The organism is Stieleria bergensis (assembly GCA_007745635.1).
In the GTDB taxonomy this organism is placed as follows: domain Bacteria; phylum Planctomycetota; class Planctomycetia; order Pirellulales; family Pirellulaceae; genus Stieleria; species Stieleria bergensis.
This window is the reverse complement of record CP036272.1, coordinates 4,039,077-4,095,927: the sequence shown is the minus strand read 5'-3', so window position 1 is coordinate 4,095,927 and position 56,851 is coordinate 4,039,077. Positions and strand designations below refer to the sequence as shown.

57 protein-coding genes and 2 pseudogenes (1 of these 59 running past the window's edge) are annotated in these 56,851 nt (G+C 54.6%); 32 read left to right on the top strand and 27 right to left on the bottom strand.

Annotation, left to right across the window (positions count from 1 at the left end):
- A protein-coding gene (locus SV7mr_RS14340) for an arylsulfatase (protein ID WP_145273388.1) crosses the window boundary here: on the top strand, positions 1–1,046 show its 3' portion. The gene continues 742 nt to the left of window position 1, outside the view; 1,046 of the gene's 1,788 nt are visible here — the last part of the coding sequence; the start codon falls outside the window, past its left edge; the stop codon is at positions 1,044–1,046.
- 16 nt (positions 1,047–1,062) lie between these two features.
- A complete protein-coding gene (locus tag SV7mr_RS14335) occupies positions 1,063–2,625 on the top strand; it encodes a sulfatase (RefSeq protein WP_145273385.1) in 1,563 nt (520 codons plus the stop codon).
- Between the two features lie 417 nt (positions 2,626–3,042).
- Here the strand turns inward: SV7mr_RS14335 and SV7mr_RS14330 are convergent, their stop codons facing one another.
- The gene (locus SV7mr_RS14330; protein ID WP_145273382.1) at positions 3,043–3,735 is read right to left on the bottom strand and encodes a hypothetical protein; all 693 of its coding nucleotides are present in this window, start codon (positions 3,733–3,735) and stop codon (positions 3,043–3,045) included.
- Between the two features lie 87 nt (positions 3,736–3,822).
- A complete protein-coding gene (locus tag SV7mr_RS14325) occupies positions 3,823–4,428 on the bottom strand; it encodes a TetR/AcrR family transcriptional regulator (protein WP_145273379.1) in 606 nt (201 codons plus the stop codon).
- A 143-nt stretch (positions 4,429–4,571) separates the two neighbouring features.
- Here SV7mr_RS14325 and SV7mr_RS14320 point away from each other — a divergent pair, with 143 nt between their 5' ends.
- Positions 4,572–4,976, top strand: a complete 405-nt coding sequence (locus SV7mr_RS14320) for a DoxX family protein (protein WP_145273376.1) — start codon at positions 4,572–4,574, stop codon at positions 4,974–4,976.
- The gene (locus SV7mr_RS14315) at positions 4,973–5,431 is read left to right on the top strand and encodes a hypothetical protein (protein WP_145273372.1); all 459 of its coding nucleotides are present in this window, start codon (positions 4,973–4,975) and stop codon (positions 5,429–5,431) included. The genes SV7mr_RS14320 and SV7mr_RS14315 overlap by 4 nt, the downstream gene beginning before the upstream one ends.
- Positions 5,432–5,641: 210 nt before the next feature.
- On the opposite strand, the gene SV7mr_RS14310 is transcribed toward SV7mr_RS14315, so the two are convergent.
- The 7 genes from SV7mr_RS14310 to SV7mr_RS25905 all read right to left on the bottom strand — a co-directional run bounded on the left by SV7mr_RS14310 (position 5,642) and on the right by SV7mr_RS25905 (position 12,601).
- A complete protein-coding gene (locus SV7mr_RS14310; RefSeq protein WP_419187394.1) occupies positions 5,642–7,471 on the bottom strand; it encodes a sucrose phosphorylase domain-containing protein in 1,830 nt (609 codons plus the stop codon).
- A gap of 80 nt (positions 7,472–7,551) precedes the next feature.
- Entirely contained in the window at positions 7,552–8,397 is an 846-nt protein-coding gene (locus tag SV7mr_RS14305) for a hypothetical protein (RefSeq protein WP_145273366.1), read from the bottom strand.
- The gene (locus tag SV7mr_RS14300; RefSeq protein ID WP_145273363.1) at positions 8,366–9,766 is read right to left on the bottom strand and encodes a DUF1501 domain-containing protein; all 1,401 of its coding nucleotides are present in this window, start codon (positions 9,764–9,766) and stop codon (positions 8,366–8,368) included. Before SV7mr_RS14300 ends, SV7mr_RS14305 begins: the two co-directional genes overlap by 32 nt.
- A 96-nt stretch (positions 9,767–9,862) precedes the next feature.
- On the bottom strand, positions 9,863–10,615 hold the full coding sequence (locus SV7mr_RS14295; protein ID WP_145273360.1) for a recombinase family protein: 753 nt from the start codon (positions 10,613–10,615) through the stop codon (positions 9,863–9,865).
- Positions 10,612–11,106 (bottom strand): DUF2924 domain-containing protein, encoded by a 495-nt coding sequence (locus tag SV7mr_RS14290; RefSeq protein WP_145273357.1) that lies wholly within the window; start codon positions 11,104–11,106, stop codon positions 10,612–10,614. Before SV7mr_RS14290 ends, SV7mr_RS14295 begins: the two co-directional genes overlap by 4 nt.
- The gene (locus SV7mr_RS25430) at positions 11,103–11,279 is read right to left on the bottom strand and encodes a hypothetical protein (protein WP_419187393.1); all 177 of its coding nucleotides are present in this window, start codon (positions 11,277–11,279) and stop codon (positions 11,103–11,105) included. The genes SV7mr_RS14290 and SV7mr_RS25430 overlap by 4 nt, the downstream gene beginning before the upstream one ends.
- Before the next feature lie 977 nt (positions 11,280–12,256).
- The gene (locus SV7mr_RS25905) at positions 12,257–12,601 is read right to left on the bottom strand and encodes an integrase core domain-containing protein (protein WP_473163693.1); all 345 of its coding nucleotides are present in this window, start codon (positions 12,599–12,601) and stop codon (positions 12,257–12,259) included.
- Positions 12,602–13,582: 981 nt separating this feature from the next.
- Between SV7mr_RS25905 and SV7mr_RS14280 the strand changes: the two genes are divergently transcribed.
- The 4 genes and pseudogenes from SV7mr_RS14280 to SV7mr_RS14265 all read left to right on the top strand — a co-directional run bounded on the left by SV7mr_RS14280 (position 13,583) and on the right by SV7mr_RS14265 (position 16,704).
- Positions 13,583–14,107 (top strand): hypothetical protein, encoded by a 525-nt coding sequence (locus SV7mr_RS14280; protein ID WP_419187392.1) that lies wholly within the window; start codon positions 13,583–13,585, stop codon positions 14,105–14,107.
- Positions 14,104–15,054 (top strand): hypothetical protein, encoded by a 951-nt coding sequence (locus SV7mr_RS14275; RefSeq protein ID WP_145273346.1) that lies wholly within the window; start codon positions 14,104–14,106, stop codon positions 15,052–15,054. The genes SV7mr_RS14280 and SV7mr_RS14275 overlap by 4 nt, the downstream gene beginning before the upstream one ends.
- Before the next feature lie 50 nt (positions 15,055–15,104).
- Positions 15,105–16,192 (top strand): annotated as a pseudogene (locus SV7mr_RS14270) (IS3 family transposase); the annotation flags it as partial.
- A 293-nt stretch (positions 16,193–16,485) separates the two neighbouring features.
- Positions 16,486–16,704: a hypothetical protein gene (locus tag SV7mr_RS14265; RefSeq protein ID WP_145273342.1), complete on the top strand. Its 219-nt coding sequence runs from the start codon at positions 16,486–16,488 to the stop codon at positions 16,702–16,704.
- 55 nt (positions 16,705–16,759) lie between these two features.
- Here SV7mr_RS14265 and SV7mr_RS14260 read toward each other — a convergent pair whose 3' ends face one another.
- Complete coding sequence (locus SV7mr_RS14260) at positions 16,760–19,465, bottom strand: serine/threonine protein kinase (RefSeq protein ID WP_145273338.1); 2,706 nt, start codon at positions 19,463–19,465, stop codon at positions 16,760–16,762.
- A 2-nt stretch (positions 19,466–19,467) separates the two neighbouring features.
- On the bottom strand, positions 19,468–20,151 hold the full coding sequence (locus tag SV7mr_RS14255) for a sigma-70 family RNA polymerase sigma factor (RefSeq protein ID WP_419187391.1): 684 nt from the start codon (positions 20,149–20,151) through the stop codon (positions 19,468–19,470).
- Between the two features lie 225 nt (positions 20,152–20,376).
- On the opposite strand from SV7mr_RS14255, the gene SV7mr_RS14250 reads away from it, so the two are divergent.
- The 6 genes from SV7mr_RS14250 (at position 20,377) to SV7mr_RS25425 (ending at position 27,312) form a co-directional block, all read left to right on the top strand.
- Positions 20,377–22,086: an amidohydrolase gene (locus SV7mr_RS14250; protein ID WP_145273332.1), complete on the top strand. Its 1,710-nt coding sequence runs from the start codon at positions 20,377–20,379 to the stop codon at positions 22,084–22,086.
- A gap of 50 nt (positions 22,087–22,136) precedes the next feature.
- Positions 22,137–23,195, top strand: coding sequence for a YncE family protein (locus SV7mr_RS14245; protein ID WP_145273329.1), 1,059 nt, complete (start codon positions 22,137–22,139; stop codon positions 23,193–23,195).
- Between the two features lie 197 nt (positions 23,196–23,392).
- Positions 23,393–24,241 carry an alpha/beta hydrolase family protein gene (locus tag SV7mr_RS14240; RefSeq protein ID WP_145273326.1) on the top strand — a complete coding sequence of 283 codons (849 nt, stop codon included), beginning with the start codon at positions 23,393–23,395 and terminating at the stop codon, positions 24,239–24,241.
- 7 nt (positions 24,242–24,248) lie between these two features.
- Complete coding sequence (locus SV7mr_RS14235; RefSeq protein WP_145273323.1) at positions 24,249–24,641, top strand: glucuronyl esterase domain-containing protein; 393 nt, start codon at positions 24,249–24,251, stop codon at positions 24,639–24,641.
- Positions 24,642–24,899: 258 nt separating this feature from the next.
- On the top strand, positions 24,900–26,315 hold the full coding sequence (locus SV7mr_RS14230) for a BNR-4 repeat-containing protein (RefSeq protein ID WP_145273320.1): 1,416 nt from the start codon (positions 24,900–24,902) through the stop codon (positions 26,313–26,315).
- A gap of 631 nt (positions 26,316–26,946) precedes the next feature.
- A complete protein-coding gene (locus tag SV7mr_RS25425) occupies positions 26,947–27,312 on the top strand; it encodes a hypothetical protein (protein ID WP_419187390.1) in 366 nt (121 codons plus the stop codon).
- A gap of 132 nt (positions 27,313–27,444) precedes the next feature.
- On the opposite strand, the gene SV7mr_RS25420 is transcribed toward SV7mr_RS25425, so the two are convergent.
- The 5 genes from SV7mr_RS25420 to SV7mr_RS14200 all read right to left on the bottom strand — a co-directional run bounded on the left by SV7mr_RS25420 (position 27,445) and on the right by SV7mr_RS14200 (position 30,248).
- Positions 27,445–27,669, bottom strand: a complete 225-nt coding sequence (locus SV7mr_RS25420; protein ID WP_419187389.1) for a hypothetical protein — start codon at positions 27,667–27,669, stop codon at positions 27,445–27,447.
- Positions 27,626–28,045 carry a phage holin family protein gene (locus SV7mr_RS14220; protein ID WP_419188476.1) on the bottom strand — a complete coding sequence of 140 codons (420 nt, stop codon included), beginning with the start codon at positions 28,043–28,045 and terminating at the stop codon, positions 27,626–27,628. The genes SV7mr_RS25420 and SV7mr_RS14220 overlap by 44 nt, the downstream gene beginning before the upstream one ends.
- A gap of 259 nt (positions 28,046–28,304) precedes the next feature.
- The gene (locus SV7mr_RS14215) at positions 28,305–28,724 is read right to left on the bottom strand and encodes a hypothetical protein (RefSeq protein WP_419187388.1); all 420 of its coding nucleotides are present in this window, start codon (positions 28,722–28,724) and stop codon (positions 28,305–28,307) included.
- A 501-nt stretch (positions 28,725–29,225) separates the two neighbouring features.
- Positions 29,226–29,483 carry a hypothetical protein gene (locus tag SV7mr_RS14205; protein WP_145273309.1) on the bottom strand — a complete coding sequence of 86 codons (258 nt, stop codon included), beginning with the start codon at positions 29,481–29,483 and terminating at the stop codon, positions 29,226–29,228.
- A 276-nt stretch (positions 29,484–29,759) separates the two neighbouring features.
- Positions 29,760–30,248, bottom strand: a complete 489-nt coding sequence (locus SV7mr_RS14200) for a fasciclin domain-containing protein (RefSeq protein WP_145278450.1) — start codon at positions 30,246–30,248, stop codon at positions 29,760–29,762.
- A 325-nt stretch (positions 30,249–30,573) separates the two neighbouring features.
- Between SV7mr_RS14200 and SV7mr_RS25900 the strand changes: the two genes are divergently transcribed.
- The 3 genes from SV7mr_RS25900 to groL are packed head-to-tail and all read left to right on the top strand — an operon-like array spanning position 30,574 to position 33,697.
- Positions 30,574–31,065: a four-helix bundle copper-binding protein gene (locus tag SV7mr_RS25900; protein WP_473163642.1), complete on the top strand. Its 492-nt coding sequence runs from the start codon at positions 30,574–30,576 to the stop codon at positions 31,063–31,065.
- Positions 31,066–31,113: 48 nt separating this feature from the next.
- The gene (locus SV7mr_RS14195; RefSeq protein WP_145273306.1) at positions 31,114–32,073 is read left to right on the top strand and encodes a universal stress protein; all 960 of its coding nucleotides are present in this window, start codon (positions 31,114–31,116) and stop codon (positions 32,071–32,073) included.
- Between the two features lie 52 nt (positions 32,074–32,125).
- On the top strand, positions 32,126–33,697 hold the full coding sequence (groL, locus tag SV7mr_RS14190) for a chaperonin GroEL (protein WP_145273303.1): 1,572 nt from the start codon (positions 32,126–32,128) through the stop codon (positions 33,695–33,697).
- Here groL and SV7mr_RS14185 read toward each other — a convergent pair.
- The gene (locus SV7mr_RS14185) at positions 33,694–33,966 is read right to left on the bottom strand and encodes a hypothetical protein (protein WP_145273300.1); all 273 of its coding nucleotides are present in this window, start codon (positions 33,964–33,966) and stop codon (positions 33,694–33,696) included. The genes groL and SV7mr_RS14185 overlap by 4 nt on opposite strands.
- Positions 33,967–34,062: 96 nt before the next feature.
- Positions 34,063–34,260 carry a hypothetical protein gene (locus SV7mr_RS14180; RefSeq protein ID WP_145273297.1) on the bottom strand — a complete coding sequence of 66 codons (198 nt, stop codon included), beginning with the start codon at positions 34,258–34,260 and terminating at the stop codon, positions 34,063–34,065.
- 13 nt (positions 34,261–34,273) lie between these two features.
- Between SV7mr_RS14180 and SV7mr_RS14175 the strand changes: the two genes are divergently transcribed.
- From SV7mr_RS14175 to SV7mr_RS14155, 5 genes are all read left to right on the top strand, one after another.
- Complete coding sequence (locus tag SV7mr_RS14175; RefSeq protein WP_473163641.1) at positions 34,274–34,501, top strand: hypothetical protein; 228 nt, start codon at positions 34,274–34,276, stop codon at positions 34,499–34,501.
- 48 nt (positions 34,502–34,549) lie between these two features.
- A complete protein-coding gene (locus SV7mr_RS14170) occupies positions 34,550–35,332 on the top strand; it encodes a Dps family protein (RefSeq protein ID WP_419187387.1) in 783 nt (260 codons plus the stop codon).
- 234 nt (positions 35,333–35,566) lie between these two features.
- Positions 35,567–35,815, top strand: a complete 249-nt coding sequence (locus SV7mr_RS14165; RefSeq protein WP_145273294.1) for a CsbD family protein — start codon at positions 35,567–35,569, stop codon at positions 35,813–35,815.
- Positions 35,812–37,056: a glycosyltransferase family 4 protein gene (locus SV7mr_RS14160; protein ID WP_145273291.1), complete on the top strand. Its 1,245-nt coding sequence runs from the start codon at positions 35,812–35,814 to the stop codon at positions 37,054–37,056. Before SV7mr_RS14165 ends, SV7mr_RS14160 begins: the two co-directional genes overlap by 4 nt.
- 80 nt (positions 37,057–37,136) lie before the next feature.
- Positions 37,137–37,568 (top strand): hypothetical protein, encoded by a 432-nt coding sequence (locus SV7mr_RS14155; RefSeq protein ID WP_145273288.1) that lies wholly within the window; start codon positions 37,137–37,139, stop codon positions 37,566–37,568.
- A gap of 2 nt (positions 37,569–37,570) precedes the next feature.
- Here the strand turns inward: SV7mr_RS14155 and SV7mr_RS14150 are convergent, their stop codons facing one another.
- Positions 37,571–37,768: a BON domain-containing protein gene (locus SV7mr_RS14150; RefSeq protein WP_419187386.1), complete on the bottom strand. Its 198-nt coding sequence runs from the start codon at positions 37,766–37,768 to the stop codon at positions 37,571–37,573.
- Between the two features lie 689 nt (positions 37,769–38,457).
- Here SV7mr_RS14150 and SV7mr_RS14145 point away from each other — a divergent pair.
- Both SV7mr_RS14145 and SV7mr_RS14140 read left to right on the top strand, forming a co-directional pair.
- Positions 38,458–41,856, top strand: coding sequence for a chemotaxis protein CheB (locus SV7mr_RS14145; RefSeq protein ID WP_419187385.1), 3,399 nt, complete (start codon positions 38,458–38,460; stop codon positions 41,854–41,856).
- A gap of 11 nt (positions 41,857–41,867) precedes the next feature.
- The gene (locus tag SV7mr_RS14140; RefSeq protein WP_419187384.1) at positions 41,868–42,527 is read left to right on the top strand and encodes a response regulator; all 660 of its coding nucleotides are present in this window, start codon (positions 41,868–41,870) and stop codon (positions 42,525–42,527) included.
- Between the two features lie 79 nt (positions 42,528–42,606).
- Here SV7mr_RS14140 and SV7mr_RS14135 read toward each other — a convergent pair whose 3' ends face one another.
- Positions 42,607–43,059, bottom strand: coding sequence for an MgtC/SapB family protein (locus SV7mr_RS14135; RefSeq protein WP_145273275.1), 453 nt, complete (start codon positions 43,057–43,059; stop codon positions 42,607–42,609).
- Positions 43,060–43,213: 154 nt separating this feature from the next.
- Between SV7mr_RS14135 and SV7mr_RS14130 the strand changes: the two genes are divergently transcribed.
- The 5 genes from SV7mr_RS14130 to SV7mr_RS14110 all read left to right on the top strand — a co-directional run bounded on the left by SV7mr_RS14130 (position 43,214) and on the right by SV7mr_RS14110 (position 48,977).
- Positions 43,214–44,281: an NAD(P)-dependent alcohol dehydrogenase gene (locus tag SV7mr_RS14130; RefSeq protein ID WP_473163640.1), complete on the top strand. Its 1,068-nt coding sequence runs from the start codon at positions 43,214–43,216 to the stop codon at positions 44,279–44,281.
- Between the two features lie 88 nt (positions 44,282–44,369).
- Positions 44,370–44,729, top strand: a complete 360-nt coding sequence (locus SV7mr_RS14125; protein ID WP_145273272.1) for a SpoIIAA family protein — start codon at positions 44,370–44,372, stop codon at positions 44,727–44,729.
- Positions 44,726–46,012 carry an acetate/propionate family kinase gene (locus tag SV7mr_RS14120; RefSeq protein WP_419187383.1) on the top strand — a complete coding sequence of 429 codons (1,287 nt, stop codon included), beginning with the start codon at positions 44,726–44,728 and terminating at the stop codon, positions 46,010–46,012. Before SV7mr_RS14125 ends, SV7mr_RS14120 begins: the two co-directional genes overlap by 4 nt.
- A 2-nt stretch (positions 46,013–46,014) precedes the next feature.
- Positions 46,015–48,396: a phosphoketolase family protein gene (locus SV7mr_RS14115; protein WP_145273269.1), complete on the top strand. Its 2,382-nt coding sequence runs from the start codon at positions 46,015–46,017 to the stop codon at positions 48,394–48,396.
- Positions 48,393–48,977 (top strand): histidine phosphatase family protein, encoded by a 585-nt coding sequence (locus SV7mr_RS14110; protein ID WP_145273266.1) that lies wholly within the window; start codon positions 48,393–48,395, stop codon positions 48,975–48,977. Before SV7mr_RS14115 ends, SV7mr_RS14110 begins: the two co-directional genes overlap by 4 nt.
- 154 nt (positions 48,978–49,131) lie before the next feature.
- Here SV7mr_RS14110 and SV7mr_RS14105 read toward each other — a convergent pair.
- The 6 genes and pseudogenes from SV7mr_RS14105 to SV7mr_RS14080 form a co-directional block, all read right to left on the bottom strand.
- Positions 49,132–50,219, bottom strand: a pseudogene (locus SV7mr_RS14105) (IS3 family transposase); the annotation flags it as partial.
- A gap of 218 nt (positions 50,220–50,437) precedes the next feature.
- The gene (locus SV7mr_RS14100; RefSeq protein ID WP_419187382.1) at positions 50,438–50,869 is read right to left on the bottom strand and encodes a hypothetical protein; all 432 of its coding nucleotides are present in this window, start codon (positions 50,867–50,869) and stop codon (positions 50,438–50,440) included.
- Entirely contained in the window at positions 50,866–52,440 is a 1,575-nt protein-coding gene (locus SV7mr_RS14095; RefSeq protein ID WP_145273263.1) for a recombinase family protein, read from the bottom strand. Before SV7mr_RS14095 ends, SV7mr_RS14100 begins: the two co-directional genes overlap by 4 nt.
- Complete coding sequence (locus tag SV7mr_RS14090; protein ID WP_145273260.1) at positions 52,437–52,928, bottom strand: DUF2924 domain-containing protein; 492 nt, start codon at positions 52,926–52,928, stop codon at positions 52,437–52,439. Before SV7mr_RS14090 ends, SV7mr_RS14095 begins: the two co-directional genes overlap by 4 nt.
- Positions 52,925–53,137 (bottom strand): hypothetical protein, encoded by a 213-nt coding sequence (locus tag SV7mr_RS14085; RefSeq protein WP_145273256.1) that lies wholly within the window; start codon positions 53,135–53,137, stop codon positions 52,925–52,927. The genes SV7mr_RS14090 and SV7mr_RS14085 overlap by 4 nt, the downstream gene beginning before the upstream one ends.
- 1,056 nt (positions 53,138–54,193) lie before the next feature.
- Complete coding sequence (locus SV7mr_RS14080) at positions 54,194–54,478, bottom strand: hypothetical protein (protein ID WP_145273252.1); 285 nt, start codon at positions 54,476–54,478, stop codon at positions 54,194–54,196.
- A 43-nt stretch (positions 54,479–54,521) separates the two neighbouring features.
- Between SV7mr_RS14080 and SV7mr_RS14075 the strand changes: the two genes are divergently transcribed.
- A complete protein-coding gene (locus SV7mr_RS14075) occupies positions 54,522–54,737 on the top strand; it encodes an SEL1-like repeat protein (RefSeq protein ID WP_145273250.1) in 216 nt (71 codons plus the stop codon).
- Positions 54,738–54,875: 138 nt separating this feature from the next.
- Positions 54,876–55,487 carry a PEP-CTERM sorting domain-containing protein gene (locus SV7mr_RS14070; RefSeq protein WP_419187381.1) on the top strand — a complete coding sequence of 204 codons (612 nt, stop codon included), beginning with the start codon at positions 54,876–54,878 and terminating at the stop codon, positions 55,485–55,487.
- A 236-nt stretch (positions 55,488–55,723) separates the two neighbouring features.
- Here the strand turns inward: SV7mr_RS14070 and SV7mr_RS14065 are convergent, their stop codons facing one another.
- A complete protein-coding gene (locus SV7mr_RS14065) occupies positions 55,724–55,957 on the bottom strand; it encodes a hypothetical protein (RefSeq protein ID WP_145273244.1) in 234 nt (77 codons plus the stop codon).
- Between the two features lie 253 nt (positions 55,958–56,210).
- Here SV7mr_RS14065 and SV7mr_RS14060 point away from each other — a divergent pair.
- A partial coding sequence (locus tag SV7mr_RS14060) for a transposase family protein (protein ID WP_473163639.1) occupies positions 56,211–56,851 on the top strand: 641 nt, incomplete at its 3' end.

Sequence of the window (56,851 nt, the reverse complement as noted above, 5' to 3'; positions counted from 1 at the left end):
TGTGCGAAAACATCGACTGGAACGTCGGGCGTTTGCTAAGCACACTTGACGAACTGAGTTTGGCGAACAACACGATCGTGCTCTATTTTTGTGACAACGGCCCCAATGGTTCCCGTTGGAATGGCAGCATGCGTGGCCGCAAGGGATCAACAGACGAAGGCGGCGTGCGTTCGCCGCTGTTGATCCGCTGGCCAGCCAAGATCAAGGCGGGAACGATGATCCCGCAAATATGCTCGGCGATGGATTTGCTGCCGACCCTCACCGAGATGGCGGGTGTTGAAGTAACCGGCACAAAGCCGCTCGACGGAATCAGCTTCGCACCGCTACTGAGCGGCAGTTCCGACGGCCGGCAAGATCGCACACTGGTGCATCACTGGAACGGCAAAGTGTCGGTCAGGACCCAGCAACACCGGCTCGATCATCAAGGCCAGCTCTACGATATCCCCAGCGACCCCGGGCAGCGAGAGGCGATCAACGAGCAGCAGCCGGGAGTCGTGGCAAAGCTAAAGCAGGTCGCGGATAAATTCCGCGCCGAGATGCTCGTTGACTTTGGAAAGCAATTCGACGAGCGTCCGTTTGTGATCGGGCACGCCGATGCGAAGCGGACGCAGATTCCGGCGCGAGACGGAATCGGTCACGGAAATATTGAGCGGTCCAACCGCTGGCCCAACGATTCCTTCTTTCGCAATTGGTTAAGCGTCGAGGATTCGATCACCTGGGACTGCAAAGTCGGCAAGACCGGAATCTATCAAGTGGAGTTGTTCTACACCTGTCCGAAGGCAGATGTCGGCTCGACCGTGGAATTGAGCTTCCGTGAAAGTGTTCTTACCGGACAAATCACCGAGCCGCACGATCCACCACTGACGGGGATGGAGCACGATCGCTACGAGCGGATGGAATCGTATGTCAAGGATTTCAAACGCATGACACTCGGGAACATCCGTTTGACCAAAGGCCAGGGCACACTGAAGCTGCGAGCTGTAGAGATTCCTGGTTCGCAGGTGATGGATTTTCGCCTGATGCTGTTGACCCGAATTGATCAGTAAATACGAGAGTTGATTAATGCGATTTTGCCTGTTCTTCTTGCTTACTTCCCTTGCGTTTCCTGCACAAGCGCAGAAGAAGAATGTATTGTTCATTGCGGTTGATGATTTGAAGCCGTTGCTGAACTGTTACGGAAACGAACACGTTCATTCGCCAAATATCGACGCCCTCACAGCAGCCGGAATGCTGTTCCGCAACGCCCATTGTCAACAGGCACTGTGTGGACCATCGCGTCTTAGCCTACTGACGGGCTACTATCCGGATACGTTGGGGATCTACGGTATGGGGGAAGAACGCGACAAATTTCGTCCTAAGTACCCCGACATCCCGACGTTGCCGCAGCATTTTAAGAACAACGGCTATGTGACAATCGGAACCGGTAAAATCTTCGACCCACGCAATGTGGAAGGTGATTGGGACGGACCGCAGGACGCAGTTTCTTGGACGCAATTCTTCGGGAAAAACCCATTCAACCATCGCTCAAGTGGGCCGACCATCGGCGGTCACTATCACGACCCTGCACTGAAAAGTTTGGTTTCAAAGCTAACGAAACAAGGCAAGAGCAAGGGACTTCTCGGCAAGCCGCTTCGCACTTATGTACGTGATCACGGCGGTGCCCCAGCGGTGGAATGCTATGACGTCCCCGATGACGCGTACAAGGATGGAGCCATCGCAAACCGAGGAATTGAGCAACTGGAGAAACTGAAGGACTCCGGCAAACCGTTTTTTCTAGCGATCGGGTTTGTGAAGCCACACCTCCCGTTTGTCGCACCCAAGAAGTATTGGGATCTCTATGATCGCGAGCAACTGCAAATCGCTCCATTCCAACAGTACCCCGATGCCGCGCCTGCTTGTGCAGAGACCCCCTATGTCGAAGCCCGTACGTACAGCGGCGTTCCCATGGACGGTCCCATCTCGATGGCAATCCAAAAGGAACTTATCCACGGGTATCTCGCATGTGTTTCGTATGTCGACGCGCAGGTCGGAAAACTGGTTGCGAAACTCAAAGAGACCGGACTCGATGAGAATACAATGATTGTCCTTTGGGGCGATCACGGATTTCACTTGGGCGACAAGCAACTGTGGGGAAAGCACACAAACTATGAACAATCCACGCGCGCACCGCTGATCATCGTCCGTGGGGGATTTCCGGGCGGCAAATCCAATAGCTCGCCGGTCAACTTCATCGACATTTTCCCGACACTCTGCGAGCTGACCGAATTGCCGATTCCGAAAGGTATCGATGGGAAGAGTCTCGTTCCGATCCTGAAAGGCAGAAGCGATGCCGTCCAGGATTTCGCTGCCAGTGTCTACCGGCGCAATGGGTATTCTGGCATCGCGATTCGAACGAAGCGATATCGCTATGTCACCTGGTATCAAGGTGCGAAACACAAGGCGCGGCAGGGCATCCGTTTGGCGGCCAAGCCCGAATTCAGCGAACTCTATGACTACGAGACGGACCCACAGGAACAGAGGAATCTGTCAGGGGATCCTGCCTATGCGGACACAGAGAAAAGGCTCGCTCAGCTGAACCGCCAGCACGTAGCGTTTACTCAGGGCAAGCAGTTCCTAACCAACTAACTCCGCCGAAAAGAAATTTGTTGCAGCAACTCACGCAATAGTAAAACTTCCATACGAACAATAGTAGGCAAGCTATCCATCAAAGTGCTTGCGGCGGCTATTCCCAAAATCCAGTTCCAGCCTAATCATGACCTCCAAGACTCTCGTCTTTTTGATTCTCGCGACTGCGGCCAGCATCAGCTCGGCCGAATGTTGTGCTCATCCTTGTCGATGACCTTCGGTGAATGGATCTGACTTGTCAGGGATCGGAACTTTATCGGACGCCGAAGCCCTCATGGCCAAGAATTACAAGTCTCGCTACATCGGAAAATGGCACCTCGGCGATGAATCGTGGCCATCAAAAAAGAGACAATTCGGAAATTCACGGCGAATGTCGAACGATCAGGTCGAGCCGTAATGTGCAACGCTTAGAGAACCTCATTCGATTCCCTTATAAAGTTTGACCCAGTCGATCTGCACCGTTCCGAAATCCTGACCCTTGAAGTCGATCTGCTGGACCGCGCTATCTGTCTTGAGTGTGACCAGCGGGTCTTTGATGACTTCCTTGCGGTCGTTGACCTGAATCAGGAGGAAGCCTTCTTTGATCTCGATGGTCACGTCATTCCACTTGTTAAGCGGAAAAAAATCTCCCTTGATGAAGATCTTCATTTCTTTCTGAAGCGTCAGCTTTGTTTGTTCTTCACCGAAAATGAACGAGTTGACATGGTGGCCAAGATCAAGCAGAGAACCTCTGTCACGGCCCTTCTTGTCTGTCTCGTTGTAGCGCACTCGCATTTGCACAACGAACGCTTTCGGAACGGGCTTCAGAAAGATGACGGGCCGTGTTCCATCGTGTCCGTCTCCAATCGCCCTCATCTTCTCTTGATACTCTACGGTGGCGATTGCTCCGGTCATCACTCCGTCCTTCACCGTCCACTGCGTCTCCTGACGAATCACCCAATGCTCGGGATTCGGTGTGGGGGCATCCTTGTCGAATTGCTCCTCGTAAATCAGCTCGATGGATTGAAACAGCTCAGGCTCGTACTCGTTGGCCTGTGCCCTTCCCGACGGAAAGGTGCTGACAGTGAATCCTAGGCAAACGAGCAAGGACGGGAAGATTGCGGTTCTCATAGGATTCGTTTCAGGTGTTGTAAGTGAGAAGGGTTGAAAGGCGGATTGGAAGAATCGGTTCCCCACGGGACCGATTAGAACGAATCCTCAACGGTGCGACGTTCTTTCTGATTCTATCGTAGTCGCCACAAGGAACTGCAAATTCGGGCCAGCCTGTCGTAGCGGCTGTCCTGATCGACGAACTCTGGAAACCAGAAAGGCCCCTTCAATCGATGAAATGATGAAGGTAGCGAGCTTTTTGGCATCACTGGCTTTCAGGCCGTCTTGCTTCAGTTGCTTCAAGAAGACCGACTCGAGCCGATGCAATGCTTGTTGGCAGGCAAGCGTGACCTCTTCGTTGTCATCGCCAGTGATGGCTGCGATCGCGGAGAACGGAATGGCCATCGGTTGGCCTGGCTTTTCCACAAGCCTTGATAAATCAGAGGCATGTTTAGCCACGGCATCGCCAACCGAAGCCTCGGCCTCGAAGCATGACTCGAGATGGGCAACGGCGCAACCGGCCATCTGGTTGACAGCCGCCACAACCAGCTCGTTTTTCCCCCGCGGAAAAAAGTGATAGAGCGATCCCTTCTTCGCTCCGCACGAATCGAGTACGTCCGACAAAGTGAAATCAGTCCGCCCGCGCTCATTGAGCAATCGGCAGGTCTGCTGGACAAAGTCGTCTCTGGTCAGTCGCTTCAACTTTATTCCCATCTTTAGCGAAGCATTCGTTGTTTCGAATCACGGCAGTCTACTTCAGTCTTGACCGCTGGGTCAACTCACCATAGTCTTCAAATGGTTGACCCAACGGTCAACTCGCAATCTCGGTGCAAACAATCCGCAAACGAATCAGAGATATGAATAAGCAATTGGTGGGCTATTGGGCCGTAACGGCCCTATTCTGCGTGGCGATGGCGGCAAGCGGTGCTATGAACCTGCTGCGTGTCGAACAGATGAGAGAGTCAATCACAGCCCTGGGTTATCCCGAATATTTGATGACGATTCTTGGTGTTGCCAAGGTTCTCGGCGTGGTTGCCTTGCTGATCCCCGGTGCTCCGCTTCTGAAAGAGTGGGCCTACGCTGGGTTCACATTCGATCTCCTCGGCGCTTCCGCGTCTCATGCGTTCATGAGTGATCCGATTGCAGAGACGATCGTCCCGCTGGTCATACTTGGCATCGCCGCCGCGTCATACTTTCTGCGTCCAGCAACACGACGTTTGCAGCTCGTCACAGTTCACACTCCTGCGGGAGAATCGGCATGAATACACAGGACAAATCAAGCTCAAAAGGACTAGCCACCGCTCTGTTGAGAATCGCTGCGGTGCTGTGGGTGATCTGGGGGGTGGTGCATGTCCTTGCTGGTGTCTTAACCATCGGCAACGAGACGCCACAAGCCGTCATGGGAATCGCCGATGCGGTTAACCCAGCAACGCTTGAGATTGTTTACCCTGATGCTGCCGGTGCCATTATCAACCAGCACGGATTCAACTTATCGTGGATTGGCGTGTTTACAACCGTTTGCGCCGTCTGTATCTGGCGACGTTCAACCGCAGCGATCTTCCTCGCCGCTATCGTCGGTGGTTTGACGGATATCGGGTACTTCCTGTTCATGGATCTCGGCGGTCATGTCAATTTTGTGCCGGGCACTTTGATGACTTTGATTTGCGCGTCCGCCATTGCCTTCAGTTTCTTTGCCCACTTCCGCTTCAAATTCTAAGTGGTACCAGTGAAGGCTCTTCTCACCAGGGCCATGACCACCGCGTGGAGGGCAATCACGAGTGCCGCTGAGATGATAAACGTCGTTGCGTTCCCGTGGCGTTTCTCTTGCATTCATTTCGAAGCTTTGCGGTGACCAATCTCGACGTCCGCGTTGCGCTCCAACGATACACCACTCGCGCATGAACTCACCGAGCCCAGCGACCCGCTATCAAGACCGGTCGAATTTCAACGCTTTGATCTGTAGGCTGGACGGTTCACCTGATTCAATTGCAGCGATCTCCACCCTCAGAGTGTGCTCGCCAGCGTCAAGGTGCATCGCTCCAAGCAGCTGACTGCTTGTATGTTTCAACTTAGAGCGAACTTCTTTTCCGTTACACGAGACGACCACCACTGCGGTAGTTTCGTTTTTCTTGGCGAGACGCTTCAGTGAGACGTTGTAGGTTCCCGCGCGATGCACGTGGATGCGGTACTCGGCATGGTCGCCAACGGCATCCCAACCGGTGGCGACGTGACTGGTATTTTTGACGCCAACCGTTTTGGAGGGTCCAAATGCCAACACCTCTGACGACGCCTTTCCATTCCAACCGATTTGAAAAACCGTTGGCGTGAACGAATGGAAGGATCCAACGACGTCGCTGAACCAAAGCTTGAGTTCACTCTGCATCGTGCGAACGATCTGTGGATGGGTTTCCGCGACATTCGTCCGTTCCATCGGATCCGCCTTGAGGTCAATCAGGATGACGCCCTTTCTGTGCTTGGGTGAGCCCGGTACCGCATACTCGTTCTGGATCAGTTTGTAATGCTCGTTGATGAGCGTCATTTTCTGCTTCGCAGCATCGAGCGCCGTCTTGTCTTGCAAGGGATCGTAGTGATCGCCTTCCCAAGTTGGATGCCAATGAGTGAAGACCGCGCGTTTCTCGTCGAGTGATTTTGTATCGCCTTCCAAGTAGGGCTTGATGCTGCGACCGTCGAGTGCTGGGTTGTCCCTGGGTAGCTCAATGCTGGCGATGTCCAGCAACGTCGGAAAGACGTCGGTCACCGTCACCAGTCGTTCGACATCGGCGGGCCGGTACCTGCCTTTCCATCGAACAAAGAGCGGCGACTTGATTCCGTTTTGCCAGAGCTTTGATTTCGAGCCCAGGAAACCATGGTTGTTTCTCAGTGCCCATTCGGCTTCGCTCAACACGTCGGCACCTTTGTGATTCTTGGAGCCGCCTTTGTTGGGGCCATTGTCGCTGATGAACACGACGACTGTATTTTCATCCAACCCCAAATCGGAAAGGTGCTCAAGCACACGCCCGACCTGGTCGTCCATGAACTCCAGCATCCCCAGCAAGGTTGCGAACGTGTCACTCTGACCGTCCTTGAGATACTTGTTCCTGTATCGATCGGGAGTGTTCCAAGTCGAGTGGCAGGTCAGGAAAGACAAATACGCCAGAAAAGGCTTCTCGTTGTCCTTGTTCCTGGAAATGAAATCAATGGTGTAATCCGTGAGCACCTTGGGAGACCATTCACCTTCATGAACCACTTGCTTTGGATACCCGTTGTAATACCCGCTGCTCGGAAAGTACTGATAGAGCTTGGCGTAGTAGCCATCGTCAAACCCGCGATCCCATGGCCAGTAGCCGTCCGCCTTGCCGTTGTGCCACTTGCCCCACATGCCGGTCGCATAGCCCGCATCCTGAAAAGCGTTGGCAAAGGTGCGTTCGTCCAGATGCAGAAACTCTTTGCATCCATGCAAGCCTTCACCGCCGGTCCGCCAGTAGTCGCGTCCCGTTAATAGCGAACCGCGGGTCGGAGAGCAGACGGAGTTGACCATGAAATTGCTGAAACGGACCGAAGTTTCAGCCAGCTGATCGATGTTTGGCGTGCGAGAGCAGGTGTTTCCGTTGATAGACAGATCGTCAAAGCCAAGGTCATCGGCTTGAATAAGAAGGATGTTCGGCTGATTCCCGGCGGCGCTGACCAGACTCGCGCACGCGACCGAAACAGCGGCCAAAAAAGTGAAGATGCTTGCGAGTCGTGTTCGTCCATTCATAACTGGGGGCTCTGCTGAGTAATGATTGTCTGAGTTTCCTAAATGGTCACTTTCATCGAGACTCTGACCAGGATCGACGGTCATTGTTCTCCAAGGAACGCGTTTCGCCTTTTTGATATCGCTTGATAAGCCGTGATCGTTTCGTGGTAATCCTCGTCGAGCTTCTTGATCGCTGTCTCGCCGAGTGGTTGGCGAACGTGTTTGTAAATGAACTCGTTTGCCTCCTGGGCGGTAGCGATCGTCTTGCTTCTCGGTTCGTTGTCGATGGTGAAGAAACCTGGTTGCCCACGGTCGTAGGCGGCAACGGTATGAGCGTTGTCGTGCAGGCACGCGCAGAACGAGACACCAACAAAGTCGGGATCGGCGGCCAGTCGACGGGAAAGTAAGTGATAGAGCACGCGGCGATCCAAGTGATCAGGAACAGGCCCAGGCGTTCTGCCGGCCTTGAGGAGTGCTTCCGGATAGACGTTGCCAAACACCTGATCGCTGAGCAGCGCAGGCAGGCCGGTGGCTTTCACCACCGGATTGATCTTGTGGGTTTCGCTGAAGTGTTGTGGTGCCAACACATCGATGTAGGGAGTGATCCGCTTCCAAAGTTCGGCGGAATACGTGACGCCTATCACGTAGCAACCGAGCACCATGTGGCCCGAATCCACTTTGCGAATTTCGCTGTGCCCAAGCTGGTTGACCTTGACGACGATTTCAGCGATCAGGGCTTCCTGGTCGGTGGCGCTGTTCTTGTTGTTCGAGTAGGTGAAGTATCCGGTGGGATAGGCGATGCCACCCTTCGTCCCCAGATCATCGAATGACTGGTAGTTCTTTTTATAGACAGCGTTCAGTTTTTGGATGTCACCGTCGTAACGTTTAGTAGTAGAGAACGGCGTGCCGTTCGCGTTAAGCAATGATGTCGTGGACGACGTGTCCATGCACATCGGTCAATCGAAAATCACGGCCCTGGTGGCGATGGGTGAGACGTTCGTGATCAATGCCCAGCAAGTGGAGGCACGTGGCGTGGAAGTCGTGAACGTGGACGGGTTTTTCGGCGACGCCAAATCCAAATTCGTCAGTTGATCCGTAGGTGAGACCGGGTTTCATTCCGCCACCGGCCATCCAGATACTGAAGCACTCTTTGTGGTGATCGCGGCCTGGAGGAGTCTTGGCGCCGGTGCCCGCATTGTTCTCCTGGACCATCGGAGTGCGGCCGAATTCGCCTCCCCAAATGACGAGCGTGTCCTTTAGGAGGTCGCGTTGTTTCAGGTCCTTGATGAGTGCTGCGCAGGCTTGATCGACCTTCTTCGCCGACTTCGGAAGTGCGTTGTAGATGCTTTGGTGATGATCCCACCCCATGTTAAAGATCTGAACAAATCGGACGCCGCGCTGAACAAGTCGCCGGGCAAGCAGGCAGTTCTTGGCAAAGTCCTGGCCCGCCTTTTGTTGGTCGAGTCCGTACATCTTGAGGACGTGGTCGGGTTCGCTGGCGAAGTCTGCTAGTTCAGGTACCGATGTTTGCATCTGGTACGCAAGTTCGTACTGGTTGATGCGAGTTTCAATTTCTGGGTCGTGGTAGCGATCGAAAGCGAGTGAGTTCAGTTGGCCGAGTGTGTCGATGACGTCTTTGCGCCGTCCGCTGTTCACACCGGTCGGATTCTCAAGATAGAACAACGGCTTCGCGCCAGTCCTGAATTCAACGCCCTGGTGTCTCGACGGCAGAAAACCACTGCTCCAGGCGGCAGGCCCAGCGTTGGGATGCTTGTCCTTGAGCACAACGTAAGCGGGCAGATTCTCGTTCTCCGTGCCCAGTCCGTACGACGTCCAGGCCCCAAAGGTTGGTCGGCCGAGACGACCGTGGCCGGTGTGGAGAAAGAGTTCACCCGAGCCGTGGTTGATCTCGTTGGTCTGCATGCTGCGAATCATCGTTAGCTCATCGGCAACGGTTGCCAACTGAGGAAACAGCTCCGACATGACCATGCCACAGTCGCCGCGAGGAGCAAACTTGTATGGTGACTTGATCGCTTTGGCTTCGGGAGTGATGAATGCGAATTTCTGTCCCTTTGTCAACTCAGACGGCAGGCTCTTGCCATCCCATTTGTCTAGTTCAGGCTTGGGGTCAAACGTGTCCATCTGCGACGGTCCGCCGACCATGTGCAGAAAGATTACGTTCTTTGCACGCGGCGCGTGGTGCAACCCGCTTGCCTGAACTTCGGTCGTCAACAAATGAGACAATGCGAGGGATCCAATACCCAACGTTCCCTGTCGGAGGAATTCACGACGTTTGAGTAGGTCTGTTGTCTGCATCGTTGCTCTTTTTTGGCAGGAAAATGGTGGCAGGAAAATTTCAGCAGGATCATTTCCCTGCCACCATTTTCCTGGGATTTCGTTGTCACGACTTCGTCACCGTTTCGTCGAGGTTGAGGATGACTTGTCGAAGTCGCGACCACCTTTGGCTTTGCCGCTCTTGGTTCGCCAAACCTTCATCCGCCAATCGCGACGTTCCAGTTCGTGGACCACGGGCATCAACGATTCGTGTTCCAAGTACATGGCAAAGATACGGCGAACCTGCGCGGCCTCGTCGGCGTTGACGACCAACTTCGGACTCGGCCCGCTGCGGTCGACGTCGTACCCCAGCACCGGGATACCGCCCGCCCATTTGCCGCGGCGGCGCTGGGCGGCGATCTTGTCGCGGATGCGTTCGCCGATGATCTCGCGTTCAAACTGGGCGAATGACAGCAAGATGTTCAGCGTCAGCCGGCCCATCGAGTGCGTCGTGTTGAACTGCTGCGTCACCGAAACGAATGAGACGCCTTGTTCGTCAAACGTTCCCATGATTCGTGAAAAGTCGAGCAGCGATCGACTCAGCCGGTCAACTTTGTAAACGACAACGCAGTCCACCAGTCCCGCTTCGATGTCGGCCATTAGTCGCTTCATCGCCGGCCGTTCCAAGTTGCCGCCGGAGAACCCGCCGTCGTCGTACCGTGCCGGCAGCGCGACCCATCCCTCTTGTTTCTGGCTCGCGATGAACGACTCGGACGATTCGCGTTGGGCGTCGAGCGAGTTGAATTCCTGATCGAGTCCTTCTTCGGTCGACTTGCGCGTGTAGATCGCACACCGAATATTCTTCGGCTGTTCTGCTTTGGTTTTCGTCATTGCTTCTTCCTCCGTCCGAGTCGAAAGAACGTGAACCCGTTGTAACTGCCGCTGGTAACTTCTTTGGCGATCGCCGTGAGCGAACGGTATCGCCGGCCTTCAAACTCGAACCCGTCGGTCAGCACCAACACGCGGATGGTTTTGCCACGGTGTTGCCGTTCCAGATAATTGCCCGGCGGCGGCAATCGCGGATCCCAATCGGTGTAGCCGTCTTCTTCGACCGGAGCGTACCGCGTCTGAGTCAACAGTTCTTCCTTGGGCGGCGTCACACGAACGTCCGCGTTCTGTGCAAGCTGCCGCGCCCGCTGTCTCGCTTCGACACTCAGCCCGCCTTCTTCGTTGACCTGCATCCGCCAAGCGATGCGGCGAACCAGGTATCGCTTATGACGGCTTCGGCAAACCTCGTCGAAGACGTCTTCGTACTTCGTCAACAACTGGTCGACGGACATGTCTTGCAGCTTTGCAATCTCCAAACGCATCGCAGGCGTCATCGCGTCACCTCCGATCGTTTTTCGTTCTTCACTTCGCTTCGGCCATCACGCTTTGCCCGGTGATCAACATCGCGATCATCAACATCGCAAGTATCGTCCGTTTCAATCGCTCGCACCCGAGCGACACCGCGAGCCAAGATGGCCGCGACTTGTTCATCATTCGTTTCAGACATTCAGGTCTCCACCGTTAATCTGTTCCCATCGGAATCGTCTCTCGGCCGATCCGAGAGAGCGTTTGGAACAGAGAGCGGTGAGTTGTCCGAAAGCTCAAGCCGCTCGGGTAAAGAGTTCGCAGAAATCCCAGAAGTCGGCATCGGATGACGCAGTCGCCACCGCAACACACCCCGAGCCAACAGCACCGCGACCGCCCGTCGCCGATCATGCGGCGCGAGCGTGGGCAAAGAATCCGATTCAGAAATAGCGTCACCTTTTGGAACGAGTCATCAAGTCACCTCGCCAGACTCAACAACCTGGCCAGGTAACCTATGCCGTTCCCGAGCAACGCCGCCCAAAAAATCCCACCGAGCAAAACCACCACCTCGCATCCCCCACCACGAAGCGACAAGGCGCAACAATCCGCGAACTTTGGAAAGAAACTTCAGAGGTAACTGCCCCCAAAGAATCACCTCATCCGCCTTTCACATATTCTTTGGAAAACCGACCGAAGCCCACAACTTAAACCCCTCGTTCGTATTCCATTACGACCGAGGGGTTTTTTAATGCTCCGGCAGAGAGTCCGTGCGACTTATCCGCAATCGGCGTAACGACTTACGGTAGTTTTCTAGGATTGAAACGTCTCTGTTTCCCGCCACTACGCGACATCGTTTCCACACGATGTGACGTCTTGTGCCCTGCGTTTCCACCAAACTCTCTGCTATCTCTGTCAGCCTGACCGCGGGGTTATAGGCTCAGCCCCGCCAGATGTCGCGCTTTTGACTGTTCGTATCCCGTGGGGTCAAAAAAGTCGAACGCGCACTTTGTCCGATGAATTCCGAGGTTGCTTGGGTAGATGTGATCCGATTCTCGGTCGAGTTTGAGCGCAGGCAGAACGGCACCGGCAAAAAGTGATCGAAAACGGCGGCACCGCGCAGCAGATATTACCCGATGTTATGAGACCGGAGTGGTGCGGAGCGAGTGAAGGCCGGAGGAGCTAAGCCGCGCGTCGGTACGACCGAAGCAAACCTCCAAGGCGTTCAGTCGTTTCGATCTCGGCATCGATGTCCGGTGGACTATCCAACGGCATGATCAGCTCGTTGTCTAAGCCTTGGTGATTACGAGCGGTGTGATAATGAACGAGGAAANATCGAACAGCTCTGCGCGTCGCGGTCTCGCCAAAGAGAATCAATTTATAGAGGCACTCGGATTTCAGAGATCCGAAGAATCTTTCCAAGTGCGCGTTCAAGTTCGGACTCCGCGGTGGCAACCGAACAGGCTTCACACCGTCGTTGCGTAGGAAGTCCCGAAAGGATTGACTGAATGTCGCATCACGATCCATGATCAAGTACTTCTTGTCATTGAGGAAACCGTCCTCGTGGTTGGTCAGTTCGAGGGCAATCGTTTTCATCCACGCTTCGTTCGGATTGGTGGTGCAGCCCGCGAAGTGGACGCGGCGGGTTTTAAGCTCCATGACAAAAAGAAGATAGAATGTTGTTAGGCCGCCCTTGGTCCATACTTCCACAGTGGTGAAGTCGATAGATGCCATTACGTCCCAGTGCGCCTTCAGAAAAGTCTCCCACGATCCTGTGCGTTTTCGGTCCGGTGCCGGCTCAATGCCGTGCGTTTTGAGGATGTTTCCAATGGTGGAGTCGCAGATGTGGTAACCGACGTTCGATAACGCACCGCTGATACGGTCGTAGCCCCAAGTCGGGTTCTCTTTTGCGAACTTCACGGTCAAGTCGACGATCTCCGGCCGCGTTCTTGGTCGACCGGTTTTCTTCTGTTTTCGATCGGAGTAGTCCCACTTATTGGCAACCAACTGACTATGCCATCGCAGGATCGTGTCCGGCGTGAACAGGAAACCGATCTCGGAGAGTTGTTTGCGTCCCAAGATCTTGCCTTTGACGGCCAGGCGGCGACGTTGGTCATCGGTTAGCAAGATACGCTTCTTGCCGAGCTTCTCTTTGAGAACGGCATTCTCGGTGCGAAGGTACTCAATGACTTCTTGTTGTTGTCGATTGACCCAACTGGCAAGAATGATCAGCATCAACTGCCACGGTTGCAGAATGAATTTCATCGGCGTCTCGGTGGTTCGGAAAACCCGAGATGCTCATTGGTGCGAAACGAAATGTAAACCTGGGTGGGCAAGCGTGAAAGCACTCGGAGCTTGCCTGCGTTCCGGTTAGAACGATCGCAGAAACATTACCGCCGTCGACAGCACGTCGGTTCGGCTGAGATGTATGCCTGACAAACGTTTGGAAGTCGCCTTTTTGCAGTGTTTAGTGCTCGGCTGAGTTTTTTGACCCCACGGGGAAGATAAATGGCGTCGTGTAGTTTCAATCCGCGGACGGTGTTTCGGCAAACCTCGAACGGATTATTGGAAGAGATGGTCGGAATGTTGAATGTTCCGATGCGATTGAATTGGTCCGAGTTGGCCGAAACGGATGTGGATTCGATTATTGCGGCGTACCAAGGACTCGATGAAGAGTCTCGACAGCGTGTCGAATTGACGCTTCACGACCTTCATTCGATGGTGGGCGAAGAGTCGCAGCTAGCGATCTTTCAGCAATGTCGCAGGGCGGGCGAAAACGAGTTTTTGAAGGAGTTGGAACAATATGAAAGCCGTTACGACGTCGCGATCCTGACGCGTCTGGCAAGACCCGAAGTGTGGCGCGTTGCGACTCGGTTCGCATTGGCGGACCGTGTGATCGGGGGTCGTTCGTCTTACCGGCGGATTGAATTGCCGGCGGCCAAGCCGCGTACCTCATCGAAGGATTTGCGATCGTTCGCCAGTGCTTTGTCGGCTTTCTACTCGGCTCATCAGGCGCGTTTGCCCGGCAGGTGACGCTGACCAAAGACTCGATTGCTGATGAATCGACGTTGAAACTGCTGGCCGCTCTTGAACAAGCGTCGCGAGAAGGTGCTGTCGTGCTCCAGGGCGATGGTGTCCGCAGTGGCGACGATTCATCCTCTGCAATCCACTACCAGTTTGGCGACGATGGTCGATACCACGAGCAATCCGGTGAATCGTCGTTCAAACGAGATCAGCTCCTGACAGACATTAACGCGGGAAAACTGACAATCACACTCACCGCTCGCCACGGAGAACACTGTGACGTTGAACATCCTCAGCCAGCCATCTGGACGGTCGGCCCGATCGAAAAGCAACGCGGAAAGCAAAAATTCCCCGTGTTGTATCCCGGTGAATCTGAAGTGCTGGTCAGTGGACGCCACGTCGACCAGCAGGCTCGCATCTTCGTCGATGGACATCGAGTCGACGGCGAAGTCGCGATGAAAAAGAACGAACGAATCTCGATCAACTTGAAGCAGCGACCGGAAGACGGCATGCACTTACTGCAACTGCAAAACCCAAGCGGCCAATTCAGCAACGACTTCATCCTGACCGTTGCCCAGGCCAAACCACAAAAAAAGAAAGATGATGACGGTGACGCTAAACTGCCAAAGCCGAAGACTCTGGCTGACGCTTTGAAGCGATCGGGCTGGGATCGTCTTATTGGTACATGGGTCGACGAAGGCTCAAAAGGCGAAGGCCTGAAGCTGTCGTTTCAGTGGAAAATCAAAAACCGAGTGATCGAAGCAGAATCAATCGATCCAGCTCGCTCATCGGTCTCACTGGTTAGCGTCAACGCGGCCAATGGCGACATCTTTCAAGTCGGCGCCGACAGCACTGGCTCGTGTCACCTGGGCACCTGGACCTTTGAGAAAGATGACGCAGCCGTCCTCAACCTTGGCTACACCGATGGCGACGGTGGCGTGCTCCCCAAAAACTAATCCATCTGTTATGAAGGTTTACCGGCCGAGCCGGCCAAAGGAGACTTTTTATGACTAAGAAACGCAAACGACGGAAACCCGAGCAGATCGTGAAGGCGATTCAAGAAGGCGATGCGATGATGGCGGCGGGCAAGACAGAGGCCGAGGTGTTTCAAACGCTTGAAATCAGCGTAACGACCTGGGAGCGTTGGAAGAAACTGTATGGCGGAATGAAGTCGGATGAAGCAAAACGACTTCGTGAGCTTGAAGTCGAGAATCAACGACTCAAAGAGCTTCTCGCCGAGGCCGAGCTAGACAAGAAGATCCTCAAGATGGCCGCAGAGGGAAACTTCTGAGCCCGACGCGACGACGTGAGGCTGTTGCAAAGGCTCAGAAATCCTTTGCAGTGTCAGAACGTCGGGCATGCAAAACGCTTGGCCAACCGCGGAGTACTCATCGGTACCAAGCGAAATCCAAGAGCGACGAAGAGCGATTGCTTCGCCGCATTTACGAACTGGTTCGAGAATTCCCCCGCTACGGCTACCGGATGATCACGCGGATGTTACGCCGCGAAGGATGGACAGTGAATTACAAACGAATCTATCGGCTTTGGAAACGAGAAGGTCTTCGAGTGCCACGAAGAAAGGCGAAGAAACGCAGGCTTGGAAGCGTTTCAGGAGGGATCTGCCGTCGCCGCGCCGAACGCATCAATCACGTTTGGTCGATTGACTTTATCTTTGATCGAACAATCAATGGGCGGTCAGTGAAGATCCTTTCGTTGATCGATGAGTACTCACGAGAATGCATCGCCTTGGAGGTCTCACGCCGGTTCACCGGCGATGACTTGGTTGCCCTTCTAGTGGATGTGTTTGCAATTCGAGGCATTCCGGCATTTATCCGAAGTGACAACGGACCAGAGTTCATCAGTCGCCGCGTCCGCGATTTCCTTGGACGCATTGATGTCGGCACATCGTTCATTGAACCAGGTAGCCCCTGGGAGAACGGCTATGTCGAGAGCTTCCACAGCCGGTTTCGTGACGAGTGTTTGTCCTGCGAAGCGTTCAGCACGCTTGCCGAAGCGCAACAGGTAATCGGGCAATGGAGATCGACGTACAACCATCGACGTCCCCACAGCTCGCTGAGCGGGCTTACTCCTGCGGAGTTCGCGACCCGTTGTGCCGCTTCAACTCCAGTCGCTGCGCTCCTTACGTCGAAGCGGCACAACGAATGTGATTCAGTAACCCAATCCCTACCTTCATAACCCTGGACCAAGTTTCGGGGGCATTCCAACGGCACTCAGGGTCAGATCACGCTTCGCTACAAACTGACCGATGACGATACGCTTGACTTCACGCTGGCACTTCCCCAGCCAATCCACATTCGCTTGATTCGGGCGACTGACTGACGCGCCCGTGTCAGCTTTGAAATAACCGAAGAGGAAAACTCTCACTCATGCACCAAACCTTTGGAATTCTGATGGCTGCAGTCGGGCTGTTTATGCTGGTCTGCGGCACCATGAAAAGCGAGTTCATCGTCTACCGACTGCTGGTCGCGCGATCCCGACTCCTTTGGGGCGACGGGGACGCGGTGCATCGCTTCTACCAGTTCAGTGGGCTGGTCGTTGCAATTCTTGGCACGCTATGGGCGATGGGTCTCATCTGGCGTTCCTAAGCAGTTTTCTCCTCTTGGTCGTCGAGGGTTTTAACGTTTGAGCCAATCGTCGATTTTAGTCTTCGAGGTGTACGTGATCAGGGTTGGGAATTCCCAATTTGTCAAAGAGCCTTTGTATGTCGTCAAGACGTGAACGCAAGCTACTGTCCTCGGATTGACTGTGTAGGTCACTGATGGTCCGGTGACATGTCGACAGGAGCTGAGCCGCCTCAGTCCGCGTTGTTTGGTTGTCCTGGTTCGACTCAATGAGTAGTCGGGCTAATGATTGCTCAATGAAGGCCCGTCGAAGTGCAAAAACCGGGAAATCCGGATGCATGGACTCAAGTGAGACTAATTCGCCGCGGGCGGTCCGATATCTCTGTTCTGCCTGATCATTCTGGTTCAGGCGAGACAAGAGCGTGCCGTGCTTGTGTCGCAACTGCTGGAGCAGGTATTGAAACTGTGGGGCATGCGGTTGTTGGCTGGTAAGTTGTTGAGCATGCTGAATGGATTCGCTGACACGTTCTTCAAAGTCACGAACTTGCTGATCGTCAAGCTGGCGATCTCTGGCAACTCCGGTCGACAAACCAAGAGCCAGTGCGCTGAGGATTTGAATATTGGCCGGACGTTTCTCTGAAAGCTGCCGGATCGTCACGATGGCAGACTCATACAGTGATTTTGACTGTTCGGGTTCCCAGCGTCGAAGTAAGGCAGATTTTTCGAGGCGGCATCGTGCGAGCAGCAACACGGCCTCATCAGATGACTCAGAGAGCTTTTCCAGTTGGCTCAACGCCTGATCGAGCGTACTGATTGTCTCGTCGCGATCGCCGCTCAGTCGCATGATACGGCTGCGTCCATTCGATGAAGGCGGCACATCCATCCGTTGAGCCATGGCATAACGAGATGTTGCAATTTCAAGCCGCACAGTGTTTTGAAAATCGGAGTCTTGTAAATCGGATGAAAGAGTTCCCGAGTTTTCACGCAACACATTTTCGAGGAGATTGATCGCAATCGTGTGTGCATCTTGGGCGGCTGGGAAGTCTCGTCGCGTGCGTGCGAGCCGGCCTTTTGCATTCCAAAGCCTTGCTCGCTGGATTCTCAGTGCGCTGGCATCCGTCTGATCCTCGTCGGATGGAACTGACTCAGCCAGTTGAAGAGCGGAATCGAATGTGTCTTCAGACTCGCGAAGTTTCCCCAGCAGCCCGAGAATTGTCCCGGCGTGATACTTTGCGATGATGATTCGCTGGTAAGTCTTGCCTCGCTGATCCTGAACGGCGAGTTTTTGAAAGGTCGTCAGCAACTCTTGCAGCAGCTCAGCTGTGTCTTTTGACAAAGGCAGACGCGCATTGCCATTGCCGGACGAATTGACGCCTGCGTTACGGAGAAGTTCACCTTCAGGAATGGTGCGAGCAAGAATTCGCTCCAGTGACTCCCAGGCAACGTCTGCTGCCAAGTCTGCTCTATGACGATGAGCCAACTCTAAGCGAGCCGACGCCTCCGACGACTCGTTGGCATTTCGGACTTGAACATTGGAAACAACCAATGTTGTGATCAGTGCCACAAGTAGTGTGGTTGCGATTCCTGACACCAGGGCAATGGCCGGATTGCGGCGAGACCACATCGACAGGCGCCGGACTGGGCTGGTGCGCACTGAACGAATGGGGCGGCCAGCGACGAATAGCCTCAAATCCTCGGCGAAGTCACCTGCATTTGCGAAGCGGTCCGACGGTTCAAGCTCTGTCGCTTTCAACACGATTGTTTCAAGGTCGTTAGGAATCGCCGGATCGATGGAACGTAGAGACGGGACTTGTGGCGACACATTTCGACGAACATTCGCAGAACCAAATGCCGACTGAAGCGTCAGCAGTTCAAACAACACCAGCCCTAGCGAATACACATCGCTTCGTTGCTCCGGTTGCCCGTCAAACTGTTCGGGGGCCATGTAGTGAGGCGTCCCCGCGACGGTTTCTGTGTGACTGCCGAGCCAGTCGTCAACGGGCAGTGCCAGTCCAAAGTCAGCGATCCAAAGGTGCCCGTGAAGATCGAGCAACAAATTAGACGGCTTGATATCCCGATGAAGCGTTCCCTGAGCATGTGCGTAATCCAGTGCGTCCGCAGCTTCGCTGATCATTTCCGCGATCGACCTTTGGTAGGCGTCCCTTTCCAAAGGTAGTCCGAAACGTGAGCGAAAGGTCGATTCCGCAATTGCCACGGCTCCTCGTTCACGCTTTGGCTTTCCTTTCTTCCCTGACTCGATCAGCGAGGCCAGTGTTTCGCCTTCGATGAATTGCATCGCGTAGAAGTGACAGCCATCCTGCTGGCCAACTCCAAACACCGGGACGATGTGCGAATGGTGAAGACGCGCTGCGGTTTCCGCTTCACGTCGAAATCGGGCGATCGATCTAGCGTCCCACAAAGCGGCATTCGGAAGCACTTTCACAGCGACTCGCCGATTCAGCGGCTGCTGAACAGCCTCGAAGACAACTCCCATGCCGCCTCGACCGATCTCTCGGACGATTTCAAACTCGCCGAGGTGGTCCGGCACACGATGCCCGATCGCTGGCCCTCCGGCAGCAAGAATTTGTTGCTCACGCATCCGTTCCAGCATCGCAGCAGTTTCCAAAATCTCTGCAACCTCGTCGCCAACTTCAGGTCTCTGCTCGATCAGAGCCTCCACATCCAGCGGGTTTCCATCACGCAGGCGTTGGCTAAATTCATCCGCTAATTCCGCAAGGTACTCGGTGTGTTCATCGCTCGGCAGTTGCTTGTCATCGCGAGGCATCTTCAGTCACCTTCCGATGAGATTTCGGCTGACGACTTCTCAGCATCCCGGAGAAACCGGCGACTGTGCTCACCGACAGCTTCTTTCAACCGCTTCATGGCTCGCACGTAGCGAATGCTGGCGTTCTTTGGCTGGATGTCCAGCACCTCGGCCGCTTCCGCGTTATTGAGCAGTTCCAAATGTCGTAGAGCAATCATCTCCTGATCCGAGTCACTCATCCCGGACAAGGCGGCCTGCATTCGTCGTTCATTTTCGGCCCGAATCGCCGCATTGCTCGGCGACGTCATTCCGCCTGATAGAAACTCCGCAAGACAGACAGATGTGTGCTGTCCTCCATGCGACTGATTGAGCGAAACGTCCAGCGTCGCGTCCCGCATCTGAGCCGCCAGGTGTCGTCGATGCAAGTCGATGAGCGTCTGTAAAACGATTGACCTCAACCAAACGATCGGTGACACATTTTCACTCTCGATGAAGTGACTGAGTCTTGATTCTGCTGCAACAAATGAATCCTGTAGCACGTCATCCGGATCAATACGACTCCTTAACCGGACGTCCATTCGAAAGTAGACGAGGTGCCATAACCTTGCGTGGTTGTGCTCAAACGTCTCACTAAGCGCAGCAAGATCGCCCGCAAGCATTCGCTCGCGGAGTCGGCTGTCGGATTGCTTGTTGGAGGTTGTGACCATTCTGATTTCTACGTTGGCCATCAGATCTTACGTACACGGGCCTACGAAAGATGGTAGCCCAATTTATTGGCAAATGCGATTGATGGTTTTGCACCTGAATGGTCGCGCATCTCAACAGAATTCATTCCAGCTCAGGAAAATCAAAAAACATGTGTAGATTCACGCTGTCGTTCCCGTTAGTGATGCCCCACCCAAATTTCATCAAGATCCCCAGAGGAGCGGTTCATGTCACTTCAACTACAGAAATTGCTGGCGTTCGCGTGCGTCAGTCTGTTTGCTTTCGTCGCAAACGCACAGCAGCCTGATCACGTCTATTTCAATGGAAAGATTCTGACAGTAGACGCGGAATTCTCCATAGCCGAGGCCATTGCGGTGTCTGGCGGGCGTATCAGTGCTGTAGGTACCAATGCTGAAATCCGCAAACTCGCCGGAAGTGAGTCAACCGAGGTCGATCTCAAAGGACGCACTGTCATTCCAGGGTTGATCGACAATCACATGCATTACATGCGGGGAGCATCACGATGGCGATTTGAAGCCAGAATCGACGGCGTAACATCCCGCACGAAAGCCCTTGAGATCATCAGCAACAAGGCAAAGCAAGCCGGCCCGGGGGAATGGGTGTTCGTGCTTGGTGGCTGGAGCGAACAGCAGTTTGCTGATGCTCCAGGCGGATTTACCACCGAGGAACTTGACGCTGCCGCCCCCGACAATCCCGTATTCGTCCAGAAGTCGTATAGCCGAACGTATATGAACAGCCTGGCTGAAAAAGAGTTGTCTCAATCCGGAGGCACAGGTGGCGGCAACACAGGTGGCGGCAACCGCTCAAATCGACAAGGGAACACAGGCAACTCAGGACGCAGCACAGGTCGCACGCAGGGAAACGGATCTCAGACGGGACGAAGTTCATCTCGGCGGTCCGGCGGCGCCAGAACTGTCATCAACCAAGCGACACGCTTCGTCCCCGCGCGCTCCGACGACCAGCGAGTTGACGACATGAGCTACTTCAACTCAGTCCTCAACCGCCACGGTCTTACGACGGTCTACGATGTCGGACGTGCATCGGATGGTAACTTCGATCCCGTTCAAACGCTCGCGAGCAACGGCGACCTTACTCTACGGGTTTTCCATTCCCTTCGATATCAAGCCAACGATCCACTGGAAGCCAGCGAAGCTGTTCGGATGATCAAGTCTTCCAAGCCTCGTTCGGGCGACGATTGGTTCGGCCTGATCGGCATCGGCGAACACACATACAACCCCTTGCATGACAGCAGCATGCGACAAAGTTTCTACGGCGACGATGTATGGGCCCAGTTCGATAAGCTCGCGATCACCGCGGCTGAGGGCGGATGGCACATTCACGAACATGCGCAGCGAGATTCGACTGCTGCGCGAATGCTGGACATCGCCGAACGAATTGACAAAATTCATCCGATGAAAGATCTGCGTTGGACGATTGCCCACTGCGATCTGATCTCGCGTGAGAGTATCGAACGGGCGAAGAAACTCGGAATGACGCTGGCCATCCACAACAAGACCGCGAAACCTGCGGTGGACGATCGTGACTCGCCGCCTGTTTCGTGGATGGAGGAAAGTGGCATCGTGTGGGGGCTCGGCTCTGATTCGACCGTTGTTTCCACGATCAACCCGTTTCACAGCCTGTGGTGGGTAACGAGCGGCAAAGTCTTTCCAAGCAAGATATCGATCCGCACACCGGTCTCTCGTCAGGCTGCACTCACCGCCCACACTCGAAGCAACGCTTTTCTGATGTTCAAAGAAAAGGACCTGGGAAGTCTTGAGGTTGGCAAGTGGGCCGACTTGGTCGTTCTCGATCGCGACTACATGACCGTTCCTGTCGATGAGATTCGCGACATCAAGCCAGTCAAAACGATCATCGGCGGAAAGATCGTTTATGACTCTGAATCGGACGGGCTATGAGGCATAACACAATCGGACGACCGCAGCGTCACCATGCAAAGGAAAGTGTTATGACACACCTAAGTCGACTGCTATTTGCAGTATGCTGCTGTCTCGGCCTCGGCTTGGCCGGAACCGGTGTCGCAGCTGATCTAGAGGTCATCGCGGTCGACAAGATCGGTCACTCGATTCTATTTATCGATCCGCGGACACGAAAGGTGACACATCGCATCGCGGCACCAGCTCGCCCGCATGTCGTGGCGATTTCAGCCGATGTGCGAACTGCAGTTGTTCCGATTTACGGTGACGGGATCTATGGCAACAATCCGAATCCAGGCCACCATTTGCTGGTTATCGACTTGCCGAGTCGATCGATTCGCCGCACAATCGATATCGCTCCTCTCAAGGCACCTCATCAGGCGCTCTTCGGTCCTGATGGACGATGCTACGTGACTTGCGAAGCCAGCGGCGTGGTCGCTGTGGTCGATATCGACCGAGGTATGGTTGTCGGTAAAATTCCTAACGGCTCTACCGGTTGTCACCGCATGGTTATGACCAGAGATGGAAAGACATTATTCACCGAAAATGAAAATGCGGCGACATTTGTCTCGGTATTGGATACAGAAACGCGAGTTCTGAAGCGAAGAATGGAACTAAACGTATCGATGCAGGGCATCGAGTTGTCTCCCAGCGATTCGACGCTCATTGTGTTGACCGGAGACGGCCCGCGTATGAAGGTGTTCGATGCGAAAGACTTCCATCACATCTCAAACGTCCGATTGAATAATCACAAGCTGCCAGCTCAGATCTCCAGGTTTACGCCCGATGGCACACGACTGTTGGTGTCAAGCTTTTCCGAGCCATTGTTGACGATCATGCCCGCGGATGATCTCAACAGGCAACAAACGCTGGCAATCGGTGAAGGTCCAATGGACATGGCGTTCCATCCGAATGGCGAAACGGTGTGGGTCGCCAACCACAACGCTGGCACGATCAGCGTCGTGTCGATCAACCCATTTCAAGAGCTGCATCGATTCAGCGCCGGTAAGGGCGTTGAAACCCTGGAATTCTATGATCGCGAAGCTTTCAGCACGGCATTAGGCCCGCACCATTCGGGCGAATTGCCTTGAGCAAATTACCAATGGGGTTCGGCCAGTCAGCGTAGACCTGATTCCAGTCGCCGACGGGTATTTCGGCAACGCCTTATCACATCTCGAAACCCAATAAGATGATCAGAGCTGAATCGCACACGACCCATCTCCAAAAATGATTCTGGTTTGCTTCACGTTCTCTCGTGATCGTCTCCTCAATTTGCCACAATTGATTCATGATTTACCGATTTGTCATGGCCGTCTCGCTCTCGCTGTTTCCCGTTTTCGCCACCGCGCAGGTCGTTCCGGCTGAGGTTCGCTCGGGCGACCCCCAGCTGTCGTTTCCTTCGGTGGACGAATTGCCGGAGGTCAGGGAATTGCCCAACCCCTTCGTCTTCCTCGACGGTACGGCGGTGAAGAATCACGAGGACTGGGTGCGCCGGCGGGCGGAGATGAAGGCTATGGTGCTTCACTATCAGTTCGGGCACGCTCCTGCGCTCCCCGCGCCCGACACGATCGACGCAGAGATCCTTTCCGAGACCGACGCGCTCGACGGAAAGGCAGTGAAGCGGGCCGTGCGACTTCGTTTCGGTCCCGGCAAGGCGGTCTCGCTCTCGTTGGGAATACACGTGCCAAAATTTGGCAAGGGACCGTTTCCCGTGATCGTTCACAATAGCCCCGGAACGTTTGAAGTCGATGACACGATCCTCGCGGATCTCATCCGTCGTGGCTACATGCTCGTGAGCTACCAACGAACCGACTTGCACCCGGATTGGGGGAAGGATCCTGAGGCGAAGAAGCGGCGCGATCGCGGCGACGCGCGACGGGCATATCCCGATCATGACTGGGGCTGCCTCCGGGTCTGGGCGTGGGGTGGCAGTGTGACCATCAACTGGCTCTCCACCCTGCCCGAGGTCGACATGACGAAGATCGTGTGCACCGGCCATTCGCGGGGCGGCCAGACGGCAGCGCTTATGGGAATGTTGGACGAACGGGTCGCAGTCGTGGCTCCGAACGCGGGCGGGTCGATCACCACCGGGTGCCACCGGGTGCCACCGGGTTGGAAACAAGACTCGCCTGATTAAGGATAAGATGGCCAGCCAGAATGCGTATTGGTTTCATCCCAACCTGACTGCGTTCGGCGACCGGGAGACCCAGCTGCCGTTTGATTTGCACTTCATCAAGGCGGCCGTCGCGCCGCGGGCATGGTTCAACGCGAACGGACTCGGCGACAAGCTGAACGTCGAAGGCAGCATGGTCACTTGGCGAGCGGCGAGTGTCGTCTATGACTGGCTCGGCGTGAAGGAGCGTTGCGCCCAATGGTACCGTGAAGGCGGTCACGACCAGGGCGCCCGGGATTGGAAAACGCTCGTGGACTTCGCCGACTTCATCTTTTTCGAAAAACCGCTTCCCGAGCCGGACACGTTTTACCAGGAGCCGTGGCCCGATCTTCCGTTGCATTACTCCTGGAAAGCTCCGCGTTGATCATCTGCAGGAGAAAATGCTTTCCGATTAAGAACGATGTGCCGAGCCAACGGAAATCCACCGCGGAGTTCACTTGCGGTCAATCAGTTTGGTGACCGGTGCAGAATGCTTGGTAGTGTGAATCGTATCGACGAATTGATGCAGGAACACTTCGACGCCGAACATTCCCAGGCGCGGTCACCATCGTGGCCCAACGCAGTAACTTTTTGCACTTAGACTAAATATACGTAATCACCATTCACAAAAAGAGTCACACCCATGCCGCAGTCACGCCGAATCCAAGCCATCCTCGTCACCCTCCTTCTTTTTCTCACGCTTCCTCTCGCAGCCCAACCTGTCGAATACTTCACCGACAACGGCTACGGCAACCCTGTCGCCACCATGCAGCACCCGTCCGGCGAATTTATCAATGGCAGCACTTACCTCGCCTACCAAGGACCCCACGAAGACCCCTATGTCGTCGCTTACCACCACGATTCGAAATCATGGGCTGGCCCTTTCAAAGCAGGCATCAACGTCATGGGCCAGGAGCAAGACGCACAAGACTCACACGATAAAGTCGATAACCACGGCAAACCCGCCATGATCATCGACGCCAAAGGCTACATCCACCTGGCCTTCGGCGGCCACGGCGGCTCGCGTGGACTCGGACTCGGCAACAACAACCAAGGCGCCGCCGGGCGTGGCAAGCAAACGCATGTCGTTTCCAAAAAGCCCTATGACATTACCGAGTGGGAAGCACTCGATAACATCTCGCCCTTTGGCACTTACTCGCAATTCATCAAGATGGACAACGGTGACATCTACCTCTTTTTCAGGCACGGCTCGCACCAATCCGACTGGGTTTACCAACGCTCCACCGACCATGGCCGCACCTTCGCCGATCCCCTCTCCGTCCTCAAATCTAAACCTCAACCCCAAGATCCCGACACCATGGACGCCTGGTACGCCTGGTTCGAGAAAGGCCTGGGCGACACGATCACCGCCTCGTATGTTTATCATCCGTGCAACAAACGTGGCCGGCATTCGAAAGATCGCCACAACACTTACTACATGCAAATGAACACCGCCGATGCCACCTGGACCAACGCCCCCGGCCAGACGCTCGCGATGCCGATCCTTAAAGAATACGCCGACGAAAATACACTGATGTTTGACACGCATGGCGGCCGCGCTAATCACGGCACTTGTCGCGTCGATGAAAACGGCGCCCCCCACGTATTCTTCCGACACGACGACGGCCACGTCCGCTACTACCGTTGGCTCGGCGACAAATGGCAACAACCCGTCACCGTTCTGCCCGGCAACAAATCCCAAGACGGCGACATGATCGTTCACTCACCGATGCACATCAGCCTTCTGCTCCGCTACAAAAATACCGCAGGCTCACACGTCGGCTACTTCAACTCCACCGATGGCGGACTCACCTGGCAAAAAGCCCCCTCCCTTTTGTCCGCCAAAAACATCGCCTACAACCCCATCAGTTCGATTGTCCGAAATGCTCATCCCAATGCACGCGTGATGCTCTCGTCAAACGCCTATGGCCAAGTCCACCAATACCGCAACATGGTCCTCCTCGGCGATCAAGGTCCTGTGACTCGCCCCAAACAAGAAGCCTCGAACTTGGGTAACCGTCTCAAACTACTTAGGCAAGAACGAGCTAAAGGGAAATGAGATGAATTCATTCGTTAGGCACTGTCTCGTAAATCGCCACAGCTCATTTTGGCAGCGAACGTAACCCACCAAGGGGACCGGTTTCAGCGGTCTCAACTTCATTTCGTCGACTCCCGTGTATACACGTAGTGGCGAACGGATGGCCGAGATCGCCGAAGACGGCAATGGTGTGAAACCTGCCTTAACAGTCTTGGTATTTCGTTCTCTAACTCGCGTCGGTTGCATCATTCTCTGTCTCGAAGCTTTACGTCGAACTCGCGTCGATGTTAGAAAGTTGGAGACACCGACGCGCCAAATCGCTAATGGCTAACCTGCTCCGGCTTCATCGACCGGTGCAGGGAAACGAGCATTTAAATCCGCTTCGGTTGGACCAACCGAGGTCATGCACAGATCGACCAAATTGCTTTCGGTGTTGGGGGCCGACGAGTTGGGATCGTTTTTTTCGCACTGGTTTTTCCCGTCTTGCGTAGCTTTCTTCTAAGTTTCATTTGTGGCGTGGACCTAACGTGTCACAACCGTTGCATTAAATAGGCATGCACTCGTCGCATTTGCTAGCAACCGGATTGTCTGGCTCGAAACTTGACTGTCTCCAGGGAAGCGTACTCACCGTGAGCGGAATGATTGACCAAGAATGGCTGCCTTCAACCCCAAGCACCTGACAAATCCGGACATCGTCCGAACCATCGAAACCAAACGACTTCTCGCACTACTCAAGCCCTACGCCGACTACCTCCGCGGTCGAGGGTTGTCGCTGCCGTCGGCCCGGCAAGCGGCAACGCTCGACCTCGAATTGCTGGCTGAGATTCTGGAGACGCCGGACGAGGCCGCGCCGCAGGATTTGCTCAACGCAATCGGCTACATCGACGAGATGGCTGTTACCATGACGGAAGGGAATCGACCGAGCCCGCGACGTTCCAGCCAATCGCACACCGGACTCAACAAGAAACTCAACAGCACCGCCATCGTCAAAGGGACCAACAACCCTTTGCCAAGGTAGAGTGCTCCAATGACGACTGCGACGGCGGCGATCGTCAAGACCGCTGGACGGCGATTGAGTTCTTTCGGCTGTGTCATTAATAAATTTTGTTTGCGATTCGTATCAAGTTGCTTCCCACCCAGTCTTAGCTAACTACCAAGGCTTGAGCTTCCAACCGAGAACGAAACCGAGGCCAACGCAAACGAGCGCCACGACCGCCGGTTTTTCACGGGCGTAGCGCCGCGCGTAGTCAATGAGATCGCTAGTTGGCCGAAGCCTTTCATTGGACTCATAAGTTGCCTGTGCGTTGGAAGCGGCTGTGTATGTCTGTTCTTCAATCATTTCCTGATCCTCTGAAAGTGGAATGTTGTTTGTCATCTTTTGTGTCTCGATCACGCTCGAGCACTGTCTTGATCCAGCGAAGGTTGCGAGTTAGTTCTTGGCTCGAGCGTTGCAGAACCGCTGCACTTCCGCGGAACTTGAAACATCCGATGACGCCTAGCGTTCCACTCAAAGCGCCAGCGGCCAACGCGGCAAGTAGGAAACCCAACGCGTAGGATGTTTCAAACTGATCCGTGATAAATATTGCCAAGGAAACTAACGCAATCGGCACACATGCCACGCCGATCACTGCGCTCACAAACATCAACAATCCCGTCAGTAGCATGCGGCTGCGACCGTCACGCAAATCTCGCGAGAGCAGCGCGAAATGCAATTCCGTCAAGGTAAAGAGGTCATGTGCCAATCCACCCATGTTGCGAGCGAGCCCCTTGGGCACCGTCGCTTGCGAACCGTTTCGTTGGCCTACCTTCGTTTCATGAACCATCCCAGGACCACCCCCATGCAAACGGCTGCGCCCAGTCCTGATAACGGATGCTCTCGAAGAAAGTCTTCAACTTGACGCCGTCGCCCGAAAAACTGCGTGCGTGCAAGTCCACGTAACTGTTGGAAATTCGGTTGCGAATCATGGGCTGAGTGATCCCCGATCGCGGGAAAAGGCGGAACGCGATTCTTCACGGTTTGATGTCCTGGGACGTTTGACTAATCTGCGACCTGTCGCCATGTTCCTTAAACGATTGGCTGGCTTGTCGCCCGACATACGACACGACTTCACGTAAAACCATCATGCCCACAAAGCCCAGAACGCGGGCACTCTTGCTGCTTTGAGGCTGTACCTTGGAGATCGAATCGACACGGTTCGGTCCGCGCGGGACGATGATGTATCCCACAGCGACGGCGGCTCCCACAAAAATCCATGGATGGGATTTCAGGTAGGTTCGCCAATCTCGCATCTCACGAGCCTGTTCGACGATGTCTTGAACTCCCTCGTCCAAGTCATCGCGTATCTCGCCCATGCGCTGGAGAAGGCTGTCCGTTTCGGGACTATCGCTAATCGATTTGTCGACCACTGAATCGTCCATTTTCATCGCCATCGCAGAAGCAAGCTTACGACGACGCCGGCGATCAGACCGGAACCAAAGCAAACCACCAACGATTCGGTTGGATGCCGGCGAACCATTCCTTCGACTTCGGCATAGCCCTCGCGCATGGTAGCCGCCGCTTGCTGTGATGCTTCTTGAGCACAGTTGGCCGCACGGTTGGCGGTAGCACGAACATTCTCACTGGCGTGACTATATGCGGAAGTAGCGTTGGAATTGAGTTCCTCGAAGAACTGTTCGACATTCTCCCTTGCCTCGCCGGTCTTTTTTTGGATTGTTCCCGATCAATTGATCGACATCGCCGTTGAAAGTCATGACATCGTCTTCGGTCAGTTCGCCCCACTTGCTACGTAGCCTTCCCTTGATCTCATTCCAGTTTCCTTGAAGTGTCTGTTGGCTAATCATTGTTTTGTAAATTCCATTTTAGAAAGGATATTTATCGTCATCTCGGCGAAGGCGACTTACCTTCTTGCCGTCTTTAATAGTCTGCGGCCATCACTCCGATGGCGACGAATCCGTGGCTGGTTGAACCAACTTATTGACTTCATCTTTCGCATCTCCCGTTAGTTCTTCGACCTTGTCTTTCACGGCATCTGCATCCGCTTCCATTTTGTCGCGGTCCACCGTCAGGTTGACATCGACGTTGCGGCTCTCCGAACTACCCTGGTCGCTCGACATTGAAAACCAGCCCCGGTAGAAGCCAATTCCTCCGACCAGAACCAGCAGTAGGAACAGCACTGCAAATACCTTCATGTCATTGCTCCGTGTTTGCGATAGAAATTGAATTGTCGTTTTTTGGGGGGATCCAGCCAGCGTCTGGCTACTTGCAAATCGGTTGACTCACGGGAACGAATCCTTCGTGAATCCACGACGACGCGTCGTTCGCATCGGCTTCGTCAAAGTAGCATTGCAATCTCCCGTCACCGTGACGGACCGAAACCGGCGGGATGAATCGCTCACCTCAAATCCAGCAAGTCCAAACGGACTTGCTGGAAGAATATGCCACAGGTGATGCGTTCACTCGCTGAATCACTCAGGCATCAGCACGGTATCGACGACGTGGATGACGCCGTTGGTGCACATGATGTCACTCTTGCCGACGTGAGCTTTTCCGACCATCAACTTGCCGTTTTTGTCGCTGATTTGCAGATCGGAGCCTTCCACGGTCACCGTCATCTTCATCTTGGCCAGGTCGGCTCCCAGTTCCTTCTTCGGCAAAACGTGGTAGGTCAGGATCTTGGTCAGCTTTGCTTTATTGGCGGGCTTAAGCAGATCGGCCAGCGTTTCCTTGGGTAGCTTCGCGAATGCAGCATCCGTTGGCGCGAAAACGGTGAACGGTCCTTTCCCTTTCAGCGTTTCGACCAATCCGGCCGCCTTCAGCGCGGTTGCGAGCGTCTTGAAATCGCCAGCGGCCACGGCGGTATCGACGATGTCTTTGGTCGAGGTGCTGGAGTTCGCACCCGTCGTCGTGGCCTTTGATTTCACTTCCTGGGCAAAACCGATGCCGCACGTCAGCATGGCCACACAAAACGACGTCGAGAGAGCGAGAATGTTGGTTTTCATCTTTGGTTTCCAAACGAGATAGTTTCAGTTCGACGTCGTCGGCAAAACACCAACCTAGATCGTCGGTTCAAAAGGTACGGCGTCGAAATCCCATTAGGTATCGAAGGTTGAATGATTCCAGGTTGGCGGATTCCGCCACGGCACGAGCCAGGCCAATGGATGTCCGCGAGCATGGTCGAATCCGCCATGGTCGATTCGTGGAACGAGCGATATTCACAAAGTTCGGCTTCCGTACATTCAGTTCGTCATTGGATTCAGCGACCGACACGGGTGCTGTTTGATGGCTCCACGCGTAGAGCGTGAGATCTCAACCGATTACTGGAGAAGAAACATGGATCGTCGAAAGATGTTGGCATCAGCCGGTGCCGTTGCCGTTGCCGGAGCCGTTTCTGGCGGCGCGAGTGCTCAGGAAACGAAAGCCATAAAGCATGCGAGCACACTGGCCCCGATGCACCAGAAGTGCTTGGAAGCTTGCCAGAACTGCGAATCGACTTGCAACGAAACCGTCAACCACTGCATGACTCACTTAGCCAAGGGCACGAAAGAACATGCCGCCTGCGCAGCGATCGCGATGAGTTGCCAGGAATTCTGCAGCTTATCGGCGCAGGTCATTGCACGCTCTTGCTCGCTTGCTTCGGCGGCGTGTACGGCGTGCGCGAAGGCATGCGACGCTTGCGCCGCTGAGTGCGAGAAGATCAAGACCGATCAGCAGATGTTGGCTTGTGCCAAAGCTTGTCGCGATTGTGCTACAAGCTGCCGCTCGATGGCGTAACCATCAACGCACCTGCTCGCCGCCGATCCTTCCTGGCGGATCATCATCATGAAACAATTCCGATCCTTGATCGTTGTCGTCGCTGGAAAAGACGGCGGGCAGTTGGCTGTCGATCAGGCCGCTACGCTCGCCGCTCAAAACTCCGGGACGGTAACGTTGGTCGATGCCATCACGCCGCTGAGCGACTTCTTGGAAATCGCTGGATCAAACGCGGCGGAATGCCACGACGAAGCTTCGAAGCTGAAAACCGAGCACATGGAACGGCTCGCAAAACCACTCCGTGATCGCGGAACGAGAGTTGACTGCCTCTTGCTACAAGGTGACCTCGCCGAAAGAACGGTCGAACGAGTCATCGTTCATGGTCACGATCTTCTGCTCAAGACCGCTGAACATCCTCATGGGATCACTCAGCACATGTTCGGCACGGTCGGGCAACGTCTAATGCGGAAATGCCCGTGCCCGGTTTGGATTATCAAAGCGGCACCGGAACCAAAATTGAAAAAGATTCTGGTTGCGATTAGCCCGTTCCCGCTTGAACAGCAACGTCATCCGATGAACGTGATGATGATGAAGCTGGCGACCTCCCTAACCTGCATGAATGATTGTGAATTGAATGTCGTTTCTGTTTGGCCGGATTTAGCGCTGGCGACTAAAAACGAGCAAAGCGAAACCAAACTGCTGCAAGACGAGGCGTTGGAGGAAATCGTCGGACCTTATCGCTGTCAGGTCGACGATTTGCAAACCCACTTGCTCGAGGGCGACCCCGCCGATGCCATCACGGGGCTGACCCTGAAACTTGACGTCGATCTGTTGGTTTTAGGAACCGTGTGTCGAAGCAATTTCGTGTTCTTCACCATGGGCAACACCGCCGAACAAGTGCTTCAACGCGTCCAGTGCTCGGTGCTTGCGGTCAAGCCGGATTGGTTCCTGGCGAGCGTGGCCAAGGCAGCTCAAGAACGATCACGTCTTTTCGATGGGCTGCTCAGCAAATCACCTGGACTGATCTGACTCGCGACAAGACTCTCACCACACCAACCCTTCCCAAGCAAGGCAATTCCCAATGTCCGAAACCATTCTTTTCGACCGCGAAGCCTCCGATGCGATACGGCGCGGGGTCCACACTCTTGCAAGCACCGTCAAGCGAACACTCGGGCCACGAGGTCGCAACGTTCTGCTGGGCCGCAGCTACGGATCGCCGATTGCGACGAAGGACGGAGTGACCGTTGCGAAGGAAATCGAACTCGAAGACCCGTTCGAGAACATCGGGGCGAAAATGGTACGGGATGTGGCCGCGAAGACCAACGACGTGGCGGGTGACGGAACGACGACCGCCACGGTATTGGCTGAGGCGATCTTCAACGAGGGTCTTCGCGCCGTCGCAGCGGGTGTTCGTCCGATCATGATGAAGGACGGAATGGAGCGTGCGGTCAAAGACATCGTAGCGAATCTCAAAAATGCTTCTGTGCCAATCAAAGGAAAGATTGACTTGCTACGGGTCGCCACCATCGCCGCCAACAATGATTCCGCCGTGGGAGAGATCATTGCCGAGGCACTGACGAAAGTCGGCAATGACGGCCTGGTCATTCTGGAAGACGGACAATCGACAGCCACCGAGTTGGAAATCGTCGAAGGCATGCAGTTCGACAGCGGCTACCTGTCACCCTACTTTATCACCGACGTGGCAAAGATGGAGTGCGTGCTTGAAAATCCCGTCATCCTGGTTTGCGAAAAGAAGGTCTCGCGAATCCAAGACATACTGCCGCTGCTTGAGAAGATCGTTGAACTGGGCCGTCCGCTGCTGATCATTTCAGAGAACCTTGAAGGCGAGGCACTCAGCACCTTGGTGATCAACTCGTTGCGAGGCACCTTCACCTGCTGTGCCGTGAAGTCGCCAGGATATGGCGACCGACGCAAGGCAATGCTTCAAGACATCGCGGTCGTCGTTGGCGGGAAAGCCGTGATGGAAAACTTGGGCATCAAGCTTGAATCAGTGGTGGTGGACGACCTTGGTAGTGCGCAGCGGGTCATCATTGACAAGACTCATACGACGATCATTCAAGGCGGCGGCAAGAAAAAAGCCACCGAAGCCCGTGTGGCTCAAATTCGTGTCGAGCGAGAGCGTTCGACGAGCAAGTATGACAACGAGAAGCTGGATGAACGGATTGCCAGAATGACGAGCGGTGTCGCGACGATTCGTTTGGGCGGGTTCACCGAGAGTGAGGTCAAGGAGAAGAAGTACCTGTACGAGGATGCCATCAATGCAGCCAAAGCGGCGGCGGACGAAGGGATCGTTGTCGGTGGTGGAGTCGCGTTGCTGCGAGCCTCATCGAAGTGTAAGCCAACCGAGATGGACCATGACGAGTCGGCTGGTTATACAATCATCCTGAAAGCCTGCCGATGGCCGATCCGTTGCATCGCGGACAATGCTGGGAAGGACGGCCGGATGGTGTGCGAGAAGGTTATCGAGATGCAGGCAGCGATGGGATACAACGCGCAAACCGACACCTACGAAGACTTGATCGAGGCCGGAGTCATCGACCCCACCAAGGTCGTGCGATCAGAAATTGAAAACGCAGCCAGCGTTGCAGCCTTGTTGCTGACCACCCAAGCTCTCCTGGCTCGGAAACGCTAGCGGCTGCGATAGCCAGACTGACTCGGGTAGCGATAGCCGTTAATGTTTCCATAGCTAGGTGAGTAAGTTGCGTGCGGGCTATAGGTTGCAACGCGGTACCCAGGAGTGGCGGACAAATAGACGCGGTTCACGGGATCGCTGACGTGCTGAATCCTTTGCAGGTAGCTGCCGTCATGGTGCCGGCAGCCTTGAGCCTCTATTTCATTCGTGTCGAGCACCAGGCTAGATGTCGCGACGATCGCGACGATGATCCATAGATTTTTATTCATCTTCGTTAGCTTCCAAGCAGAGTGAGTGACCGATCGCAGCACCGAAGTTGGTCTTGCACTTGAAATCTAGGCACGAGCAGGGCGACTCGGTATCGTTCAAAGCCGAAAACGCCCTGGCGGATTCGACCAAGACGAATTCGTCCAGGCGAAGTTGCCAGCTCGCGTGGTTGAATCCGCCATGTTTTTTTCGGCGATGTCTCGATACTGGAGGTCGTCGAAGTCTAGGACAATGACCGCGAGCAACGACTTCGCGATGTCGTGGCGAAAGCCCATCACGGAGGAACGTCGTTTCACGAACAGGATTCAGATGATGTCCACCAGCAACTCCGCCGTCGCCGTCTTTCACACGCACCCTGGTGACCAAATGATGTACTGGGGCAAGGCCGGTGCGATCTGGGGCGGTTTCTGGTCGTTGCTTTTTGGATCCGCGTTCTTTGCCATCCCAGGACTTGGCCCGGTGCTCGTTGCTGGACCGCTGGTCGCGTGGATCATCGGTGCGCTCGAAGGTGCCGTACCGGAAACTGTCGGTGTTTAATCAAACACCGCGTTTGCCACTTCACGATTTCGATTGAGAACCAAACCCATGTCGTCTGCAACCATCACTGACATTACCGACGAGCAGCTCAACACGATTACGGTCGGCGAGCGAGCGTCCGCCCGCCGGCGGGTCGATGGACGAGATGCCATCGAACGCTGGGAGAACGAAGGTGGAATCGTACTCACACCTACCCAAACCACCACCATCCACAACACCATCACTCCTCGATTCATAGGAATCTTCATCATCATGAACGAAACCCAAGACTACGTCAGCCCAGCCACCGCGATCATGACGCGCGAAGCACGCAGCATTCAGGCGTACGGGCACTTGATCCCGATGCCGCTTGCCTTGCACGAATCCGCACGTCAACAGAGTGTCGACAATCTGAACCAATTGCTCGCCGACACGATGACGCTGCGTGACATGTACAAGAAGCACCATTGGCAGGTGTCAGGGCCGATGTTTTATCAGTTGCATCTGTTGTTCGACAAACATTGCGCGACACAGGCCGAACTCGTCGACACGATCGCCGAACGCATCATGACGCTTGGTGGAATCAGCATCGCGATGGCACAGGACGTCGCCGACAACACGACGATCCCTCAACCGCCGAAAGACCGCGAGTGTCCGGAGTCGCAATTGACTCGTCTCCTTCAGGCCCACGAGATCACACTTCAAGCCGCCCGCTCGATGGCTCGCCAAGCAATCGAAGTCGGTGACGATGGCACCAATGACATGTTGGTCAGCGACGTCATCCGCGGCAACGAACTACAAGTCTGGTTCGTCTCGCAGCACCTCGTCGGTGCTCACGCCCACATTGAATGAAACAACATCAATCACCACCCGAGTAAAGGATGCCTCACATGGTCCGTTGGAACCCAGCCCAACCTCAAAAGCACCGTTTGGCGAAGAAAACAATTCAGATTCAATCGCGGAAGCGACAAATTCAGAGCGGATGGAACAACCGAGATCGCGCCGATCGTCTTCGCACCGGACGGATGCGCCAAGCTTGGTTCGTCAACTGCTTTTGCCGTCAACTTTTTTAACGTAGGAACAAGAATGTTTGGACACAATGCGCGAGAGGCGAAGACAATCTTCAACGCCGGACTTTTGAAAACGTTTGGAAAGTTAAGTCAGCCGGATATCGCCAGAATAGACGGGCGGCCCGAGCGACTCATCGCCGAACTCGTCGAGCAATATGGTTGGAATGAAGACTTTGCCAAACAGAAGACCGAAGCGTTTGAATTGAAGCTTTCCGTCGGCGAGACCTCGGCCACGACCGAGTTGCCCGTGAGGGTCGGATCATGAAGACAATCCGTCCCATCTTTCTGTCCACCTATCCACCCGAGCAATGCGGGCTGGCAACATTTACCAAGGATTCGGCCGACGCCGTCGATCGAGCCTCCGGACGACCGATATCGTCTGTCATCGCGATCAAGAAAACGCACTCGTTGAAGCACGCCGAAGGTCGCGTCGCGCATGTGATTGAAAACAATCAACTTGGTGCGTACCGACGTGCCGCCAGTGTCGTCAACGACGGGCCATGGAACGTCGTTAACTTAGAACACGAGTTTGGTCTGTATCCCGGCTTGTGGGGTGGGGGGATCATGGAGTTCGTCCGGCACTGTGAAGTGCCAATTGTCAGTACGCTTCACACACTACCAATGCTGCCTGACTATGAACCCTTTCGATTGATTCGGCAAATCGCTGCACATAGCAAGGCAGTCGTCGTGATGACCGAAACCGCAGCCGAACTGCTGGAAAATCTCTACGGTGTGCCGAGGGAGTCGGTGCAAGTGATCCCGCACGGCGTGCCACCCGTCCCGTTTGATCGAGATCGCAGCCAACGGGCGAAACTTGGCCTGAGCGGGCGGAAGGCGATCTGCACGTTTGGTTTGATCAACCCCGGCAAGGGTATTGAGTCGATGATCCGGGCGATGCCACGAATTGTGGCGTCATGCCCCGAAGCGATCTACTGCATCGTCGGTGTGACGCATCCGCTGGTCAAGAAACAGACGGGCGAAGCCTATCGCGAACGACTCATTGAGCTAGCTGCGACCCTGGGCGTAAGCGGACACGTTCAATTCATCAATGAATATCTCACGTTACCCGATCTGATCTCCTACTTACAGTCGTGCGATGTGTTCGTTACGCCTTACCCAGGCGAAGACCAAATCGCCAGCGGCACGATGGCCTACGCGATGGGCTGTGTCGGTGCAGTCGTCAGCACACCGTATTTGTACGCGAAGGAAGTCTTGGCCGACGGGCGTGGCTCGTTGGTTCCGTTTTCAAGCGACCGTGATCCAAACGAGGGTGCCTTAGCGGACGCCGTACTTCAATATTTAGACGATCCGAATCTCTTGGCCGAAACAAAAGGCCGCGCGTATCGGTACGCCGAGTCGATGTTTTGGCCCCGCGTCGGTCGACGTTACCTCGATCTTTATTCGCAAGTCGCCGGAAAACAGTCACCGGTTCGGGAGACCAAAAGCCCCTCAACAACGAGTACCGTTCGTCAAGCTTCAAGCAAACAACTCGCAGGGAATCTATAGATCATGGTTCAGCAACGATCGCCCTCGCTTGTCCACCTCGATCGCATGACGCATTTCACCGAGATCGACCCTATCTCGATGTGGCCGAAGCGACTTTCGACTTCCTTGACCTGTCCACTTGCAACGACGATCAATACCAACCCATCGGAAACCGCGACTGGTACGCTCATGGTGAAGAAAAATCAGTTTTTGACCAGCAACCCGTCGAGGCTTCAACGATAGCTGCCGCGGCATTGGCGGCTCGACGAGTCACCGGAAACGACAAGTACTTGAACGTGTTTGATCGTGCCCGCGGTTGGTTCTTCGGTCACAACAGCTTGTCATTGTCCTTGGCTGATCCCGAAAACGGATCGTGCTGTGACGGATTATCACCCAGCGGACTCAACCACAATCAAGGGGCGGAGTCCACGCTGGCTTACCTGTGGACCGAACTGCTCAGCGGCGAACTTGAATTGAATCGAAAGAACGAGCCTTCGGAAAACTCGAAACTGACGCTATCCAGTGTCGATTAAGATCAACCGAAGTCCGTCGTACTTTGCACCGAGACGCGGTTGGTGATCTTTTCTACGCCAGGGACGGGACGAACCGTTTCCTGAGCCACCTGCTTCATGTAGTAGGTCGGAACCGTTCCATAAATAATCAGATGCCCCCACCGAAATTCACATGTCAATATTCGCAGCACTCGATAGGGACTGGATCGAAGGCGAATCATGACAGCCTGAGTGATGACACAGCACTCGATGACCGGCTCTCGCGAACGTCGTTGACTTTCATGCTTTTCGGTTGTTTGATTTGCGGATTCGAGTGCAATCATGCCAGCAGCCCGCCCCCTGCAAACGACGACAACTCATTTGCCAGTACCGGCCAGAGTACATCGTTTCCGACTGCTTGCCTCGGCGAGGTGCCACGCTGGATTGTGAGTCGCCATCGGAGCCATTGGCGGTGAAGACTCCAGAGCAATGCGAGCACGACGCATCGCGGCCGAGAAGTTCGATCGGAACGTACAATGGTCGCCCGCAGACGGGACAGGGCTGCCTGAAATAGGTTTTCATTTTTTGCACCTCGATAAATCCATGAGGTAAGAAGAAGTTGCACGGGCGGAACCGATCCCGTGTTCGACGACTTCGGCATCCGTGCTTGGCTTGTTTCAGCGATTATCTGCCGGGGGCGGCGTTCGAGGAATCGCCGAGTCTCTGATTCCGGGGTGGCGGATTCAACCAATCGGCCAGCAGGGGCGCTCTGCGGGATGGTGAAAGCGGATACAATCAGGAATGTAGGCATACCGACATCTTCATGTAATCGTCGGGGAGCCGATCTCGCCAGAGATTGGACCTGAGTCAGCGGTCCCGAATTCTTCAATGGGTTGATCTTGGCATGGCGACAGTACTGCTTTCAAAACCGATGCGACCCGCTTCGCCGACGCGATTCCCAATCGTCGGCGTGGTCACTTCGGCAGGCGGCCTAACGGCGCTGAAACAACTGCTCGGTGCGGTCGCAGTCGATTGCGGCATGGCGTTCGTTTTGGTTCCGCACCTGGACCCCAAGCAAGAAAGCCAAATGGTCGCGATCCTGTCGAGGGATTGCGTGCTGCCGGTGGTCGAGGCGACCGACGCAATGGTCCCCGAGCCCAATCGCGTCTACGTGATTCCGTCGAAGTTCTATCTGACAGTTTGCGATGGTGCGTTTCAATTAAGTGAACCAACAGAGCCGGAAATTCGCGAAACCGCGATCGACATTTTTCTGCGGTCACTGGCCAAGGATCAAGGCGAACACTCGATCGGAATCGTCTTATCGGGAACCGGCAGCCACGGCACGCTCGGCATCCGTGACGTCAAACTCGCCGGCGGGATGGCGATCGCACAAGAGCCTTCGACCGCCGAATTTGACAGTATGCCATCCAGCGTGATCCGCGAAGGCTTGAGCGACTACGTGCTGCCGCCCGCCGAGATGCCCGAGGTGCTCGTGCGGTACATGCGGCAACCCTATATCAACTCCGCGACGTTGGCGAAGGTGGAGATCCAAGCTGAAGACGGACAGCTTGATCGCATTGTCGAGTTGCTGCGAAAGCACACAAAATTCGATTTTCGCTGCTACCGCAAGAGCATGGTGCTCCGCCGCATTCAACGCCGGATGGGACTGCATCAATTAGAAACGTTCGAGCGTTACATTCAGCTTCTAGGAAATGACTCTGCGGAAGTCACCGCACTTTATCGCGACCTGCTGATCAGCGTGACGGCTTTCTTTCGTGACCCGGAAGCCTACGACGCGCTGTCGGCAAAACTTCGACCTGATCTTGCCGCGCGTGAAGACGATCGTTTTCCCTTTCGAGTTTGGGTGCCCGGATGTGCGACAGGTGAAGAAGCTTATTCGCTTGCACTATTGATCATCGAATGTCTTGACAAGCATGTGGACAGCGTAGCGTTGCGTAACGCAACTGGTAGTGGACGAGGTGACGGGCCCCTTTCCGAAGGACTCGTCACCTCGTCACCTCGTCACCTCGTCACCTCGTCACCTAGGCCGGGTATTGCGAAGCCAATCCAGTTGTTTGCGAGCGATGTTGATGAAGCGGCAATCGCAATCGCTCGCGCGGGGATCTACCCTGCCAGCATCTCTGCTGATGTCTCCGCAGACCGTTTGAAGCGATTCTTTACGGAGGCGGAGGACACTCACTACCAAATCGGCAAGCAACTGCGTGACGCGATCGTGTTCTCGCGGCAACACGTGATCAGCGATCCGCCATTCTCGAAAATCGATCTGATCTCCTGCCGAAACCTGCTGATCTATCTTGAACCCGAGATGCAGCAACGAGTTCTCTCCATCTTTCATTTCGCCTTGGCCGATGGCGGCTTGCTCGTCTTGGGGCCAGCGGAATCGCTCGGCAACGCCAGCGACCTCTTCAAGCCCATCTCGAAGAAATGGCGGATCTTTCAAAAGTTGCCAACCAGTCGCCGCAAACAGCTTTCTTTTCCGATCGCTACAACGAACGCATCGCATAGCCCCCAAACAAACCTGTCAACGAAAATTCCACCGCGTCAGACGTACAAGAGCCTGGTCGAAAAGTCGCTCATCTCCCACTACGCACCGGCAACGGCACTGATCAATCGCCGTTATGAAGTCCTCTACGTCACCGGCCCGATGGTCGATTACCTTGAATTTCCCGCCGGTGAATTGACACCAAGCCTAATGGCGATGTGTCGTCCTGGCTTGCGAACCAAACTGCGATTCGCTTGCCAAAAATGCTTCGCGGAGGAAACCAACGTAAGCTTCGTCACGGCAATCAAGCGAGGAGAAGACTCAATCCAATGTGGAGTAAACATTCGTGTTGAGAAGCTTGCTGCAGACACTGAGACCCTCCTGCTGGTCAACTTTGTGGATAAGCCTTCGAGGGGCGGCGATCCAACCAACCCCAAGCATCCGCAAGGATACCTCAGCAGGCTTATTCACCGACTCCGCTTCGGGCCGTCCAGTCTCTGGCGAGATCGGCTTCGACAGGCGTCTGAACCCAACTACGTTCACCAAATGGAGCTAGCGCTTCAAGGCAATACCGAGAAACTGGGCGGCGTGATTGCCGAGCTCGAGGGAGCCAACGAAGATTTGAAGTCTTCCAATGAAGAAATCATGTCAATGAACGAGGAACTTCAATCGGCCAATGAGGAACTCGAAACGTCCAAAGAGGAACTTCAATCACTTAATGAAGAACTCAGTACGGTGAACATCGAATTGCTCGATAAAGTGAAAGAATTGGACGTTGCCAACAATGACATCCTGAATCTGATCGCCAGCACTGAGATCCCGACACTGTTTCTGGACACCGATCTGCATATTCAGCGGTTCACGCCGCCGACCGTGGCTCTCTTCAATCTGCGTCTGACCGACTTGGGGCGTCCACTGGATGACATCACGCCGCGTTTTGACGATGACGAACTTCGGAGCGATTGCCGAAAGGTGGTCGAAGGTTCTGAACCCATTCAACACGAGATCGTCGCCCAGAATTCGCGACTTTACCTGCGTCGAATTCTTCCCTACCGCTCCAAAGGCGATCATGTCTCCGGGGTGGTCATTACGTTCGTGGACCTAACCGATCGGCTGACCTTGGAGCGATCACTGAAAGAGAGCAAAGACCACGTCCTCGAAATCGCCTCCAATGAACAGCAACGAATCGGACAAGAATTGCATGACGGCACGCAACAGGAATTGACCGGATTGTCACTGATCGCTGGAACCATCGAAGACTTGTTTGCCCAGAAAGTGCAAGCAATGAGCGACGATCACGATCCGATCTCGTTCAGCCACGAAGAAATGTCACGGTGCATGGAAACGTCTTCCAAGTTGGTGCGAGGATTGAAAGAAGCCAACCAGCATGTCCAGTCGCTTTCGCACGGGATCATGCCGGTCCAGGTCGACGCCGAGGGACTGCAATCGGCACTGACCGAACTTGCCAGCAGGACGACCGTGATCGGAAAGGTTGCCTGCAGTTTCGCCCAACATGGGCCACCGTCCATTGAGAGCAACACGGTCGCAACGCACCTGTATCGAATCGCCCAAGAGGCGGTCAACAATGCTCAGCGGCACGGCAAGGCCACCGACATCCGCATCTCGCTATCGACAGGCGACGACCAAACGGAACTGGAAGTTAGCGACAACGGAATCGGGGTCGACGAAGCCAACTTGCGACAACACCGCAGGGAAGGCATGGGTTTGCAAATAATGGAATACCGTGCCCATGTGATCGGCGGCGTCCTGTCGATTTCGCCGGGGAGCAACGACGGAACCATCGTTCAATGCAAGATCACAACATAATGGAAAACAGGATGAACCAATTGCAAACACGGTGTCGCATTTTCTTGGTCGACGACCACCCGATGATGCGAGACGGATTGTCGATGCGGATCACCGCCCAAACCGGATGGGAGATCTGCGAAGTGGCAGCGACCGAAGACGAAGGTTTCACGTTGATTACTCAGCAAAGCCCCGACTTGGTGTTAGTCGACATCTCGCTGGGTTCCGGCAACGGTATCGACCTGATCAAGCGAGTCCGGAGCAAAAACCCGACGGTCAAGTTCCTCGCGATCTCGGCGTACAAGGAATCACTGTACGCCGAACGCGCGATGCGAGCCGGAGCGCTCGGGTATCTGAACAAACAAGAAAGCAATGAAAAGTTGATCGAAGCGATCCGAACTGTTCTCAAAGGAGAACGATTCCTCAGCGATGCTTTGCAAGCCCGCTTGGTCGCATCCGCGCTCAGCAATACGTCGGTCGAACAAGAACCAACGGAGCGTTTGAGCGATCGCGAGAAAGAAATCTTCCGCCTGATTGGCGAAGGCCTGACGACAGGAGCCATCGCCGATCAACTCATGCTCAGCACGCACACGATCGATACCCACCGCGAACACCTCAAACGCAAACTCAACGTCGGCACGGCGGCCGAACTGAGTCGCCTGGCATTCCATTCGATGATCGAGAACAGTTGACAAACTCGACCAAGGCATTTAATTGTTCGAACTCAATGTCATGAGACTTAGCTTGCTGACTTGATTCGCATAAGTTGTGTCAAACGGTATCATCCTTGCGTTCTTTCTTCGCCCTGTTGCCGAAGTGATCTTCAACGGGTCGCAGAATGACCAGAACGACGATCGTCATCACGGCACTGGTGACCGCCAGCGGATATTGGCCTAGACCGCAGGCGGTTCCGATTGCTGCTGACAGCCAGATCGTGGTAGCCGACGTTAAGCCTAGCACCCCATGCTCGTGTTTCGTCTTCAAAATGGTGCCCGCGCCGATGAATCCGACACCTGCCGCGATTCCCTGTACAACACGCGTCAAATCGACCGCCGACTGAGCGGTCAAATCGCGACATGCCAACACGAACAGCGCCGAGCCGAGCGACACCAGCATGTGTGTGCGTAAACCGGCAAAGTGTCCGCTGATTTGTCGCTCCATCCCAATCACGCCGCCCAGTCCAATGGCCGCCGCGGTTGGGATAAACGCATCGATGTAATTCATGCTGTTTACCTTGGTGATGATTAAGTCGTTGTGCGCACAAGCTGCGCGTTATCGCGCAGTGTTTGAGGAAAGTCCATGCTTTCTCCCTGTTTTCCTCAGCGGCACAGTGATTGCATTTCTGAGACCAAAACGAATCTCAAAAAGGCGATCAACGATGACGAAGACCATGAAAGCGTTTGTGATGCAAGGACTCGGCAAAGTCGCGTTTGTTGACAAGCAGATTCCCGAACCAGGTCCGAACGATGCAATCGTGAAAACAACTCGGGCGTTGGTCTGCACTTCCGACGTCCATACGCTTAAGGGGGCGATCGGTGATCGGCACAACATGACGCTTGGGCACGAAGCCGTTGGCGTTGTCGCGAAACTCGGGGGCGAAGTGCATGGATTCAAGGAGGGCGATCGTGTGGCGGTAAACGCGATCACGCCTTGTTTCCATTGCGAAAACTGTCAGCGCGGCTACCCGTCTCAGTGCGGAACGATGCTCGGCGGCTGGAAGTACGCTAACTCCAAGGACGGCAACTTCGCGGAGTATTTCCACGTCAACGATGCAAACGCAAACCTGACGCACATTCCCGCATCAATCTCTGACGACATCGCGGTCTATGCCTGTGACATGCTTTCGACCGGATTCATGGGTGCCGAACACGCGAATATTCCTTTGGGTGGCACCGTGGCAATCTTCGCTCAAGGTCCCGTCGGACTGATGGCAACGGTCGGCGCGCGGTTGCTCGGCGCGGGGCTGGTCATCGGAGTGGACGGAGTGTCAAAACGCTTGGAGATGTCTCGGCATTTCGGAGCGGACGAAACGATCAACTACACGCAGGGCGACCCTGTGGAAGAGATTCGCAAACTGACGGGTGGAGTCGGTGTTGATTCGGCAATCGAATGTCTCGGCGGTCAGTCAACATTCGAGGCTTGCGTGAAGGCAACTCGTCCTGGCGGCACGATCTCGGTCGCAGGCTACTTCGGCCACGGCGACAGCGTGGATATTCCGAGAGTGGATTGGGGTGTCGGCATGGGCGACAAAGTCATTCGCACGGGCTTGTGCCCTGGCGGAAACGTCCGCATGTCGCGTTTGCTGGGACTGATCGAACATGGCAGAGTCGATCCTTCGCCGCTGACGACGCACCGATTTGCATTCGATGACGTTGATAAAGCGTTGCACATGATGGAAACCAAAGAAGACGGAATCCTGAAACCACTGATTCGGTTCAAAGCGTGAGCCGAAGTTGCGCTTAAGCTGGACTCTTGGCACTGCGTTTGCATGGTTTGACAAAGAGTTCACTCATCACAATCAAGAGGAAGCCGCTATGTCTGTCGAATTGAGTGAAGTCCAACATGGAAACATCTTGGAAATTCAATTCACTGGGAAGCTTGATATAGAAGCCTACGAATCGTTTCTGCCATCGGTGGAAAGCCAAATCAAAGAATGCGGCAAGATTCGCATTCTGTTTTCCATGCACGATTTTCACGGCTGGGATGCGGGTGCGATGTGGCAAGACATCAAATTTGACGCGAAGCACTTCAACGACATCGAGCGCCTGGCGATTGTCGGCGAGACGAAGTGGGAGCACGGCATGGCAATCTTCTGCAAGCCGTTCACGACAGCCAAAATTCGCTACTTCGATCAAAGTGACATCGAAGCAGCTCGTCTATGGATTGCGGAATGACACCGCCTGACCAAGCGGCGATGAGGTTTGCAACGATGAGCGGTGAAACGATTCTGACAATCAACGGCGGTTCCTCGACGATCAAGTTTTCGGTTTATCGCGTTGGTGACTCGCTCTCGCGTGGCCTGACGGGAAAAGTGGATCGCATCGGAGGCAGCGGTACGCGATTGACGTTTTGCGAACAAGACAGCGAGGAATCGACAACGCTCGACATAGACGCAACGGACTACGCCTCGACCGTTGATTTCTTTGTTGACTGGCTCCAAACCAATGAAGTGCTTGATTCCGTCAATGCGATTGGGCACCGCGTTGTTCATGGGATGCAATACACCATGCCCGAGTTGGTCACGCAAGAATTGATTGACGAACTGTACCGCATCAGTCCGTATGCGCCGAGCCATTTGCCTGGTGAGATTGCACTGATCGAAGCGTTACGCACTCGCAGTCCCAATCTTCCGCAAGTCGTCTGTTTCGACACGGCTTTTCACCGCACGATGCCGCGCGTGGCAACATTGCTTCCGATCCCGCGCCGCTACGAATCGAAGGGTGTCCAACGCTATGGATTCCATGGTTTGTCCTACGAATATCTGATGCAGGAACTCAATCGGATGGGTGATCCGGCGGCAGTCAGTGGTCGCGTAATCCTGGCTCACCTTGGAAACGGGGCAAGCATGGCAGCGGTTCGTGACGGACAGTGCATTGATACCAGCATGGGGTTCACCCCTTCGGCTGGCCTGCCGATGAGTACTCGCACCGGCGATCTGGACCCAGGACTGTTTCGCTTTCTGACGCAGCACGAAGGAATGACAGCAGACCAGTTCGACCAGATGGTGAATCATGAATCTGGGATGCTGGGGGTGTCGGAAACAAGTTCGGACATGCGCGACCTTCTCGCAGTCGAGGCAACCGATATTCGCGCCACAGAAGCGATCGCGTTGTTCTGCTACCAAGCAAAGAAATGTATCGGCGCTTATGTGGCGGCCTTGGGTGGCCTCGACACGCTCGTCTTTGCTGGCGGTATCGGCGAGCACTCGCCCGTGATTCGCGTCCGAATTTGCGAAGGGCTCAAGTATCTCGGTATCGAGCTGAACGAAAAACGCAACTTAGAAAATTCGCCGATGATCTCGCCGATGGTTGCCCGCGTCGGCGTGCGAATCATACCTACCAACGAAGAAGTTGTGCTTGCCCAATCGGTCTCCGAAACCGTCGCGAAGCTTGTCAAGATTTTCGATCCACACTCGCCGAAAGTCTCGACGACTTCCGCTACAAAACAAGGAACCTAACCATGCCAACGCTACAAGAACAACGAACACTAGCTCCCGAAGTTCTGCACAACATCGACGCGTACTGGCGAGCGGCCAACTACTTGTCCGTCGGTCAGATGTATCTCTTCGACAATCCGCTGCTCAAGCGACCGCTGGAACTGTCCGACATCAAACACATGTTGCTCGGGCATTGGGGAACCACGCCGGGACAGAATTTCATCTACGCGCATCTCAATCGAATCATCAGTAAGTACGACCTCGACATGATCTATGTGTCCGGTCCTGGGCACGGCGGGCCAGCGGTTGTCGCGAACACTTACCTTGAAGGCACGTATAGCGAAATCTATCCCGAGATCAGCCAAGACGAAGACGGACTTCAGAAATTGTTCCTTCAATTTTCGTTTCCCGGTGGCATCCCCAGCCACGCTTCGCCGGAGTGCCCCGGTTCGATTCACGAAGGGGGCGAACTGGGTTATTCGCTCAGCCATTCCTTCGGTGCCGTGTTCGACAATCCGGAACTGATCGTCGCGTGCGTCGTCGGGGACGGCGAAGCGGAAACCGGACCTTTGGCAACTGCATGGCACTCCAACAAGTTCCTCAACCCTGCCAGCGACGGCACGGTACTGCCAATCCTGCACCTCAACGGTTACAAGATCGCCAATCCCTCCGTTTTGGCTCGCATCGAAAAGGAAGAACTCGACCAACTACTTCGCGGTTACGGATGGACTCCCTATTTCGTCGAAGGAGACGATCCGGAGTTAATGCACGAAGCGATGGCAACCACGTTGGACTCCGTGATCGAACAGGTCAAGTGTATCCAGCACAACGCGAGAGAAGACGGAGACTTAACGCGTCCACGCTGGCCGATGATCGTGTTGAAATCGCCCAAAGGTTGGACGGGACCGAAGGTCGTCGATGGCGTGCAGATCGAAGGGACGTTTCATGCTCACCAAGTACCGATTTCCGATCCTGCGACTCACCCCGAGCACTTACAACTGTTGGAAGACTGGCTGCGAAGCTATCGGCCAGACGAACTGTTCGATGAAACTGGCCGGCTGAAATCAGAACTCGAAGAACTTGCCCCGAAGGGCGATCGACGCATGGGAGCGAACCCGCATGCGAACGGCGGCAAGTTGCTGCATGATTTGGAATTGCCCGATTTCCGTGACTATGCGGTGCATGTACCCGAACCGGGAACCAAAGGAATCGGCGACACGCACGAACTCGGCCGATTCATTCGAGACGTGATCGTGCTTAACGAAGACGAAAAGAACTTTCGCATCTTCGGGCCGGATGAAACCGCATCCAACGGTCTGGAAGCCGTATTCGATGTCACGGATCGCCAGTGGGATGCTCGCACGGTGGATAACGACGAGTCGCTCGCACCGGCAGGCCGCGTGATGGAAATGCTCAGTGAACATCAATGTCAAGGCTGGCTCGAAGGTTACTTGCTAACCGGCCGACACGGACTATTCAATTCGTACGAAGCGTTCATTCACATCGTCGATTCGATGTTCAACCAGCACGCCAAGTGGTTGAAGGTCACGAACAATCTTCCCTGGCGACACAAAATCGCATCGTTGAATTACTTGCTGGCGTCACACGTTTGGCGACAAGACCACAACGGATTCACTCACCAAGACCCAGGCTTCATCGACCACGTTGTCAACAAGAAAGCGTCTGTCGTTCGAGTCTACTTGCCACCGGATGCAAATTGCTTGCTATCCGTTATGGATCACTGCCTGCGAAGTCGCCAATACGTCAATGTCGTGATCGCCGGAAAGCATCCGGCACCGCAATGGTTGACGATGGAAGCGGCGGAGAAGCATTGCGCCGCAGGAATCGGATCCTGGGACTGGGCCAGCAATGATGACCACGGCGAGCCGGATGTGGTGATGGCCTGTTGCGGCGACGTACCAACATTGGAAACGCTCGCAGCAGTGTCGATTATGCGACAACATCTGCCAAAATTGAAGATTCGCGTCGTCAATGTGGTGGATTTGATGAAGTTGCAACCGCGATCCGAGCATCCGCATGGATTGGACGATATGGAATTCGATGCCTTGTTCACGAAAGACAAACCGGTGATTTTTGCGTTTCACGCCTACCCGTCGCTGATCCATCAACTGACGTACCGGCGCACAAACCATCACAACATTCAAGTACGTGGTTACAAAGAAGAAGGAACAATCACAACACCGTTCGACATGACGGTCATGAACGACCTGGACCGTTTCCACCTGGTCATGGACACGATCGACCGCCTGCCACAAACCGGCAAGAAAGGTGCGGTGCTCAAGCAGCAACTCACTGACAAACTGATCGAGCATCGGAAATACATCTGCAAGCACGGTCGCGACATGCCAGAGATTCGCGATTGGATGTGGGGCGAGCAACAATGACCCTACGACTCTATCTCATGCGACACGGCGAGACCGAGTGGTCCAAGTCGGGGCAACATACCGGCCGCGCCGATATTCAGCTGACCGCAAACGGCGAAGATGAAGCACGTAAACTTGGCGAGCGGATTCGCTCGATCGAGTTCGACCACGTATTGGCGAGTCCACTGAAACGTGCGCGTCAAACTTGCGAACTCGCTGGTTGCGGCGAACACGCGAAGACAGAACCCGATTTGATCGAGTGGGACAACGGCGAATACGAAGGACATACGCACGCGGACGTGTTCAAGCAGAGACCGGGCTGGAATCTCTTTCGCGATGGATGCCCCGGTGGCGAAATGCCTGATCAGATTTCAGTACGCGTGGATCGCCTAATCGAGCGTCTGATAGCACTCGATGGCAACGTCGCCATGTTCGCACACAGCCACATCGGGCGAGTGCTGGGGGCAAGATGGATCGGATCGCCCGTTCAAACCGGCGAGCATCTAATCCTCAACACCGCGTCGCTGAGCGTGCTGTGTTACCAGCACGAAAACAGTGACGTGCCGGCCATCGAATCATGGAACGGCAGAAGCTTATCATGAACGCTTGGGAGAACGTCGAGGGGATGGAATGCCCCCGAAACTTGGTCCAGGGTTATGAAGGTAGGGATTGGGTTACTGAATCACATTCGTTGTGCCGCTTCGACGTAAGGAGCGCAGCGACTGGAGTTGAAGCGGCACAACGGGTCGCGAACTCCGCAGGAGTAAGCCCGCTCAGCGAGCTGTGGGGACGTCGATGGTTGTACGTCGATCTCCATTGCCCGATTACCTGTTGCGCTTCGGCAAGCGTGCTGAACGCTTCGCAGGACAAACACTCGTCACGAAACCGGCTGTGGAAGCTCTCGACATAGCCGTTCTCCCAGGGGCTACCTGGTTCAATGAACGATGTGCCGACATCAATGCGTCCAAGGAAATCGCGGACGCGGCGACTGATGAACTCTGGTCCGTTGTCACTTCGGATAAATGCCGGAATGCCTCGAATTGCAAACACATCCACTAGAAGGGCAACCAAGTCATCGCCGGTGAACCGGCGTGAGACCTCCAAGGCGATGCATTCTCGTGAGTACTCATCGATCAACGAAAGGATCTTCACTGACCGCCCATTGATTGTTCGATCAAAGATAAAGTCAATCGACCAAACGTGATTGATGCGTTCGGCGCGGCGACGGCAGATCCCTCCTGAAACGCTTCCAAGCCTGCGTTTCTTCGCCTTTCTTCGTGGCACTCGAAGACCTTCTCGTTTCCAAAGCCGATAGATTCGTTTGTAATTCACTGTCCATCCTTCGCGGCGTAACATCCGCGTGATCATCCGGTAGCCGTAGCGGGGGAATTCTCGAACCAGTTCGTAAATGCGGCGAAGCAATCGCTCTTCGTCGCTCTTGGATTTCGCTTGGTACCGATGAGTACTCCGCGGTTGGCCAAGCGTTTTGCATGCCCGACGTTCTGACACTGCAAAGGATTTCTGAGCCTTTGCAACAGCCTCACGTCGTCGCGTCGGGCTCAGAAGTTTCCCTCTGCGGCCATCTTGAGGATCTTCTTGTCTAGCTCGGCCTCGGCGAGAAGCTCTTTGAGTCGTTGATTCTCGACTTCAAGCTCACGAAGTCGTTTTGCTTCATCCGACTTCATTCCGCCATACAGTTTCTTCCAACGCTCCCAGGTCGTTACGCTGATTTCAAGCGTTTGAAACACCTCGGCCTCTGTCTTGCCCGCCGCCATCATCGCATCGCCTTCTTGAATCGCCTTCACGATCTGCTCGGGTTTCCGTCGTTTGCGTTTCTTAGTCATAAAAAGTCTCCTTTGGCCGGCTCGGCCGGTAAACCTTCATAACAGATGGATTAGTTTTTGGGGAGCACGCCAGGGACAGTCGTGCGGTTTCGACTGGGCGGACGACTAGCGCCCGCGCCCATCGGCATCCAAGCGGCTCTTGCGTTGACAAGTCTGTGATTCTTTGCACGGGTTGAACCCGGAAGTGGTCGATGGATGAGACGATCTGAGGTCATCGCTTAGAAATTCGTGCCGCGAAGCTTATTGGAATCCAGACAGCATTCCTGTAACAGGATCGTCCACATTTCACGCTGCTTGACCCAACACAATTCCCTTGTGATCGGACGCAGGTTCCTTTCGTGAATGTTGGAACGCCCCGTCATTTCGCGGGGCAGGTAGAGCAACGCTTCTTGAATTTCGGGTGCGAGTAGCGAAAGGCTCAGGATTTGAGTGAGACGAGGCTGCGAGACTTTGCCCAACTCGGCAAGTTCGATTGTGTCCTGCGCTTCACCACGTCGCAGCATATCGTCCATCCGAATCGCGAGCGCCATCAAGCGTGAAATCCTTGGAACCTTTCCCCGCCGTCTCGCCGGTGTATCGTCGGCCGGCTCCTCCTTCTTCTTGTTAGGTTTCTTCAGGTTCACGTTGACCTTGCATTTGACCGTGATCATGAGTTCGTCTCCTGTTGTTGTTCGGTCGCTTCGGCAGAAAAGGTTTTGATGCCCGCCGGGTGCATCGAGATCGAAAGCGAGCTTTCGTCAGCGTCGAATTCGATCCGGCTGATCAGCAACGTTAGCACCGCCGACTTCTCGCGTATGTTCAGCTCATTCCAGACGTTGCCAAAGTCCGAGAAGGCCGCGTTCACATCACGCTCGTCGATCTGTTCGGCAGTCAAGCGTTTGATCTCACCGTCAACGATTTCAAGCGACTCGATAATTCCGGCAACCTCTTGGTGCAACGCGGCCAATCGTTCTGAATCGCCAGACCCGGCATCCGTCGTGCTGCTCACATGCTTCATCTGTTCGTGCTGGTGATTCAACCGTTGGGTGAGCTGCGTTCGTTGGGTATTCAACTCGGCTAACTCCGCTTCGCAACGTTTACTCGACTGCTCCAACACATCCCGGCGTAAGCCTGGATCATCCGCGATGCAGCGAATCTGGTCGACCACGGCCGCCTCGATATCCGCCGCTGGCAGCGAGGGCGACGGACAGTACTTCCGCCCGCGTTTGATCGCCGTCACACACGTGTAGTAGCGGTACACTTTGGACCGGCGGCGAGCTACGTTGTGGACCATCGAGTGGTTGCATGCCGGGCAATAAATCAAACCCTTTAATAACGCTTGATACTTGTTGACCAGGTGGTTGCCGCCGCCGCGAGCATGGCTCCGCATCATCGCTGCGACATCGTCGAACAACTTCTGGTCAATGATCGGCGTATGCTCACCCTTGAACGTCTGCGTCTTATGCTTGATCCGACCAATATAGGTTTGGTTGGTCAGCATCGTATGCAGCGACGACTTATCAAATGGTTTACCGCCTCTCGCTTTTCCCGATATCGTCTTCCAAGACTTCAAGCACCAGCCACGACGGTCAAGTTCTTCGACCACCGGGGTCATCGACTCCATCTCGAGATACAAACCAAATATCCGCCGCACCTTTGCCGCCTCGTCCGCGTTGACCACCAACTTCGGGCTTGGTCCGGATCGGTCAACGTCGTACCCCAGCACCGGGATACCGCCCGCCCATTTCCCGCGCCGTCGCTGAGCCGCAATCTTGTCGCGAATCCGCTCGCCAATGATCTCTCGTTCAAACTGGGCGAATGAAAGCAAGATGTTCAACGTCAACCGACCCATCGAGTGCGTCGTGTTGAACTGTTGCGTCACCGACACGAACGACACGCCATGGTTGTCGAACGTTTCCATGATCTTCGAGAAGTCCAGCAAGCTACGACTCAGTCGATCGACCTTATACACGACCACGCAATCAATCTTGCCCGCCGAAATATCTTCCAACAATCGTTTCATCGCCGGCCGGTCGACGTTACCGCCGGAGTAGCCACCGTCGTCATACCGGGTCGCGATTACCTTCCATCCCTCCTGCGATTGGCTGGCGATAAAGTTCTCGCCGGCCTCACGTTGGGCGTCGAGCGAATTGAACTCTTGATCGAGACCTTCCTCAGTCGACTTACGGGTGTAGATCGCGCACCGAATGATCCGCCGTTCAGATTCCGTTTGCTTCTTCATTTCTGTATCCTTCCAAGCCGGAAGAAGAGAAATCCGTTGTAGCTGACACCAGTGATCACGCCAGCGACTTTCGACAGCGAACGAAACCGTTTACCCTCGTATTCAAATCCGTCCGTCAGGACGAGCACGCGAACCATCGTGCCCTTGTATCGCCGTTCCAGAAAGCTTCCTGGCGGTGGCAAACGTGGATCCCAGTCGACGTACCCGTCTTCCTCTGGCGTGGCCCGACGAACGTTGTCCAGAACCTCCTCGCGAGGAGCCGTCATGCGAAGATCCGAAGTCGCCGCCAACTCGCGAGCCTTCTGTTTCGCTTCGTTGCTCAGCCCGCCTTCGTCCAACGCTTGCAACCGCCAAGCGATGCGTCGAACCAAATACTTTTTGTGCCGGCTGCGACAAACTTCATCGAACACTTCTTCATAGAGCGTTCGCAATTCATTGACTGTCTTGTCCTCAAGCGCAGCAACCGCCAATCGAGTTTCATCCGTCATCGGCTCACCTCCGTGTTGGCTTGTTCCGTTTCGGAGACGACCGACACATCATGGTTGTCGAGCGAATCGGAATTTGGTTCGGCATCGACTTGATTCGACTGACGGGTGTAGATCGCACATTGCGTCGCAGATTGTCCTGCCTTGGTCCGGCAGCGAGTCAATGCACGCGAAAGAATGGCAGCGATATCGCTGCGTCTTGCATCACTCATGAATGGGTACCTCTGTGAAAGAAGGAATGGATTCGTCCGCGGTCATCTGCCGCTCAGAATCCGCGTCCGTCACAGAGAGCCCTGGAAACCGACCCGGCTCAAGCGGCTTTCCCAAAGAGTCTTTAAGAGTTCCCGAAACAGTTTCCAGACAAAACCGTTTCCACCGCCCCACGCCGCGACCGAGCAACTCAGCCACGGCCCGTCGCCGCTCATCTGGCGACAGCTCACCCACATCCAAATCCGGCTTACCCACACGCAACCCTCTGAAAGAACAACAAGCAACCGGGAGCAACCAAACGCTCCCTCCCCGGTTACCTATGCCGTCCTTCCGCCCAAGTGCGCGCCAAAGTAGAATTCAAGCCAACAAGTAATCATCCACCCCACTCAGGAACTGCAACGAACAAACCGATCGCCGTGATCGGGCAATTCCTAAAAGAAAATCACCACATAATCTGCCAAGTGTTCTGACCAACGGCTAGAATCCCGCAAGAGTTTGAAAACCGCTGGTCGCCCACAACTTTGGCCCCTCGTTCGTATTCCATTGCGACCGTGGGGTTTTTTCATGCGCCGGCAGAGAGTCCGTGCGACTTATCCGCAATCTGCGTAACGACTTACGGTAGTTTTCCAGGATTGAAACGTCTCTGTTTCCTACCACTGCGCGACATCGTTTCCACACGATGTGACCTCTTGTGCCCTGCGTTTCCACCAAACTCTCTGCTATCTCTGTCAGCCTGACCGCGGGGTTATAGGCTCAGCCCCACCAGATGTCGCGCTTTTGACTGTTCGTACAGGGTGCGGCTCCGCCTACTGGCCAGACGGAACACAGGCTACACGGAAACCGATGCTGCTGAGGCGGAACGACGGGCAGTTCCTAATCCGGCCCGCTGACCGGCAATGCACCGCGAGGTCGCTCCAGCAGCCGACACGGAGCACTTGGAAGAATCCGTGATGCCTCCAAAAGTGCTCTGTCCCTAGGAACTCCCACTGTGGAAGAGCGAATCCTAGGCGTGCTTTGGCTGAGTTTCGTTGCTTAAATAGTGATGGGTTGAAACAACGTTAATACTCTGCAAGATCAATAGTAAACTCGACCCGCTCTTCTCCTGAGTAGTCATCAAGCGGAATCATCTGCTTGTTAACGTACATGTCGACGCATTCAGGCGCGTCAATGCAAACATTTAAGATTTGCGGTGCGACCGAAACTGTTTGCCTTTGGCCATCGCCGCCAGGGTTCATCGAAATAATCGTCTCGCCGCTCGCCGTTTTGATTGAAATTGCTGCTTGCTCGTAAAGCACTATTGGTTTTCGCGTAATCATCGATTCCGCATCATCTAGCAATGCCAACGATCACATCGAAAATCTATTCGAACAGGCGGAGAAAGACGATGTGAGAGCTAAATTCAAAGTTGGGCTGCTGTACGAAGAAGGTGAGTTCCTGCCCCAATCGACAAGCACAGCAGTCGCTTGGGATCGCAAAGCCGAGGAACAAGGATTGGTTGCTGCAAAATTGATCGATACCGCGATCGAATCGTTCTCCACCCCGGGTAATGCTTATGACAGTTATTTCGAAAATAACACTTGCGTCGATTCTCTCGCTAAGTGATATATCGCGGCGACCGAAACAGGAAGCGTCGCGAATCACCGCATCCGTGTTGGGATGCGGTTTACATCATGTTTTAATGAATTGCAGTTGTAGTTGGATTGCTGACTGTGCTTCATGTATTCCCAGAGGAGTGGATGCATGAGATGCCTCAGCATTCTTACGTTCTTATTTTCAATCGCCTTGATCAATCCGGCTCATGCGGGAGTCCTCATAGGATTGGACTTATCCGTCACCAACCAACTCACCCTAACGGCTACAACAGAAACAGCTATCGGCACCGTAACGGGCCCTACATCAAACGGGATCGTTTTAGAGGCGACAGGTAGTGTGGCCTCTCAATTGCTTGGTGGTGCGTCCGATACGTTTGGTTTTAAGTCGACGGGGGCGTTTGTCCAGGTCGAAACTTCGGGGTTGTTAGACAGCGGCGTTTACTCGCTCAATCTATACGAATCAAGTTTTAGCGATAGCGTTAGCACTAGCATTACCTCTGGCCAGCAAGCTTTCGTGGGCACCACGACAATAACTCTGGATGCAACGAGTTATAATAATCTCTTGAATGGTCCAAGCTCTGGGAAAATCTATGCCTTTGAGGATAATGCAACAACCTTCGCCACTAACGGGACGTACATCGGTGATTGGGCAAAAGCTAGCACCGTTCCCGAGCCCAGCAGCGCTATCGCGATGGGCTTACTGGGAATCGTAGGCTTTGCAGGTAGCCGTCGACGTCGTCGTCAAGGATCAGTTGCTTAGCAAACTCACCAAGGCCACCCGTGGCACACTTCCATCGTCTCACGTAACTCTCGATCACTTGCATGATAGATCGAACCTTGCTCGTCAAGCCTGGTCACACGTGAGACGAATCGCTGTCTGGTTTTCTTAGCCACTCGCAATTCCACCGTCAGTCCACGCGGTTGTCTATTAACCAGCGTGTTACCGCCCAGCAGAGAGCGTGAGGCACTGGATGCGCAAAGCCCGGATTCACCGACTTACCTCGTTGCACGAAGCTCGAATTTGCCTCCGCCTTGGTAGGGCATCAGTAAATCTGATTCGACCAGGCCGCCGGCATCGGTTGCCTTGACGGTTGCCGGGCCTTCGCTATACAGCTTGGCTGCAATGAAAAACTCTTTACCGGTGTTTCCGTCCGCCTTGTAGTTGCCGGTGTTGAAAATATGTAAGGGTGGCGGATTAGTCGCAGCTCCTCGCAACGGTGGCTCACGCACATAAGCCGGTCGCTGATTCGCGTGGGGTCAAAAAACTCAGCCGAGCACTAAACACTGCAAAAAGGCGACTTCCAAACGTTTGTCAGGCCTACATCTCAGCCGAACCGACGTGCTGTCGACGGCGGTAATGTTTCTGCGATCGTTCTAACCGGAACGCAGGCAAGCTCCGATTGCTTTCACGCTTGCCCACGCAGGTTTACATTTCGTTTCGCACCAATGAGCATCTCGGGTTTTCCGAACCACCGAGACGCCGATGAAATTCATTCTGCAGCCGTGGCAGTTGATGCTGATCATTCTTGCCAGTTGGGTCAATCGACAACAACAAGAAGTCATTGAGTACCTTCGCACCGAGAATGCCGTTCTCAAAGAGAAGCTCGGCAAGAAGCGTATCTTGCTAACCGATGACCAGCGACGTCGTTTGGCAGTCAAAGGCAATATCCTCGGTCGCAAACAACTCGAGCAGTTTGGGACCGTGTTCACGCCGGACACAATCCTTCGATGGCATCGACAATTGGTCGCCAATAAGTGGGACTACTCCCACCGCAAAGAGAAGAAATCTGGTCGACCAAGGGTCCGCCAAGTGATCGTTGATTTGACCGTCAAGTTCGCGAAAGAGCATCCGACGTGGGGCTACGACCGTATCAGCGGTGCGTTATCGAACGTCGGTTACCACATCTGCGACTCCACCATTGGAAACATCCTCAAATCTCACGGCATTGAGCCGGCACCGGACCGAAAACGCACAGCATCGTGGGAGACTTTTCTGAAGGCGCACTGGGACGTAATGGCATCAATCGACTTCACCACTGTGGAAGTATGGACCAAGGGCGGCCTAACAACATTCTATCTTCTTTTTGTCATGGAGCTTAAAACCCGCCGCGTCGCCTTTGCGGG

Bases quoted from the DNA above. Each gene is read 5' to 3' on its own strand.
- SV7mr_RS14335 (WP_145273385.1), top strand. From the start codon at position 1,063: ATGCGATTTTGCCTGTTCTTCTTGCTTACTTCCCTTGCGTTTCCTGCA.
- SV7mr_RS14330 (WP_145273382.1), bottom strand. From the start codon at position 3,735: ATGAGAACCGCAATCTTCCCGTCCTTGCTCGTTTGCCTAGGATTCACT.
- SV7mr_RS14325 (WP_145273379.1), bottom strand. From the start codon at position 4,428: ATGGGAATAAAGTTGAAGCGACTGACCAGAGACGACTTTGTCCAGCAG.
- SV7mr_RS14320 (WP_145273376.1), top strand. From the start codon at position 4,572: ATGAATAAGCAATTGGTGGGCTATTGGGCCGTAACGGCCCTATTCTGC.
- SV7mr_RS14315 (WP_145273372.1), top strand. From the start codon at position 4,973: ATGAATACACAGGACAAATCAAGCTCAAAAGGACTAGCCACCGCTCTG.
- SV7mr_RS14310 (WP_419187394.1), bottom strand. From the start codon at position 7,471: ATGAATGGACGAACACGACTCGCAAGCATCTTCACTTTTTTGGCCGCT.
- SV7mr_RS14305 (WP_145273366.1), bottom strand. From the start codon at position 8,397: ATGGACACGTCGTCCACGACATCATTGCTTAACGCGAACGGCACGCCG.
- SV7mr_RS14300 (WP_145273363.1), bottom strand. From the start codon at position 9,766: ATGCAGACAACAGACCTACTCAAACGTCGTGAATTCCTCCGACAGGGA.
- SV7mr_RS14295 (WP_145273360.1), bottom strand. From the start codon at position 10,615: ATGACGAAAACCAAAGCAGAACAGCCGAAGAATATTCGGTGTGCGATC.
- SV7mr_RS14290 (WP_145273357.1), bottom strand. From the start codon at position 11,106: ATGACGCCTGCGATGCGTTTGGAGATTGCAAAGCTGCAAGACATGTCC.
- SV7mr_RS25430 (WP_419187393.1), bottom strand. From the start codon at position 11,279: ATGTCTGAAACGAATGATGAACAAGTCGCGGCCATCTTGGCTCGCGGT.
- SV7mr_RS14280 (WP_419187392.1), top strand. From the start codon at position 13,583: ATGGCGTCGTGTAGTTTCAATCCGCGGACGGTGTTTCGGCAAACCTCG.
- SV7mr_RS14265 (WP_145273342.1), top strand. From the start codon at position 16,486: ATGCACCAAACCTTTGGAATTCTGATGGCTGCAGTCGGGCTGTTTATG.
- SV7mr_RS14260 (WP_145273338.1), bottom strand. From the start codon at position 19,465: ATGCCTCGCGATGACAAGCAACTGCCGAGCGATGAACACACCGAGTAC.
- SV7mr_RS14255 (WP_419187391.1), bottom strand. From the start codon at position 20,151: ATGGTCACAACCTCCAACAAGCAATCCGACAGCCGACTCCGCGAGCGA.
- SV7mr_RS14250 (WP_145273332.1), top strand. From the start codon at position 20,377: ATGTCACTTCAACTACAGAAATTGCTGGCGTTCGCGTGCGTCAGTCTG.
- SV7mr_RS14245 (WP_145273329.1), top strand. From the start codon at position 22,137: ATGACACACCTAAGTCGACTGCTATTTGCAGTATGCTGCTGTCTCGGC.
- SV7mr_RS14240 (WP_145273326.1), top strand. From the start codon at position 23,393: ATGATTTACCGATTTGTCATGGCCGTCTCGCTCTCGCTGTTTCCCGTT.
- SV7mr_RS14235 (WP_145273323.1), top strand. From the start codon at position 24,249: ATGGCCAGCCAGAATGCGTATTGGTTTCATCCCAACCTGACTGCGTTC.
- SV7mr_RS14230 (WP_145273320.1), top strand. From the start codon at position 24,900: ATGCCGCAGTCACGCCGAATCCAAGCCATCCTCGTCACCCTCCTTCTT.
- SV7mr_RS25425 (WP_419187390.1), top strand. From the start codon at position 26,947: ATGGCTGCCTTCAACCCCAAGCACCTGACAAATCCGGACATCGTCCGA.
- SV7mr_RS25420 (WP_419187389.1), bottom strand. From the start codon at position 27,669: ATGACAAACAACATTCCACTTTCAGAGGATCAGGAAATGATTGAAGAA.
- SV7mr_RS14220 (WP_419188476.1), bottom strand. From the start codon at position 28,045: ATGGGTGGATTGGCACATGACCTCTTTACCTTGACGGAATTGCATTTC.
- SV7mr_RS14215 (WP_419187388.1), bottom strand. From the start codon at position 28,724: ATGGCGATGAAAATGGACGATTCAGTGGTCGACAAATCGATTAGCGAT.
- SV7mr_RS14205 (WP_145273309.1), bottom strand. From the start codon at position 29,483: ATGAAGGTATTTGCAGTGCTGTTCCTACTGCTGGTTCTGGTCGGAGGA.
- SV7mr_RS14200 (WP_145278450.1), bottom strand. From the start codon at position 30,248: ATGCTGACGTGCGGCATCGGTTTTGCCCAGGAAGTGAAATCAAAGGCC.
- SV7mr_RS25900 (WP_473163642.1), top strand. From the start codon at position 30,574: ATGGCTCCACGCGTAGAGCGTGAGATCTCAACCGATTACTGGAGAAGA.
- SV7mr_RS14195 (WP_145273306.1), top strand. From the start codon at position 31,114: ATGAAACAATTCCGATCCTTGATCGTTGTCGTCGCTGGAAAAGACGGC.
- groL (WP_145273303.1), top strand. From the start codon at position 32,126: ATGTCCGAAACCATTCTTTTCGACCGCGAAGCCTCCGATGCGATACGG.
- SV7mr_RS14185 (WP_145273300.1), bottom strand. From the start codon at position 33,966: ATGAATAAAAATCTATGGATCATCGTCGCGATCGTCGCGACATCTAGC.
- SV7mr_RS14175 (WP_473163641.1), top strand. From the start codon at position 34,274: ATGATGTCCACCAGCAACTCCGCCGTCGCCGTCTTTCACACGCACCCT.
- SV7mr_RS14170 (WP_419187387.1), top strand. From the start codon at position 34,550: ATGTCGTCTGCAACCATCACTGACATTACCGACGAGCAGCTCAACACG.
- SV7mr_RS14165 (WP_145273294.1), top strand. From the start codon at position 35,567: ATGTTTGGACACAATGCGCGAGAGGCGAAGACAATCTTCAACGCCGGA.
- SV7mr_RS14160 (WP_145273291.1), top strand. From the start codon at position 35,812: ATGAAGACAATCCGTCCCATCTTTCTGTCCACCTATCCACCCGAGCAA.
- SV7mr_RS14150 (WP_419187386.1), bottom strand. From the start codon at position 37,768: ATGATTCGCCTTCGATCCAGTCCCTATCGAGTGCTGCGAATATTGACA.
- SV7mr_RS14145 (WP_419187385.1), top strand. From the start codon at position 38,458: ATGCGACCCGCTTCGCCGACGCGATTCCCAATCGTCGGCGTGGTCACT.
- SV7mr_RS14140 (WP_419187384.1), top strand. From the start codon at position 41,868: ATGAACCAATTGCAAACACGGTGTCGCATTTTCTTGGTCGACGACCAC.
- SV7mr_RS14135 (WP_145273275.1), bottom strand. From the start codon at position 43,059: ATGAATTACATCGATGCGTTTATCCCAACCGCGGCGGCCATTGGACTG.
- SV7mr_RS14130 (WP_473163640.1), top strand. From the start codon at position 43,214: ATGACGAAGACCATGAAAGCGTTTGTGATGCAAGGACTCGGCAAAGTC.
- SV7mr_RS14125 (WP_145273272.1), top strand. From the start codon at position 44,370: ATGTCTGTCGAATTGAGTGAAGTCCAACATGGAAACATCTTGGAAATT.
- SV7mr_RS14120 (WP_419187383.1), top strand. From the start codon at position 44,726: ATGACACCGCCTGACCAAGCGGCGATGAGGTTTGCAACGATGAGCGGT.
- SV7mr_RS14115 (WP_145273269.1), top strand. From the start codon at position 46,015: ATGCCAACGCTACAAGAACAACGAACACTAGCTCCCGAAGTTCTGCAC.
- SV7mr_RS14110 (WP_145273266.1), top strand. From the start codon at position 48,393: ATGACCCTACGACTCTATCTCATGCGACACGGCGAGACCGAGTGGTCC.
- SV7mr_RS14100 (WP_419187382.1), bottom strand. From the start codon at position 50,869: ATGATCACGGTCAAATGCAAGGTCAACGTGAACCTGAAGAAACCTAAC.
- SV7mr_RS14095 (WP_145273263.1), bottom strand. From the start codon at position 52,440: ATGAAGAAGCAAACGGAATCTGAACGGCGGATCATTCGGTGCGCGATC.
- SV7mr_RS14090 (WP_145273260.1), bottom strand. From the start codon at position 52,928: ATGACGGATGAAACTCGATTGGCGGTTGCTGCGCTTGAGGACAAGACA.
- SV7mr_RS14085 (WP_145273256.1), bottom strand. From the start codon at position 53,137: ATGAGTGATGCAAGACGCAGCGATATCGCTGCCATTCTTTCGCGTGCA.
- SV7mr_RS14070 (WP_419187381.1), top strand. From the start codon at position 54,876: ATGAGATGCCTCAGCATTCTTACGTTCTTATTTTCAATCGCCTTGATC.